Raw genomic sequence first — 57,671 nt, forward strand, 5'->3', positions numbered from 1 at the left:
CCGATCGACTTCCACTTCGAGGTGCTCCGTCAGTTCGGCGCGACCATCGAGAAGCGGGCGGACGGCCAGTACCTGGAGGCCCCGCAGCGGCTGCGGGGCACGAAGATCCGGCTGCCGTACCCGTCGGTGGGCTCCACCGAGCAGGTGCTGCTGACCGCCGTACTCGCCGAGGGCGTCACCGAACTGTCCAACGCGGCCGTCGAACCGGAGATCGAGGACCTCATCTGCGTACTGCAGAAGATGGGCGCGATCATCTCCATGGACACCGACCGGACCATCCGGATCACGGGTGTCGACAGGCTCGACGGCTACACCCACCGGGCGATCCCGGACCGCCTCGAGGCCGCCTCCTGGGCGTCCGCGGCGCTGGCGACCGAGGGCAACATCTACGTGCGCGGTGCCCAGCAGCGCTCGATGATGACCTTCCTCAACACCTTCCGCCGCGTCGGAGGTGCCTTCGAGATCGACGACGAGGGCATCCGCTTCTGGCACCCGGGCGGCGCGCTGAACGCCATCGCCCTGGAGACGGACGTGCACCCCGGCTTCCAGACCGACTGGCAGCAGCCGCTCGTGGTGGCCCTGACGCAGGCCGCCGGGCTGTCGATCGTCCACGAGACGGTCTACGAGTCCCGGCTCGGCTTCACCTCGGCGCTCAATCAGATGGGTGCGCACATCCAGCTCTACCGCGAGTGCCTCGGGGGCTCGGACTGCCGGTTCGGGCAGCGGAACTTCCTGCACTCCGCGGTCGTGTCCGGTCCCACGAAGCTCCAGGGCGCGGATCTGGTCATCCCCGACCTGCGCGGCGGGTTCTCGTACCTGATCGCCGCCCTGGCGGCCCAGGGGACGTCCCGGGTGCACGGCATCGACCTGATCAACCGCGGTTACGAGAACTTCATGGACAAGCTGGAGAAGCTCGGCGCGAAGGTCGAACTCCCGGGCGGCTCACTCGTCTGACGCCCCGCCCGACGCGCTCCGGCGCACGCACAGTGCTGCCGCACACAGCATTGCGCGCCCACGCACCACGGCCCGCCGCCCCGGTCCCCGCACGAGGGACCGGGGCGGCGGGCTTTTCCGGCCACCCGCCGACCGGAACGGCGCCACGCCCTTCCCTCATCCGTGCAGACGCCACAGAACGCCCGTACAGGGCCGAACGGACCCGGTGGCCCTCCCCGGGCCCGCAGGGGGCCCCGGGGCGCCGCAGTCCGCCTCACAGCGTCCGCACGGGTGATGTGCGCGTCCGGAGACCTCCGGACAGCAGGAAGGGCGGCCGTCCCGGTGGGGACGGCCGCCCTTCCTCATGCCTCTGAGGCCTTACTTGCCCTTGGCGGCTTCCTTGAGCTTGGAGCCCGCGGAGACCTTCACGCTGTAGCCGGCGGGGATGTTGATCGGGTCGCCGGTCTGCGGGTTGCGCGCGGTGCGAGCGGCACGGTGGGTGCGCTCGAAGGTCAGGAAGCCGGGGATGGTGACCTTCTCGTCGCCCTTGGCGACGATCTCGCCGACGGTCTCGGCGAGCGCGGCCAGAACGGCGTCGGCGTCCTTGCGGGTCACCTCGGCACGGTCGGCCAGGGCGGCCACCAGCTCACTGCGGTTCATGTTTGTACTCCCGTGTTCTTCTTGCCTGTGAGGCGTGAGATCGAAGCCGATGCTGCCAGGGCCCTCTGACAGTCCCCGGACCCGGGTCTGCTGTCAGACCCTCGCGCCCGAATACGCATCCTGCCCCCACCTGCGGCGCTAACGCCAATCCGGAACCCCTCGACGTCACACGAAAAGCACCACCGCGTGCCCGTGATGACGTTCCGTCGACTTGTCGGAGCGGTCCGCAGCGGATGCCGGGCCTGTGGGGCTCGCTGCCCGCCCACCCTAAAGGGGCGTTTAGGACGCCGCGACCCGCGACGCGCCGGACGGAGCGCCCGGACGTGAGCTACGGCACCGTCCGCGGGGGCCGTGACCGGCTCCCGCGGACGACGCGCGAAAGAGCCGTCCGGGGATGACGGTCCTACGCGGGGTCGGGCGCCGCCTCGGCGGCTCCGGCCGCCTTCGCGGCCTCCCGCACGGCACCCGCGACGGCACCCGCGACCTTGTCGTTGAAGACCGACGGGATGATGTAGTTCGCGTTCACCTCGTCCTCCGCGACGACGTCGGCGAGGGCGCGCGCCGCGGCGAGCATCATCTCCGTGTTGACGGTGCGGGACTGGGCGTCCAGCAGACCGCGGAAGACACCCGGGAAGACCAGCACGTTGTTGATCTGGTTCGGGAAGTCGGACCGTCCGGTGGCGACGACGGCCGCCGTCTCGCGGGCGACCGCCGGGTCCACCTCGGGGTCCGGATTCGCGAGCGCGAACACGATCGCGCCCTCCGCCATGGCCGCGACGTCGGCGCCGTCCAGGACGTTGGGGGCGGAGACGCCGATGAAGACGTCGGAGCCGGCGACGGCCTGCTTGAGGGTGCCGGTGACGCCCTCGGGGTTGGTGTTGTCGGCGATCCAGCGCAGCGGCGACTCCGGGGTGGCGTCCACCAGGTCCTCGCGGCCCGCGTGCACCACGCCGTGGATGTCGGCGACGACCGTGTGCTTGACGCCTGCGGCGATGAGCAGCTTCAGGATGGCCGTACCGGCCGCTCCGGCACCGGACATGACGACGCGTACGTCGCCGATGGCCTTGCCCACGACGCGCAGCGCGTTGGTCAGCGCGGCCAGGACGACGATCGCGGTGCCGTGCTGGTCGTCGTGGAAGACCGGGATGTCCAGGGCCTCGCGCAGCCGTGCCTCGATCTCGAAGCAGCGGGGGGCGGAGATGTCCTCCAGGTTGATGCCCGCGAAGCCGGGGGCGATGGCCTTGACGATCTCGACGATCGCGTCGGTGTCCTGCGTGTCGAGGCAGATCGGCCAGGCGTCGATGCCCGCGAAACGCTTGAAGAGGGCCGCCTTGCCCTCCATCACGGGGAGCGACGCCATCGGACCGATGTTGCCCAGGCCGAGCACCGCCGAGCCGTCCGTGACCACCGCGACGGAGTTGCGCTTGATGGTGAGGCGGCGGGCGTCCTCGGGGTTCTCGGCGATCGCCATGCAGACCCGTGCCACACCCGGGGTGTAGATCATCGAGAGGTCGTCACGGTTGCGGATGGGGTGCTTGGACGCCATCTCGATCTTGCCGCCGAGGTGCATCAGGAACGTACGGTCGGAGACCTTGCCGAGGACGACGCCCTCGATGCCCCTCAGGCCCTCGACGATCTCGTCCGCGTGCGAGGTCGAGGAGGCCGCGATCGTGACGTCGATCCGCAGCTTCTCGTGACCCGAAGCGGTCACGTCGAGGCCTGTGACGGAGCCACCGGAGGACTCCACGGCCGTGGTGAGCTGGGAGACCGCTGTGCCGCTCGCGGGCACCTCCAGCCTGACCGTCATCGAGTACGAGACGCTGGGCGCCGTTGCCATGGCCGAGTCCTTCGCTTTTCTGAGCTTCGTTGCCGCACGCGAACAGGGTGGGCCCCGCACGTGCGTTCCGATCGTCGCACCTACCGACCAGTAGCAGTTAATGACTGCCACCTTTCGGAAAGTTTTTTCCACCATACGAGAAGTGTGCGCCTCGCGTCACCCCGGCCGGCTGTGAAATGCACGGGAGGGACACGGCGGGACCCGGGAAAACACAAACAGGCCCGCGTCACCAGCAGGTGACGCGGGCCTGTCTTCTTCCCGTCAGGTGACACCGGCCCGCCATGCTCGCCTCGCGGCAAGTGGTCGCTCGTAGCGACGAAGGTTGGGCCCGGGGGCTTGGATCGGGCCGGTGCCGTCTCCAGGCTAACAAACACCCCGGAGAAGTGACTCCCGTGCGACAGGCCGACTTGGGAAACCCGCCGCGCGCGGGCCGCCGGCAGGTCCCCCTCTCAGTCCCTCAGCAGGTCCGGGACACCGTCCTCGTCCGGCATGTCACGTCCCCCCGAGACCACGGTGAGCTGCTGCGTCGCCCGGGTGAGCGCCACGTACAGCACCCGCAGCCCCGCCGGTGACTCGTCGGCGATCTCCGCGGGAGAGACCACCACCGTGGCGTCGTACTCCAGGCCCTTCGCCTCCAGGCTGCCCAGCGCCACGACCCGCTCGCCGAGCTCCTCCAGCCAGCCACGGGCCTCGGCGCGACGGTTCATCGCGACGACCACACCGACAGTCCCGTCCACCTCCGCGAGGAGCCTGCGGGCCTCCTCACGGACCGTCGAGGCCAGGTCCTCGTCCCGCACCGTCTCGAAGCGGGGCTCGACGCCCGTCGAGCGGACCGCCCTCGGGGACTCCATCCCCGGCATGGCCAGCGCCAGCACCTTGGCCGCGAGCTCGGCGATCTCCGCCGGGTTGCGATAGTTCACGGTGAGGGTGAACCTGCGCCGCGGCCGGTTGCCGAGCGCCTCGTCACGCGCGGCGGCCGCCTCGTCCGGGTCCGACCAGGAGGACTGCGCCGCGTCGCCGACGATCGTCCAGGTGGCGTGCCGGCCACGGCGGCCGACCATCCGCCACTGCATCGGTGTCAGGTCCTGCGCCTCGTCGACGATGACGTGGGCGTACTCGGTGCGCTCCGCCGCCAGCCGGTCCGCCCGCTCGCGCTGCGTCTCCTCGCGCTGCGGCATCAGCTCCTCCAGGCCGGTGAGCTGGTCCAGCGGGTCCGCCTCCCGCTTCCTCCTCGGGCGGGCCGGGGTGCCGAGCAGGCTCTGCAGCTCGTCCAGGAGCGCCACGTCGTGGACGGAGAGCGGCCCCTTGCCGTCCTCGTCCAGCCGCTTCAGCGAACGGGCGAGACGGCGCACCTCGCCCTGGTTGAGGATCCGGCGGGCCCATCTGTTCAGCCGCCGCTCGTCGGACATCGCGGCCAGCACCCGGCGAGGGGTGAGCTCCGGCCACCAGGCGTTCAGGAAGGCGAGGAACGGGGTCTCGGTGGACACGTCCTCGTCGAAGGACGAACGCAGCTCCGCGACCAGCTCCGGGTCGGTGTAGCGGCCCCGGCCCGACGACTTGCTCCACAGGGCGTCCAGAAGCAGCTTGCGGGCGCGCGGGCGCAGCAGGTTGACCGGCGCCGTGCCGCCGAGGACGTTGTGCCGGATCCGCCGGAGCTCGTCCGCCTCCAGCTCGACGCGGGCGCCGAAGGCCACCACCCTCAGGCGGGTGGGCGTGCCCGGCGCGGCCGGGGCCTCTCCGAACTCCAGCTGCCCCTCCTGGGGAGCGGACGCGGGTGCGGGCTGTTCCAGCGCCCCGCGGGCGGCCTTGCGCAGCACGTGGAGCATCCGGGACGAGCCCTTGATCCGGGCGACGGCGGGTTCGTCGTACGTGGTCGCCCCCTCCGCCCCCGCGGCCTCGTCGGACAGCGAGCCGACCGCTCGGATCGCGACCTGGCCCTCCTCGCCGAGCGAGGGCAGCACCCCTTCGGTGTAGGCGACCAGAAGCGGGGTCGGCGAGACGACGAGGATGCCGCCCGCGTAGCGCCGCCGGTCCTGGTAGAGGAGGTACGCGGCCCGGTGCAGGGCCACCGCCGTCTTGCCGGTGCCGGGACCACCGGAGACCTCGGTGACGGAGGCGGCGGGAGCCCGGATCACCAGGTCCTGCTCGGCCTGGATCGACGAGACGATGTCCCGCATCGTGTGACTGCGGGCCTGGCCCAGCGCGGCCATCAGGGCGCCGTCACCGATGACGGGCAGCGCCTCGCCCTTCAGGGTGGCGGTCAGCTCCGGGCGCATCAGGTCGTCCTCGACCCCGAGAACCCTGCGGCCCTTGGACCGGATGACCCGACGGCGTACGACCCGCCCCGGGTCCTTCGGCGTCGAACGGTAGAACGGCGCGGCGGCCGGCGCCCGCCAGTCGATCACCAGCGGCGCGTAGTCGGAGTCGAGCACTCCTATGCGGCCGATGTGGAGGGTCTCCGCGATCTCCGCGGTGCTGTCCTCCCCCACGGCGTCGTCGGCCGCCTCCACGGAGGTGAAGGCACCGTCCGGGCCACGTTCGCCGTCCTTGCCGCGCAGCAGGTCGATCCGCCCGAACAGGAAGTCCTCGAACTCGCTGTTCAGCCGGTTGAGGTGAACTCCGGCACGGAAGACCTGCGCATCCCGTTCGGCGAGTGCCCCGGGGGTACCTACCTGACCCCGTTTGCCGGCGTCCTGCATGAGAAATTCCGCCTCGTCGATCTTCTCTTCGAGACGGCGGTAAACCCGGTCCAGATGTTCTTGTTCGACTCCGATTTCCCGGTCCCGCAACGAATCGACAGCGGCATCCTGCGCGGCCACCGAGGCCCCCTTCTGACGTGCATCGGGCAGCCGTCAACCGTACGCGAAAGGGGGGCCCGAGCGCACCTGCCACTCGGATCGCGAGGACGCGCCGGCCCCGACGGGCCGCTCGCGGCCTGTCGCCGCCTCGGGGGTCACGGGGAGGGAGGGGAGCCGTTCCCGCCCGTTTCCGGCCCCATGCCCCGGAAACGGGCCCGTCGGCGCTGCGGCGGGCCGTCGTGCAGGATGCGCTGGAACATCCGGTGGTCCTGCCACGCCCCGTTGATGTGGAGATAGCGCGGCGCCGTGCCGTAGAGCTCGAAGCCGCACTTCGCCAGCACGCGCTGCGAGGCCTCGTTGTCCACGACCGTCCCGGCCTCGATCCGGTGCAGGCCCAGGTCGTCCCGTGCCGCCTCGCAGACCCGGGTGACGGCGGCTGTGGCCAGACCACGGCCCGCCCGGCCGGCATCGACCCAGTAGCCGAGCCGGGCGTTGCGGAACGGCCCGCGCTCGATCGAGGCGAGGGTCATCGCCCCGACCACCCGGTCCTGGTCGTCGGCCAGCACCCAGGGCATCGCGCGCCCCGCGTCCCGGTCGGCCAGCAGGGCGGTCAGCCGCTGGACCTGGCCCTCGGGGGTGTAGAAGGCTTCGGGCCGCACGGGGTCCCAGCGCCGCATGTACGCGCGGTTGCGGGTCAGGGCCCCGGCGAACGACTCGGCGTCATCGAGGGCCGCGGGCCTCAGCCTGACGCCGTCCGCGAGAGGGTGGCTTCCGTTGCTCATCCCCGCACGCTACCGACCGTTCAGGAACCGTCGTACTTGGTGTCCGCCGCAGCGTCCAGCGCCAGCCGGTAGCCGCGCTTGACGACCGTCTGGATCAGTCTCGGCACCCCCAGTGCCGTACGCAGCCGGGCCATCGCCGTCTCCACCGCGTGCTCGTCGCTGCCGCTGCCGGGCAGCGCCCGCAGCAGGTCGGCGCGGGAGACCACCCAGCCCGGCCTGCGCGCCAGCGTGTGCAGCAGGGCCATGCCGGCCGGCGGGACCGGGCGCAGGGCGCCGTCGAGCAGCACCGCGTGGCCGCGGATCTCGACCCGGTGCCCGGCGACGGGGAGCACACGGGCCCGGGCCGGCAGCTGGGCGCAGAGCACCTGGACGAGCGGGCCCAGCCGGAAGCGCTCGGGCTGGACGGTGTCGATGCCCTTGGCCTGCAGCGGCAGAGCCGTGACCGGTCCGACGCAGGCGGTGACGACGTCATGGCCCAGGGCGTCCAGCACCTCGGGGAGCATGCCGCGCGCCTCCGCCCGGTTCAGGTAGGAGGCGGCGGCGGGGGCGCTGGTGAAAGTGACGGCGTCCAGGCCACGGGCGGCGGTGACGTCGAGCATGCGGTCGAGCGGAGCGATGTCCTCCGGGGGCATCCACCGGTAGACGGGTACGCCGACGACTTCGGCGCCCGCCGCCCGGAGCGACTCGACGAAGCCGGGCAGCGGATCACCGTGCAGCTGGAGGGCGATCCGGCGACCCGACACACCCTCCCCCAGCAGCCGGTCCAGCACTTCGGCCATCGACTCCGACTGCGGCGACCACGCCTCGGTGAGCCCGGCCGCCCGGATGGCGCCCTTGACCTTCGGGCCGCGGGCGAGCAGTTCGATGCCTCCCAGCAGTTCGAGGAGCCCGTCACCGATGCCCCACCCGTCGGCGGCCTCCACCCAGCCCCTGAAACCGATGGCGGTGGTCGCGATCACGACGTCGGGCGCGTGGCCGATCAGTTCCTTGGTGGCGGCCAGGAGTTCGCTGTCGTCCGCGAGCGGCACGATCCGCAGTGCGGGCGCGTGCAGGACCGCGGCCCCCCTGCGCGTGAGGAGCGTGCCGAGCTCCTCGGCGCGACGGGCTGCGGTCACCCCGACCGTGAAGCCCGCCAGGGGCCCGTGCTGTGCGTCGTCGTCGTGCATGGCGTTGATACCCGGCTCTCGTCCCGCTGTTGCTCGATGGTGCGGAGGACCGAGACTGTCAACCCTGCGTGACAGTCTCGGTTCACTTGTATTTCCCGCCCGTTACGTCCTGCGACACCCGGGGGCCGTCCTCATACCTCGGCATAGCTGAGCTGGGGCTTCGCGGCCACCGTTTCGGTACGCCGAAGGTATACCGCCCACGTGAGGGTGAAGCAGACGGCGTAGAAGCCGAGGAAGCACCAGAAGGCCGCCGTCCCGGCGCCCGATGCCTCGAAGGACTGGCGGAACGCGAGGTTGATCGCGAGACCGCCCAGCGCCCCGATCGCTCCGATGAGCCCCATGGCCGCGCCGGAGAGCCGTCGTCCGTACGCCGCGGCCCCCTCGCCACGCAGGCCCTTGGCGAGCCCCTGCGCGTGGAAGATGCCCGGGATCATCTTGAACGTGGAACCGTTGCCCAGTCCCGTCAGCACGAACAACGCGATGAAACCGACGAGGAACACCGTCAGGGACTCGGTGCCGGAGGCGTACACGACGACACCGGTCGCGACGGCCATGGCCGCGAAGTTCCACAGGGTGATCCGGGCACCGCCGTACCGGTCGGCGAGCCAGCCGCCCGCGGGCCGGATCAGGGAGCCGAGCAGCGGACCGATGAAGGTGAGCGAGGCGGCCTGCAGCGGGGTCCGGCCGAACTGGGTCTGCAGGACGAGTCCGAAGGCGAAGCTGTAGCCGATGAACGAGCCGAAGGTGCCGATGTAGAGCACCGCCATGATCCAGGTGTGCGGCTCGCGTGCGGCCTGGAGCGCCGCCCCGGTGTCGTTCTGGACGGGCCGGAGGTTGTCCATCCCGAGCGCGGCGCCGAGCGCGGCGACGATGATCAGCGGCAGGTACACCCCGAGCACGATCCGCGGGTGCGCGGCGCCCGCCGTACCGATCACCAGAAGCCCGATGAGCTGGACCACCGGGACGCCGATGTTGCCGCCGCCCGCGTTGAGGCCGAGCGCCCAGCCCTTCTTGCGCAGCGGGAAGAAGGCGTTGATGTTCGTCATCGACGAGGCGAAGTTGCCCCCTCCGATGCCGGTCAGCGCGGCGACGACGAGGAACGTGGTGTACGGGGTGCCGGGCTCCATCACCCAGAAGGCGGCGACGGTCGGCAGCAGGAGCGACAGCGCGCTGAAGACCGTCCAGTTGCGCCCGCCGAACACCGCGACCGCGAAGGTGTAGGGCACCCTGACGACGGCGCCGACCAGGGTGGCCGTGGAGATCAGGAAGAACTTGCCGGCCGGGTCGATGCCGTACTCCGGCCCCATGAACAGGACCATCACGGACCACAGGGACCAGACCGAGAACCCGATGTGCTCCGAGAGCACGGAGAACCACAGGTTCCTCCGCGCGGTCCTCTCGCCCGTCCCGCGCCAGAAGGCCTCGTCCTCCGGGTCCCACTGCTCGATCCAACGTCCGGCCATCACGCGCCTCCACAGGGGTCGGGGTGTTGTCCTGCCGACGCTAGGGAGCCCGCGTTTCGGTACGGTGCCGTGAGGTGACCGGTGCGCAACCTTGCTCTCACTCGGCTGCCGGGGGTGCGGTGAGCCGGGCCCTCCGCACCCCTCGCCAGGTCAGGCCCGGCGCGTCCGCTGCGCCCCGTTCGGCCACAGACGCGGCCGGCGTTTGGCGGCGACGTCCTCGACCCATCCGAACGCCAGGATCGCGAGCCCGATCAGCGGCCAGACAGCGAGCAGGACCAGCACTTCGTACGACCGTTCCAGGTACGTGTCGAACGTGTCGCCGAACCACGGCACGGACCACAGCTCGTCGACGAGGTGCGCGGCGGCCATCAGCAGCAGGTTGTGCCACAGATAGATCGTCACGGCCCTGTTGTTGGCCAGGGTGACCAGGCTGTCCCACCCGGCGAGCCTGCTGGGGAGCTTCTGCCAGGACGGGGCGTAGATCAGGAGGACCGCGCAGAAGCCGAGCGACCAGGTGGCCTGGGCGAGCGGGATCTCGTCCAGGTTCCAGCCCTCCGCGGTGAGGTGCCCGGAGGCCCACCACAGGCCGAAGCCCATGAGGATCGCGGCGGCCGAGACCGCCAGGTAGCGCGGGATCTCCTTCAGCAGTCCGTCGTGGTGGGCGAAGCCCAGGACCCAGCAGGAGCCGAACACGGCGAAGTCGACGAGCCCTTCGCCGAAGTCGCCGGGGACCGTCACGAGGCCGGTGCCGATCACTGCGGTGAGGGCGACCGGGGCGAGCAGCGTGACCCACGGCAGCCTGCGGAAGGCCTTGAGCAGCAGCGGGGAGGCGAGCACGAACCAGAGGTAGGCCCGGAGGTACCAGAGAGGCCCGGCCGCCTGGTCCGCCCAGGTCAGCTCCAGCCATCCGCCGGCCGAACCGCTCTCCCCGGGATACGGGGGCGAGCCGACCGGGAAGAGATAACTGCCGATCCTGATGAACCACCACAGCCCCTCCTCCCGGACGGGCTTCCAGCTCAGCGCGAACATCACCGGCACGACGATCAGCGCGAACGCCCACAGCGGGGGGAGCAGCCTGCGCAGCCGGCTGCGGATGACGCTTCCCGCCGGCCGGGCCAGCGAGCGGGCCATCAGTGAACCGGCCAGGGCGAACATCACGCCCATGGACGGGAAGAGGACGGTCAGCCAGGCCCAGCCGAAGAGGTGGAAGACGACGACCCGGACGAGGGCCACGGCCCTGAGCAGGTCGAGGTAGCGGTCCCGCCCCGGCTCGGCACGGGGCGCGGGGGCCCCGTGACCGGTCTCCGGGACCGCGGGTGCGCGTTCCGGGTACGCCGCGGGGAGGGGGGCGGTGGGATGGAGTCCGTGCTCCTCCGGGTACGCCGCGGGTCCGGAGGCGGGCGGAACGGGCAGCGGCGCGGTGTGCGCGGCACCGGTGTGCGCCGGATGGGCGCTGCCCCGCGGCGACGGTGCCCAGGAACCGGAACGGGGTGGCGAAGTGCCGTCGGAGGGCGGCCGGGCGGTGTCGGAGGACGCCCAGGGGCCGAAGTCGCGTCCGGGGCCGTCCTGCCGGGGCCGGTCGGGGTAGGTCATGCCACCGGCCTCCGGTCCCTGTTCATGTCCATGTCCTTGTCCTTGTCCTTGCGACGGGCCGGTGTGCCGCCGGGCGCTTCCACCACACCCGTACGCCGCAGCTTCTGCCAGCGCAGCCGGCCGCCGGTGAGAGCGGTGATCCAGGACTGGAGCAGCACGACGTACATCAGCTGCCGGTAGAGGATCTGCTGGAGCGGCAGGGAGATCAGATGGGTCATGCGCTCCCGGTCGAGCCGGAAGGCGTACGCGGCGCAGACGGCCTGCACCAGCAGGACTCCGAACCAGGCCGCGACCGTCTTGCCCGTCGGGCCGAAGACCAGCCCGTACAGCAGGAAGACGTCGATGAGGGGCGCCAGCAGCGGGGCGACGACCATGAACAGGGAGACGAACGGCAGTCCCACCCGTCCGAAGCGGCCCGAGGGCCCCCGCTCGACGACCGCACGGCGGTGCTTCCAGATGGCCTGCATCGTGCCGTACGACCACCGGTAGCGCTGCGACCACAGCTGCTGCACGGACTCGGGGGCCTCGGTCCAGGCCCGGGCGTTCTCCGCGTAGACGACGCGCCAGCCGTCGCGGTGCAGCGCCATGGTGACATCGGTGTCCTCGGCGAGGGTGTCCTCGCTCATGCCGCCGATCCGGTCCAGCGCGTCCCGGCGGAAGGCGCCGACCGCGCCGGGGATGGTGGGCATGCAGCCCAGGAGGTCGTACATCCTGCGGTCGAGGTTGAAGCCCATCACGTACTCGATGTGCTGCCAGGCGCCGATCAGCGAGTCGCGGTTGCCGACCTTGGCATTGCCCGCGACCGCTCCGACCCGGCGGTCGGCGAACGGCTGCACGAGCTCGCGCACCGTGGAGGGTTCGAAGACCGTGTCGCCGTCCATCATCACGACGATGTCGTAACGGGCGTGCGCGATGCCGTTGTTGAGGGCCGCGGGTTTGCCCGCGTTGCGCTGGCGCACGACACGGACGTTCGGTATCCACATCGCTTCGACGAGGTCGGCCGTGCCGTCCGTCGAGCCGTCGTCGATGACGACGACCTCGATCGGGTAGTCACTGGCCACCAGCGACCGCACGGTGGCCTCGATGCACTCACGCTCGTTGTACGCGGGGACGAGGACCGACACGGGCCGGGTGAACGGCTCCCCCCAGCTGAAGCCCTTGCGGCGCACCTTCCTGGCGTGCAGGAAGGAGAGCAGCAGCATCAGCCCGAAGCGGACCATCACCAGGACGCCGATGGCCGCGAGGCCGACCACCAGGACGCCGGTGACGTGCTCGGAGATCTCCACCGCCCCGATGAACGCCTTGCCCTTCCAGAGCGCGAAACCGGTGACCGGGGTGTGCGCGCTGGGGGCGCCGAGCGCCGAGGTCAGGTTGGTGAAGTCGTAACCCCTCTCCTGCATCTGCGGCAGGAACCTCCCCAGGGCGGCCACGGTCTGGGACCGGTCGCCTCCGGAGTCGTGCATCAGGATGACGGCGCCCTCGCCGCCCTCCGGCGTGGCGCGCTCGATGATCGCGTCGACGCCGGGGCGCTTCCAGTCCTCACTGTCGGTGTTGTTCACGACGGTGAGGTAGCCGCGGCTGCCGATGTACTGCGTGACCGGCCAGGACTTGTCGTCCATGGCGTCGGAGAACGAGGAGTACGGCGGCCGGAAGAGAGAGGTGCGGATGCCGGCCGCGCCCGCCAGCACCAGTTGGTTCTGGGAGAGCTCCCAGTCGATGCGGCTGGTCGTCTGGAAGGAGAGGTCGGGGTGGTTGAAGGTGTGCAGCCCGATCTCGTGCCCCTCGTCGACCATCCGCTGCACGAGGTCCGGGTAGCGCGAGGCCATGGTGCCCGTGACGAAGAAGACGCCGCGCGCGTCGTGTTTCTTCAGCTCGTCCAGGACCCGCGGGGTCCAGACCGGGTCGGGGCCGTCGTCGAAGGTCAGGACGATCTTGTGGTCGGGTATCCAGAGCGTTTCGGCGGCCTCGCCCGTCCTGCGGGCGTCGATGACCGGACCGCCTTCGAGCACGTCGTCCGGCACCTGGGTGGTGGGGGCCGGGGCCTGGACCCGGTGGTCCGCGAGGATCTCGCTGTGCACGTATCCGCGCAGCATGAGCATGGCGAGCAGGGCCACGAGAAGGAACGACGGAAGCAGGTAGCGCATGGGAATTCTGCGCCTGGGAGCCCGCTTCTTCCTCCGGTGGTGCCTGCCCCGGGAAACGGGGGTTGTCATCTACTGAGCGCCTTCTTGTGGTTGCACCGGTGATTGCGAGGGCTCCGGGGACGCCGGCGGGCTCTCTTCGACGGGCTGCTCGGGGGTGACCGCCGGGGACGGCTCACCGGTCGGCTGCCCGGAGACGGAGTCGTCCGGAGCGGGGGCCGAAGAAGTGGTGTCCCGGGCGGGCCCGTCGGCCACGGAGGCCGAGGCGCTCGTGCCGGGCTCGGCCTGCCGGGGCGCCGAGGCGCCGTCCGGCGCGGAGACTTCGGCAGCGGCGGGGGCCGGGGCGGAGGCGCCGGGCGTGGCCCCGGGGCTCTCCGACACGACATCGCCGCTGGGGGCGGGCCGCACCTCGATCTCTTCCGCGCGCTTCTCCTGCTGCCCGGACAGCGGCAGCCAGGGGGCGGTGGAGTTCCCGCCGAGCACGGCGACCACGAGCGTCACCGCGTACACGGCGCAGATCGCGGCGAGCACCCAGCCCACCCGCCTGTACGTCTTGCTGCGGCGACCGCTCTCGTCGACGAACACCGGGCCGTCGGAAGGGTCCGGCGGGCTGGGTATGAAAGGCAGTTCGGAGAGCTGACGTCCCAGTCCGTCCAGTTGGACGGTGACGTCGTTCGGCTCATGCGTGTGCCCGGTCCGGGTACCTTCGCGCCAATTTTCCACAGGTGCTCGCACTTCCCCCACTCAATGAGACAGGCGCGCGGGAAATGACTGGAACTTTGCTGTCGGACCGGGCCCCCACCCGTCCGCGCGCCACCTGCCACCGCGCACCCGAAGCACTGAATGTAGCGCACGACAGCGCCGTACAGAGGGCGGTATCAGTTGTTGTTCATGAACAGTGACCCATGAGTGATGCATCTGCGTCAGGCAGCCAGGACATCGATGGCCGTACCATCCATCCTTCCCTTCCTGCGAGTTCGTCCACCGCGGCCCGCAGGGCGGCCAGGCCCGGGTGGTCGTCCCCCTTCCGCCACACCATCAGCAGCGGGGAGAGCGGCACCGGCCGCACGAGCGGCCGCAGCACCGTGCCCGGCAGCGGCGGGAAGCCGACGACAGCCAGGACGGGGTTCCCTGTCTTCGCCATGACCCGCTGGAATTCGGCCACTCCCACGGCGAGCGGGGCCGGTGGGGCCAGGACGACGTCCCACTCCGCGAAAAGCGCGCTCGCGAGATCCGTCCACTCCAGGGTGCGCGCGTTGCCCGCCCCCGCGTAGACGGTCTCACCGGTGAGGTCGCTCATGGCGACCGTCTCACGCCCTGCCAGAGGGTGACCGTGCGGCAGGAGAACAGCCATCGGTTCGTACCGCACCGGCTGTACGGACAGTCGGGCGAGCGTGGCGGGACCGAGTCCTGCGGCCCGCCCGAAGGTGACGTCGAGCCGGCCGGCGAGCACCTCGCCGGCCGCCCAGGCCAGTCCGCTCTCGAAGCGCGCCATCAGCTCGCACTCCGGCGCGAGCTCCCGCGCACGGGCCAGCACCCTGGCCGCTGTCATCCCGTCGGTGTTCAGATCGACGAGCAGCGGGCGGTCCGCCGGGTCCGCGAAGGCAGCGGAGAGTGCCGCGTGCGCCTCGAGCACCCGGCGGGCGTGCGGAAGGAGGCGCTCCCCGTCCGGAGTGAGCGACACCTGCCGGGTGGTCCGGATGAAGAGCTCCCGGCGCAGCTCGCGCTCCAGCCGGCGGATGTCCCGGCTCAGCGCCTGCTGCGCCACGTAGAGCCGGCCGGCGGCGCGGGTGAAGTGCAGTTCCTCGGCCACGGCGACGAAGGCGCGCAGGAGGCGGGGATCGGTGTCGGAGGCGGGCACACGGGCAATTCAACAACAGAAACGCGTGAATGGGCCCGGAGCAGGTGTTGGACGCCGTGAACCGCACGGTCCGAGGGTGGACGCGTGCCCCACGAGACGGCCGTTCCGGCCCACGCCGTTCCCCAGCCCGCCACCACCCCGTCCAATCCGTATCTCCGGCTGCTCGCCACCCCCGGAGCACGTGCGTTCACCGCGGGCAACCTCCTCGCGAGGCTGCCCATGGGGATGTTCAGCGTCAGCGCCGTCATCATGATCGCCGGGGCACACGGTTCGTACGCCCTGGCCGGGGCGGTCACCGCGACCGGTCTGGCCGCGACCGCCGTGGTCGCCCCCTGGACCGCGCGTCTCGTCGACCGGCACGGCCAGGCCAGGATCGCGGTGCCCGCCACCGCGGTCGCGGTGCTCGGCTCACTGGCCCTGGTGCTCTGCGTGCACCACGACGCACCGGTCTGGACGCTCTTCGCCGCCTACGCCGCGACGGCCACCACCCCGAACACCGGTGGCATGTCGCGGGCCCGCTGGGCCCACCTGCACCGGGGCGACCCGGACGCCCTGCACATCGCGAACTCCTTCGAACAGGCCGCCGACGAACTGTGCTTCATGCTCGGCCCGGTCCTCGCCGCGTCCCTGTGCGGGGCGCTCTTCCCCGAAGCCGGCACACTCACCGGCGCGCTCCTGCTCATGACGGGTGTCCTGATCTTCGCCGCACAGCGTGCGACCGAACCCCCGGTAACACCCCGTACGACGGCCGCCACCCCGTTCCGCAACCCCGGCATGCCCGCCCTGCTGCTCGTCTTCCTGGCCACGGGGGCGGTGTTCGGGTCGATGGAGGTCGTCTCCATCGCCCACGCGGGGGGCGCCGTCCTGGCCCTCCAGGCCGCCGGTTCCTGCGCGGCGGGGCTGGTCTACGGTTCGCTGCGCCCCGCCGGGAACGTGCACCGCAGGCTGCTGTTCTGCCTGGCCTGCATGACGGCCCTGATGTCCCTGCCCCTGCTGGCCGCGAGCACGACCGATGCGCTGCCGGTGCTGGCCGGCTGCCTGCTGCTGGCCGGGGCGGCCACGGCCCCCACCATGGTCACCGGCATGACCCTGGTCCAGCGCTTCACTCCCGCCGGACAGCTGAACGAGGGCATGACGCTCGCCGTCACCGCCCTGCTGGGCGGCATCGCGGCGGGCTCGGCGGCCGGCGGCTGGCTGGTGGAGCATGCCGGTACGGCCACGGGGTACACGGCGCCGATGTGTGCGGCGGGCCTGGCCCTGGCCGTCGCGGCGACGGCGCACGCGGCGCGGTGCCGGTCGGCGTGATGAGGCGCCGCAGCGGAACGGCTCCCCGGCCCGCAGCGCGGGCCCGGGCATGAAAAAGCCTCCGCCCCGCGAGAGGACTCGCGGGACGGAGGCTTACATGGGGTTGTGGAGATGGCGGGAATCGAACCCGCGTCCAACGGTGCGGAACCAGGGCTTCTCCGAGTGCAGTTCGCTATGCTTTTCTCGGCCCCGGAGGTCACGCGAACAAGCCTCCGACAGGCCCAGTCACTGTTTGATTTCCTTCTGGGCCCCGTGACCGGGCTCAGAAGTTTAGATCCCTAGTTGATGCCAGGATCCGGGTCGGGATCACTCCCGGGCTGACACTCCGCAGAGTCTTCGCTTAGCTGCTAGTTAGGCAGCGAGGGCGAAGGCGGAGGAATCGCGCTTGGAATTGGCGATTATTGTTTGCGACATATGGTTTACGAGATCATTGCCGCTTCCTCGACTCGCTTCCCCTGCTTCGACATCCGCTGTCGAAACCGATCATCCCCATGTTGCTGTATTTAATTTACAACATTTCAAACCGCGCACCTTCTGTGAGGTGCACGGCCCATCGTACGTGACCAACGCACGCGGATGCCACTGTATTCCGGCGGCTCCGGCGCGGGCGCCCCGGGCCGGGTGGCCGCTAGCCCTGGCGCTGGCGCCGGCGGGCCGCCGCGATCGCGCGGTTCGTCTCCCGCGTGTCCTGCTTCTCGCGCAGCGTCTGGCGCTTGTCGTACTCCTTCTTGCCCTTGGCGAGCGCGATCTCGACCTTGACTCGGCCGTCCTTGAAGTACAGGGCGAGCGGCACGATCGTGTGGCCGGTCTCCTGGGACTTGGACGCCAGCTTGTCGATCTCGGCCCGGTGCAGGAGCAGCTTCCGCTTGCGCTTGGCCGCGTGGTTGGTCCACGTGCCCTGCACGTACTCCGGGACGTGGATGTTGTGCAGCCACGCCTCCCCGTCGTCGATCTGGACGAAGCCGTCGACCAGCGACGCCCTGCCCATCCGCAGCGACTTGACCTCCGTGCCCATCAGCACGAGCCCGCACTCGTAGGTGTCGAGGACGTGGTAGTCGTGCCGCGCCTTCTTGTTCTGCGCAATCATCTTGCGCCCGGTGTCTTTTTCCTTGGCCATAGTGCGGTCATTTTCGCACTACGACCCACCCCCGAGGCCACTCAATACCGTCTCGCCCCGCTCCTGGGCCTCCGGACCCGCCCCGACGTCCGGCGTGATGCCGCTTCCCTCGACGCTGCGGCCCGCCGGAGTGCGGTAGTGCCCGACGGTCAGCTCGGCCACCGAGCCGCCCGGGAGCTTGCTGGGCATCTGCACCGCCCCCTTGCCGTAGGTCCGTGAACCGACGGTCACGGCCCTCCCACGGTCCTGCAGCGCACCGGTCAGCAGTTCGGCGGCGCTCATCGTGCCGCCGTCCACCAGGACGACCAGAGGCCGGCCGGTGTCCCCGCCGGGCTCGGCGTACAGGGCGCGCTCCTCGCCGTGCACGTCGTAGGTGGCGACGAGCCCGCCGTCCAGGAAGGCCGAGGAGGCGGTGACGGCCTCACTGACCAGACCGCCCGCGTTGGCCCGGAGGTCCAGGAGGATCCCGGCGTCCCCGGGTGCCCCGTCGACGGCGTCGCGGACCTCGGTGCCGGAACCCTTGGTGAATGCGGCGACCTTGATCAGCACGGCGGAGGAAGGGCTCCGCCCCAGGCGCCGGACACTCACCGGGTCCACGCTGAGCCGGGCCCGGCGCAGGGTCGTGGTCCAGGAGCGGCTGCCACGGCTGAGTCCGAGGACCACGGTCGAGCCCTCGGCCGCCTTCGTGCGGTCCCCGCGCAGCAGCGCGACCACTTCGGCGACGGGCCGCCTCCCGACCGTACGGCCGTCCACCGTGCGCAGCAGGTCGCCCTTGCGCACGCCCGCCCGGTCGGCCGGGCCACCGGGCTGGACCCCGGACACGGTGACCTCCCCGCGGGCCGAGCGGCGGGCGGAGATCCCCACCCCGGTGTACGAGCCGTCGAGGGCCTGCTCGAACTCCTCGTACTCCCGCTCGTCGTACACCGCGCCCCAACGGTCGCCGCTGCGGCTGACGACCTCTTCCGCGGCGTCCGTGCCCGACTTCCCGGCGGCCTCCGCCTCGGCGATCGCGTCCGCGATCTCCTCACGGTCCACGGAACCGAGGGCGGAGGACACCGAACGTGCGTTTATCTCCGTGCCGGTGCCGTCCTCACGGGGCAGCGACCCGGTGGCCGCAGCGGTCACCAGCACGCTCGCGAACACCAACGTCAGGGCCGCCCCGCGGCAGAGACCGCGGGGTTTCACATGGTACGTACGGCCCAGCATGTGGCCGAGTGTAGGACAACGCCCCGCCCGCACAGGGCTCGTTGGCCGCATGCGGGACGGGGCGTCCGTCACACCTTGAGGTACTTGCGCAGCGCGAAGAGGGCGGCGACGGCGGGCATCAGCAACCCGATCGCGAGGACCAGCGGAAGCTTCGTGAGCACCGCGTCCCAGCCGATGAAGTCGATCAGATTCAGCTTGTCCTGGAGCGCGAGGCCACCGTCGATGAGGAAGTACCGGCCGGCGAGCAGGATCACGCAGGCGAGCAGCCCGCCGATCAGGCCGGCGAAGGCCGCCTCCATGATGAACGGCATCTGGATGTAGAAGCCCGAGGCCCCGACCAGCCGCATGATGCCGGTCTCCCGTCTCCGGCTGAAGGCCGAGACGCGGACGGTGTTCACGATGAGCATCAGCGCAATGACCAGCATCAGCGCCATCAGGAAGATCGCGGCCACGTTCATGCCGTTCATCAGCTCGAAGAGGTTGTCCAGGATGCTCCGCTGGTCCTGGACGGACTGCACCCCGTCACGGCCCGCGAAGGCCGTCGCGACCACCTTGTACTTCTCCGGGTCCTTCAGCTTGACCCGGAACGACTCCTGCATCTGGTCCGGCGTGATGCTCCCGGCCATCGGCGAGTCGCCGAACTCCTCCTGGTAGTGCTTGTACGCCTCGTCGACCGTCTCGAAGAGGACCGGCTTCTCGACGGCCTCCATCTTCTCGAGGTCGGCCTTGATCTCCTTCTTCTGCTCGGCCGTGACCGCGCCCTTGGCGCACTTGGGCACGTCCTTGGCGTCGTTCTTGTTGCAGAGGTAGATCGAGACGTTGACCTTGTCGTACCAGTAGGTCTTCATCGAGCCGACCTGCTCGCGCAGCAGCAGCGCACCGCCGAACAGGGCGAGCGAGAGGGCGACGGAGACCACGACCGCGAAGGTCATCGTGAGGTTACGGCGAAGACCGACGCCGATCTCCGACAGGACGAACTGGGCGCGCATGGCGTCCTTTCAGTACTCGATGCTCGCGCAGAGGCTCAGTGCTGGTAGCCGTAGACGCCGCGCGCCTGGTCACGTACGAGACGGCCCTGCTCGAGCTCGATGACGCGCTTGCGCATCTGGTCGACGATGTTCTGGTCGTGGGTCGCCATGATCACGGTGGTGCCGGTCCGGTTGATCCGGTCCAGCAGCTTCATGATGCCCACGGAGGTCTGCGGGTCGAGGTTGCCGGTCGGCTCGTCCGCGATCAGCAGCATGGGGCGGTTGACGAACGCCCGCGCGATCGCGACACGTTGCTGCTCACCACCGGAGAGCTCACCGGGCATCCGGTCCTCCTTGCCCCCGAGACCCACGAGGTCGAGGACCTGCGGCACGGCCTTGCGGATCTCCCCGCGGGGCTTGCCGATGACCTCCTGCGCGAAGGCCACGTTCTGCGCGACGGTCTTGTTGGGGAGCAGGCGGAAGTCCTGGAACACCGTGCCCAGCTGGCGGCGCATCTGCGGCACCTTCCAGTTGGACAGTCGCGCGAGGTCCTTGCCGAGCACGTGGACCATGCCCTGACTGGCGCGCTCCTCGCGGAGGATGAGCCGCATGAAAGTGGACTTGCCGGAGCCCGAAGAACCCACCAGGAAGACGAACTCACCCTTCTCGATGTCGAGTGAGACGTCCCGGAGAGCTGGACGGCTCTGCTTCGGGTAGGTCTTGGAGACGTTGTCGAATCGGATCACGGATGCACCACGGTAGGCCGGGGGTAGGTGAGCGTGACCATACGCGAAGCCGGTGAGCACGTGCAGTCGGCGTCCGGCAATGGGGGATTTGTAACGAAAAGCGGCACAGAACGAAACGGGGCGGGCCGGGCCTTGTCCGGCGGGCCGCGCCGAAACCGGCGCGAGCTGGCACAGTGGTGGGGGGGAACGGTTGCGTTCCCCTGAGCGTTGTGCGGAGAGAACGCGAATGCGGCTCCCGCCGCGCGGGAGGAGGACTGCGCATGACCTACGACCGACTGGTGTGCGCGAACTGTGCGGCGCCCGTGAACGAGGGCCGCTGCCGTGTGTGCCGCGCGAGCCGGGAGCGGATGCAGGAGCAGGGCCCGTTCTCGGGGCTGAACCCGGCGACGCTGATAGCTCTGATGGTGATCCTGGTGGCCGCTCTGGCACTGCTGGCGCACCAGGCCGTCTGAGCCGGGCCCGAGGGCGCGCCACGTCCGCTCCACGGGGGCTGAGACGTGCGCGTACGGCCCCAGGAGCGGTTCAGGTGCACGAAAGGGCCCGGGAGGCCGTTTCGGCTCTCCCGGGCCCTTCAACGTGCGCTTACGGACGTCAGACGGCCGCGCGGCCGCCGCCGGCCAGACGCGGCAGGATGCGGAAGCCGATGCCTCCGGCGATCATCGTCGCGGCGCCGACCAGGAGGAACGTGGTCTCGGCCGCACCGGTCTCGGCGAGCTCGTCCTTGCCCTTGCTCTGCTCGACCGGCTGGTTACCGACACTGTCCGTGTCGGTGTTGTCGGCGCAGGCCGCGCCATCGGCACCGACGACGCAAGCACCACCGTCGGAACCACCCGTCGTGGCACCACCTGTCGCCGCGCCACCGTCGGAACCACCCGTCGTGGCACCACCTGTCGCCGCGCCACCGTCGGAACCACCTGTCGCGGCACCACCTGTCGCCGCGCCACCGTCGGAACCACCTGTCGCGGCACCACCTGTCGCCGCGCCACCGTCGGAACCACCTGTCGCGGCACCACCGTCAGCACCGCCATCGGCACCGCCGTCAGCGCCACCGTCAGCACCGCCGTCAGCGCCACCGTCAGCACCGCCATCAGCACCGCCATCGGCACCGCCATCAGCACCGCCATCAGCACCGCCATCAGCACCGCCATCGGCACCGCCATCGGCACCGCCATCAGCGCCACCATCGGCACCGCCATCAGCGCCACCATCGGCACCGCCATCAGCGCCACCATCGGCACCGCCATCAGCGCCACCGTCAGCGCCACCGTCAGCGCCACCATCGACACCGCCGGCACCGCTGTCGCCGCCGCCGTCGACACCGCCGGCGCCACTGTCGCCACCGCCGTCAACGCCACCGACCAGGCCCTCGGTGGATGCGTTGACCTGTGCGTCGACACCGCTCTCGTCGGCGTCGACCCCGATACCGATGCCGATGCCGACGGCCTGTGCTGCGCCCGCTGCGGTGAGCGAGGCACCTGCGGCGATAACCGCGCCGGCGGCTATACGCGCGACGCGGATCCGCGTCTTCTTCGTCATCTGTTGCTACCCCCAGTAGCTGATCTCGTCGATGGAGCAGCCCTATGCGGTCCTCGGCCCTGCGGGGTCACATGTCCGCGGGGCCACGCCGTACCGTGGTCATCCCGCCCGCCCCCGATCACGCCTGTCCCAGACATACGCGTGCTGCCCTAGCACCCTGTCCAGAGTTAAGTACTACGTCAAGGCCGTTCCGGGGCATGTGCGCCGCTATCGGACGACTTGACGGTTATTCAGGGGCCCTACTGTGACCCATTCACCACAGGTTCCCCTCATGCCGAAAATGCCCCCGTACACGCGAGAAACCCGGGCGGTTTCCCTGCCCGGGCTCAACTACCGTACGGATACGGTTACTTCTCGCTCTGCTTCCGCCAGCGGATGCCCGCCTCGACGAAGCCGTCGATCTCGCCGTTGAAGACCGCTTCCGGGTTGCCCATCTCGAACTCCGTACGCAGGTCCTTGACCATCTGGTACGGGTGCAGGACGTACGAACGCATCTGGTTGCCCCAGGAGTTGCCCCCGTCGCCCTTGAGCGCGTTCATCTTCGCCTGCTCCTCCTGGCGGCGGCGCTCGAGGAGCTTCGCCTGGAGGACGTTCATCGCGGACGCCTTGTTCTGGATCTGCGAGCGCTCGTTCTGGCAGGAGACGACGATGCCGGTGGGCAGGTGCGTCAGACGCACCGCGGAGTCCGTGGTGTTGACCCCCTGGCCGCCGGGGCCGGAGGAGCGGTACACGTCCACGCGCAGCTCGGACTCGTCGATCTCGATGTGGTCGGTCTGCTCGACCACCGGCAGGACCTCGACACCCGCGAAGGACGTCTGGCGGCGGCCCTGGTTGTCGAAGGGCGAGATCCGCACGAGGCGGTGGGTGCCCTGCTCGACGGAGAGCGTGCCGTAGGCGTACGGCACCTCCACCGCGAAGGTGGTCGACTTGATGCCGGCTTCTTCGGCGTACGCGGTCTCGTAGACCTCGGTCTTGTAGTTGTGCCGCTCGGCCCAGCGGAGGTACATGCGCTGGAGCTTCTCGGCGAAGTCCGCGGCGTCGACGCCACCGGCCTCGGCCCGGATGGTGACCAGGGCCTCGCGTGCGTCGTACTCGCCGGAGAGGAGCGTGCGGACCTCCATCTCGTCCAGCGCCTTCCGGACGGACGCCAGCTCGGTCTCCGCCTCCGCGAGCGCGTCGGCGTCGCCCTCGTCCTCGGCGAGCTCGAACATGATGCCGAGATCGTCGATACGGCTCCGCAGGGCCTCGGCCTTGCGGACCTCGGCCTGGAGGTGTGAAAGCTTGCTGGTGATCTTCTGCGCCGCCTCCGGGTCGTCCCAGAGGGACGGCGCCGCCGCCTGCTCCTCGAGCGCGGCGATGTCGGCCCTCAGCGTATCCAGGTCCAGGACGGCCTCGATCGACCCCATGGTCGAGGAGAGGGACTTCAGCTCTTCGGAAATATCGACGACTGCCACGGGTCCAGCGTAACGGGTGGGCGGGTGAACCTGGCCCTCCCCCGGACACCGGCCCCTCCCGGCCCGCTCTCAGGGGGTCGCCGGCGCCGAGTTCCGCGTGTCCTTTGGCCCCCCGCCGGAGTCGTCACCGCTGGTGGCCAGCCAGCCCCCCACCCCTATCGCCGCGCACAGGGCGACCGCGGCGAGGCCCAGGGTGATCCGGCGCTTGCGGACGGCAGCCGACTTGTTCCGGGCCGAGCCGGGGCGCGGCCTGCCGGGGGCGCGCGGGGCACGGGCCGTGCCGAGGGGGCCTCCGGAGAGTTCGTCGGGGGCGGGGACCCGCATGCTCGTATGGGTTTCCCGGTTGGAGTCCGGGGAGGAGCCGGGCACCAGGGGGACCGCGCCGCGGCGGCGGGGTTCCTCGGGGGCCGGGGTGTACTGCTGCTCGTCGTACGCCTGCGGTCCCGCCTCGTTGTCCGGCTCGTCGACGTCGAGCGGGGGTATCCCGGCCAGGAGCGGAAGCAGCTCCCGCAGCCGGGCCGCGAGCTCGGAGGCGCGCAGCCGGGAGGCCGGGGCCTTGGCCAGGCACTGGACCAGGAGCTGCCAGAGCTCTTCGGGGATGCCCGGCAGCGGGACGACCCTCTCGGTCACATGGCGGCGCAGGACGGCCCCGGGATGGCCGCCCCCGAACGGGGTGAAGCCGGCGAGGAGCTCGTAGAACACGGTCGCGAGGGCGTAGATGTCCACGGCGGCACGCGGCGGCAGGCCCTCGACTATCTCGGGGGCCAGGTAGTCCGGCGTACCGATGATCTTGGTGGACTTGGTGCGGCGCGGGGTGTCGATCAGCTTGGCGACGCCGAAGTCGGTGAGCAGCGCCGGGTGCGAACCGCCGGGGCCGAGCGGGCCCTCCATGTCGAGCAGGATGTTCTCCGGCTTGACGTCGCGGTGGACCACTCCGGCACGGTGCGCCGCCGCGAGGCCGTCGGCGACGTCCGCGATGATCGCCGCGGCGGCCTCGGGGGCCAGGCGCCGCTCCCGGTCCAGGCGGGTGCGCAGATCGGTGCCGCGCACGAGGTCCATCACCAGCGCCAGGTCGGTGCCGTCCACCACGAGGTCGCGGACGGCGACGACGTGCGGATGACCGAGCCCGAGCAGCGCGGTGCGTTCCTGCACGAAGCGGCCCACGAGCTCCTGGTCGGACGCGAGGTCCTCGCGGAGCAGCTTGATGGCGACCGGGCCCTCGGGCCCCTCGCCGAGCCACACCGTGCCGGCGCTGCCGCGCCCCAGGATCTGGTGGGCGGTGTACCGGCTGCCGATATTCCGTGCCAAGACTGCTCCCTCAGCGGCTGGCGTTGACCCCCGGTCGACAAAGTTACGCGGCGAACGGGGTGTCGCGTGCCCTGGACGGCGCCAACCTTCACTTCTGCGGGCGAATCGGCCCGCAGAAGTCGACAAAGAAACAGACTCGTGACTGTTACTGCCCGGTCGTGCCGCCGGAGCTGCTCCCGCCGAGTTCGTTGAACCAGTCGGTGACGTTGCTGATGCCGTCCCCTATGGCGTCCCAGAAGCTCTTGCCCTGGGCGATCCAGTCCTGGAGCGGGGTCAGCTCCCAGACGAGCCAGGCTGCGACGATCAGCAGCACGACCGAGACGAGGCACCCCTTGAGGCAGCCGAGACCGGGGATGCGCATCGGGTTGGCGCTGCGCTGCCTCGGCTGACGCGGGGCCGGCGGCTGGGGCGCGGGCTGCTGCGGAGGCGCGTAACTCTGCCGCTGCGGCTGCGGCGGACGCTGCTGCTGGGGCTGCTGCGGCGGCTGGTAGCGCTGGGGCTGCTGCTGCGGGTACTGCTGGGCGCGCTGCGGCTGCTGGCGCCGGGGTGGCTGGTCCTGCGGCGGCTGCTGGCGCTGGGGGCGGCGGCGCAGCGGGTCCTGGCTCGGGTCGAGGTACTGGACCTGCGTCTGCTCGTTACGGTCCCGGGCGGCCCGGAGCTGTGACTGCCAGGGGTGCGGCCCGTCGGGTCCCGGAGGGCCGTCGGGACGCGGCGGCACGGGCGGCAGCACCGCGGTCGGATCGGCCTGGCCGCCCCCGCCCGGGGTCTGCTGCATCACGCTGGTCGGAGCCGCCGGGTCGTACGAACCCGCGTTGCTCGGCAGGACCTGGGTCGGGTCGGCCGCGCCCGGGGTGTCCGGGACGGCGGCGGGCGCCGGGTCGGGGGCGAGCAGGGCGCCCACCCCCTCGGCGGCGGCGATCTGCGCGGAGTTCGCGTGCACGCCGATACCCGCGCCCACGGTACGCAGCGCACGCGCGAGGTTCACGGCGCTGGGCCGCTGGTCCGGGTCCTTGCGCAGGCAGCGCTCGATGACCGTCCACAGCGGCTCGGGTACGGTGCCGGGACGCCGGGGCTCCTCGCTGAGGTGCCGGTGCAGGACCTCCAGGGCGGTGCCCCCGGCGAACGGCGGGCGGCCGGTGACCAGCTCGTACAGCAGGATGCCGGCGCCGTAGATGTCCACGGCGGAGGTCTGCGGACGGCCCTCGGCGGACTCGGGCGCCACGTAGGCGGGCGTGCCGACGAACTCATGGGTCCGGGTCAGCCCCGGGGAGTCCGCGAGACGTGCGATACCGAAGTCGGTGAGCATCGGCGTCATGCCGCCGTCGCGCTCGTCGAGCAGCACGTTGGCGGGCTTCAGGTCGCGGTGCACGACACCGTCGGCGTGGCTCGCGGCCAGCGCGTCCGCGATCTGCGCGGTGAGCAGCGCGGCGGCGACCGGGGTGAGCGGGCCGTTCTCGCGCAGGTAGCGGTGCAGGTCGGGACCGTCGACCAGATCCATCACCAGGGCGAGCAGATCACCCTCGACGACGAGGTCCCGGGTACGCACGATGTTCGCGTGGGTGAGCCGCAACAGCACCGAGCGCTCGCGCAGGAACCGCATCACGACGTCCGCGTCGTTGGCGAGCTCCTCCTTGAGCACCTTGATCGCAACGGTCTCGCCGGGCTGCCCGGCGACGGCCGCCTCGGCGCCCGCGGTCTCCCGCTGGCGGGCTCGCCAGACGGTGCCCGTGGCGCCGCGTCCGAGCGGCTCCTCGAGCAGGTACTTGCTGCCGACTGGCCGCACGTCACGCGCTCCCTGCTGATCGTTGTGCTTGCGGGTCCCCCGGGGCCCGCCCAGATGTCCCGGCCCACTCTAGTGCCGCCGTACGGGGTACCGGTCGGTCATCCTCCGGTCGTGTGCCGCCGCTGCGTGCACGGGAAGACGCCTCCACGGAGGAGTTGGTTGCCGAACGAGTGTGCAGCACCTCCCCGGCAGGACCAAGCAGGCACTTTTGCACCCACACTCGGCCATTCAAGATCACTTAGCGGTCACTCCCGGGCGTGTTGTCGGTGTCAGGTGCGAGGATGCCTCCAGCACGGAGCTGCGGGGTCAAAGCCCCACCCTCCGTGATGACCTGTACCGGACGGGCGCGTCCGTGCCGGGTGGGGGGAATCACAGGGCATCTCCCCTGCCGGGCACCCCGCGCAGAAGGGACCGCTGACGGCGATGCAGATCCGGCTGACCGTCCTCGCGCCGCGCAGCGGCCAGACCCCCGCGCGAGCCTGCGACGTGCTCGTGACCGCGCCCGCCGGGACGGCTCTCGCGGCCGTCGCCTCCGGCCTGGCCGCGGCGGTGTCCGGCCCTGAGGGCTCACAGGGCGGCGGCGCCGTCGTGCTGTACGCCGGGCGCGAGCGGCTCGATCCGCAGCGCTGCGCCCTCGGCGAGCCGCCCCTGGTGGACGGCACGGTGCTCTCGCTCCAGGTGCCCGGCGACAACGAGGCGGCCGACGACGCCGTCCCGGCGCAGCTGCATGTGATCGCGGGGCCGGACGCGGGCGGAGTCCATCTGCTGCACGGGGGACAGATCCGGATCGGCCGCTCCGCCGAGGCGGACGTCCCTCTCGACGACCCCGACGTCTCACGGCTGCACTGCGCCGTGACGGTCTCGGACGACGGCCGGGTGTCCGTCGCGGACCTGGGCTCCACCAACGGCACCTCGCTGGACGGCACGGAGATCCACGACCGCCCGGTCCGGCTGGTCCCGGGCGCCCTGCTGCGGCTGGGCGAGTCCACGCTCCGGCTCACGCACGGCTCACGCACGCCCGCCCTGACGACGACGCCGGACGGCGAGGGGCACCTGCGGGTGGCCCGCGCGGAGACGGCGGCGGGCGGCCCGGGCACGGCCGGAGAGCCTGCCCCCGGCCCGGCCGGTGACGGGGGACACGGCCACGCCCGCAGCCCTGCCCCCGGCCACGGCTCCCCCGGGGCCCACGGGAGCGGCCTGTCCGGCCGCTGCGCACCCCAGGACGAACCCCTTGCGCAGGTCACCCACGGCCGCGGCGCCGCGCTCGCCCCGGAGGACGCCCCCAGACGGGGTGGCATAGGCGCCTGGGCACGGCGGTTCAAGGGCGGCAAGGAGGAACGGGAGCACGCGGTACCGGCCGCCGGGCCGGAACCCGCGTCCGCCCCGCACGCCCCCTCCGCGCTCCTCCGCTCCCCCTCCGCGCCGGCCGGGACCTGGCCGGACCCCGCGACCGTGCTCCTCACGGCGCTCGGCCCCGGCCCCCGTCTGTGGGAGCGGGACACCGCACACCCCGAGGCCCTCGTCGTACGGCTCGGTACGGCGGACCGGGCCGACCTGCCCGGCGTACCGGTCACCGTGGGACTGCGGGAGGCCGGTTCGCTCGGGCTCGCGGGTCCGCGGGACCGGCTGTCCGGGCTCGCCCGCTCGACGGTGGCGCAGCTCGCCGCGCTGCACTCCCCGTTCGACCTGGAGATCGTGCTGATCAGCACGGACCGGGCCAGGGGCCAGGAGGAGCGGCGGCGCGAGTGGTCCTGGCTCGGCTGGCTGCCCCATCTGCGCCCCATGCACGGCCAGGACTGCCGCCTGCTCCTCGCGTACGACCGCGAACAGGCGGGTGCCCGTGCCTCGGAGCTGGTCCGCCGCATGGAGGACGGGCCGCTGGGGCCCGGCTGGGCGAGCGCCGACCCGGCCGCCGTGTCCGAGGCGGCCCGGCGTCACACCGGGCCGTACACCGTGGTGATCGTGGACGGCGATCCCGGCTCCTCGGCCCTGCGTGAGACCACGGCCGGCCTGGCCGGCGCCGGGGCGGCCAACGGGATCCACCTGATCTGCCTGGCCGAGACCCCGGCCGCCTCCCCGACGTCCCCGGTCGCCGCGACCTACGACACCGCGTGCCGGGCCTCGATCGCTTTCCGCGAGTGCGGCGCCGTCGCCATGCTGAGCGGTGATGTCGCGACCGCACTGCGGCTGCTGCGCACGGCGGGCGGCCGGGCGGCGGGCCACGGCACCGTCGCCACGGTGGACGCCGTGTCGGCGGCCTGGGCCGAGAGGTTCGGCCGCGCCCTCGCCCCGCTGCGCGACGAGGGCGCGGCCCCGCTGCCCGGCCGGCCCATGGCGGCCACCCTGCCCCCGTCCGCCCGTCTGCTGGACGAGCTGGGGCTGGCCAGGGCCACCCCGGCCTCCCTGATGGCGCGCTGGGCGTCCGCGGCCGAGGAGCAGCCGGGCGCGACGGTGCGCATGGCCACGGCCGCGCACGGAGCCGCGGCCCCGGAGACGGCGGACTCCGGCCGCACACTGAGCACCGGGCCCCGGGTGGGCCCGCAGCGCGAGTCCCCCGACTCGGGGGGCGCCTCCTTCCGGAGCGGCGGGCCGGCCGGCTCGGGATCGGGCCGCTCCGCCCACGTTCCCGCGGCCGGCAGCGGCTCCCCCCGGATCGGCGCGCAACGCCGCGACGGCGGCGGCACGGGGACCGGGCCCGCCGCCGCGTCCTCCGGCCGTGCGGGACGCCCCGTGATCGTGCTCGGCGCCGGCCCCCGGGGCCCCCTCTCCGTCGATCTGGCCGACGAGGGGCCGCACCTGCTGGTCGAGGGGCCTGCGGGCAGCGGCCGTACGGAGCTGTTGCGTGCCGTCGCCGCCTCCCTGGCGTCCGCCGCCCGCCCCGACCGGCTCGGCATCCTCCTCATCGACGGGGCGGGCGGCGAGCACGGACAGCGCGGAGAAGGGCTGCTCCCCTGTACGGAGCTGCCGCACGTCCTCGCACATCTGGTGGCCTCCGAGCCCGTGCGGATGCGGGAGTTCGCCCAGGCGCTGGCGGGCGAACTGAAGCGCCGGGCGGAGCTGCTCGGCACGCTGGACTTCGCGCAGTGGCACGCGCGGTACGAGGCATCGCAGGGGCCGGCCGACCGCCGGCCCCACGGCGCCGCCGAGCAGCGCGGTGACCTCGAATCGCCTGCCACCGGCACTCTGCGGCTGCGGCCCGCCGCGGCCCGCCCGGTGGTCCCCGGGCCGTCCCCCCTTCCCCGGCTGGTCGTCCTGGCGGACGACTTCGACGCCCTGGTCGCCCCGGCACTCGGCAGCCCCGGCCGCCCGTCCGCCGGGTCCGTCGTCCGGGTGCTGGAGGCCGTGGCCAGGGAGGGCGGGCGTCTCGGCGTCCACCTGGTCGCCACGTCCGCCCGCCCGGACCGCACCGAGGACACGGAGCTGGCCCGGGGTGCGCGGCTGCGCATCGTGCTCGATCCGCCCGTCGTCCCCCCGTCGCCGGACGAACCGGCGCCGGGCCGGGGGCGTCTGGGACATCCGGACGGCCGGGTGACGCCGTTCCAGGGCGGCCGGGTCACCGGCCGCATCCCGCGTACGGCGACCCTGCGCCCCACCGTCGTACCGCTGGAGTGGGAGCGGATGGGGGATCCGCCGACCCGCCGTCCGGTCCGCGAACTGGGCAACGGGCCCACCGACCTCGCTCTGCTGGCCAGCGCCCTGGAGAGGGCGGCCCGTTCGGTGAACGCGGAACCGCTCCCTCCGCTGATCCCCTGATCTCCTGGTCCCCGGTCCCCTGGGCCCCGCGCGCCCGATCAGCGTCATGATCTGAGTCACGAGCCCATCACGATCAACGAGTTGACGTGAGCGGCGGTATTGCGGCCCCGGTGCGCCGGGCATAGGACTGTGCGCACGGACGACGTGAACCGCACGATGTGAGACGTGAACGGCACCGCAGGGCACCCTCGTCGGTGCAGGCCACGCTCATGCGCGCGCAGGAGAGACGGGGCAGGGATGCGCACAACCCTTCGCATGCGTAGGGCCGCACTGGTGTTCACCGCGATCGGGGCACTGGCCCTCACCGGGTGCAGTGGCGACGGCGGCGACAAGGACAAGGCCGGCGGGGAGACCGGCAAGAGCACGGACAGTCCGTCGACCGTCGATCTCCCGAAGCTCGAGGGCGAGAAGATATCGGTGGCCGCGGTCTGGACCGGACCCGAGCAGGCCAACTTCACCAAGGTCCTCGACGAGTTCGAGAAGCGGACGGGAGCCACGGTCACCTTCGTCCCGGCGCAGGACCCGATCGTCAACTTCCTCGGTACGAAGATCGCGGGCGGCCAGCCCCCGGACGTCGCGATGCTCCCGCAGGTGGGCGCCATCCAGCAGGCCGTGGCGAAGAAGTGGGCCAAGCCGGTGGGCGCGGAGGCGAGGGCGCAGCTGGGCCAGAACTACGCGAAGGTCTGGCAGGACCTCGGCGCGGTCGACGGCACCCAGTACGGCGTCTACTTCAAGGCGGCCAACAAGTCCCTGATCTGGTACAACGCCCAGGCGTTCGAGAACGCGGGCGCGAGCGAGCCGAAGACCTGGAAGGACTTCCTCGCCACGGCCGAGACGGTCTCCGCCTCCGGTGTCACCCCGGTCTCGGTCGGCGGCGCGGACGGCTGGACCCTCACCGACTGGTTCGAGAACGTCTACCTCTCCCAGGCCGGCCCGGAGAAGTACGACCAGTTGGCCAAGCACGAGATCAAGTGGACCGACCCCTCCGTCAAGAACGCCCTGACCACGCTCGCCGAACTCTTCGGCAAGCCGAGCCTGATCTCCGGCGGCGCCGACGGCGCGCTGCAGACCGAGTTCCCGGTGTCGGTCACCCAGACGTTCACCGGCGGTGACCAGCCCAAGGGTGCGATGGTCTTCGAGGGCGACTTCGTCTCCATCAACATCGCGCAGACCGAGGCGAAGATCGGCACGGACGCCAAGGTGTTCCCGTTCCCGGCGGTCGGTGCCGAATCCCCCGTGGTCACGGGTGGTGACGCGGCCGTGGCGCTGAAGGACGGCAAGGGCGCCCAGGCGTTGCTGACCTGGCTCGCCTCGATCGACGCGGCCAGGATCTGGGCCGAGGCCGGCGGGTTCATCTCGCCGAACAAGGCCCTGGACGCGGCCGCGTACCCGAACGACGTGCAGCGCAAGATCGCCGAGGCGCTGATCGCCGCCGGTGACGACGTCCGGTTCGACATGTCCGACCAGGCCCCGCAGTCGTTCGGCGGGACGCCCGGCAAGGGTGAGTGGAAGATCCTCCAGGACTTCCTCAAGAACCCGAAGGACATCGCGGGGACTCAAGCCGAGCTGGAGTCCGACGCGGCCAAGGCGTACACGAGCTGACGGGATGACCACAGCGGCAGCGGGAGGCGCCGGAAGCGCGCCTCCCGCCGACAAGCGTCCTGGTACGGGCACGGGCAGGCACCCACGCGGAAGCGTGACCGGCACCCGGAGGGCCGTCGCGGCGGCGTTCCTGCTGCCGGCCCTGGTGCTGCTCGGCTCCCTCGTCGTCTATCCGATCGTGTACTCCGTCTACCGCTCGTTCCTCGACCAGTCCGGCACCGGGTTCGTGGGCCTGGACAACTACAAGGCGCTGTTCACGGACGACACCATCCGCACGGCGGTCAAGAACAACGCGGTCTGGGTCGTGTTCGCGCCGACGGTCGCCACGGTGCTGGGGCTGATCTTCGCCGTGCTCACCGAGAGGATCCGGTGGGGGACGGCGTTCAAGCTGATCGTCTTCATGCCGATGGCGATCTCCATGCTGGCCGCCGGCATCATCTTCCGACTGGTGTACGAACAGGCGCCCGAGCGCGGTGTCGCCAACGCCGTGGCCGTAGGGGTGCACGACACGTTCGCGCAGTCCTCGAGTTTCCCGAAGGCGCATCCGCTGCCCGTGCATCCGCTGAAGGCCGGTGGCGGCGGTTCCTTCGTGACGAAGGAGACGGTGCGGGCGGGTCAACCGGTGAGCCTGCCGCTGGTCGGTGTGGTGCCGGCGAAGATGCCGGACGACGCGAAGTCCGCGAAGGCGGCCACCGCGTCGGGTGAGGGCATCACCGGTACGGCCTGGCTCGACTTCACCAAGGGCGGCGGCGGCAGACCCAACGTCGTCGATCCGAAGGAGCTCGGCCTCAAGGGCATCACCGTCGAGGCGGTGAAGGACGGCAAGGTCGTCGCCTCTGCGACGGCCGGCGCGGACGGGGTGTTCACCCTGCCCGCCTCGGCCGACGGGTCCCTGCTCCGGCTGCCGGCGGACAACTTCCGGGAGCCGTACAACGGTGTGGACTGGCTCGGTCCGTCCCTCGTGACGCCCGGGATCATCGGCAGCTACGTCTGGATGTGGGCCGGCTTCGCGATGGTGCTGATCGCCGCCGGACTGGCGGGCCTTCCGCGTGAACTCCTCGAAGCGGCGCGGGTGGACGGCGCGAACGAGTGGCAGGTGTTCCGCCGGATCACGGTGCCGATGCTGGCACCCGTGCTCGCGGTGGTCCTGGTCACCCTGATGATCAACGTCCTGAAGATCTTCGACCTGGTCTTCATCATCGCGCCGGGCTCCTCCCAGGACGACGCCAACGTCCTGGCCCTCCAGCTGTACCGCTCCTCGTTCGGCACGGACGCGGATCTCGGGGTCGGCAGCGCCATCGCCGTGCTCCTGCTGCTGCTGGTGATCCCGGTGATGCTGTTCAACATCCGCCGCATGCGGAAGGAGGGGCGCCGATGACGACGACCGAGGCAGTACAGGCCGAGAAGGTCTCCCGGGCCGGGTCTGCCACAGAGGCCAGGCAGTCCCTCGGTGCGCGGATCGCCGCCCGGGCGGGTGGCGGTGCCATGCGGGTCTTCCTCATCCTGGTGGGCCTGTTCTGGCTGATGCCGACCATCGGGCTGCTGCTCTCCTCGCTGCGCGGCGCCGAGGACATCGCGGCGACCGGCTGGTGGAAGGTCTTCACCGCCCCCTCCGAGCTCACCTTCGACAACTACCAGCGCCTGCTGGACAACTCGACCATCACCGATTCCCTCTTCAGCACGGTCATGATCACCGTCCCGTCCACCTTCCTGGTGGTCGTCATCGGCTCGTTCGCCGGTTACGCCTTCGCGTGGATGGACTTCCCCGGCCGCGACTGGTGGTTCCTGGTGGTGGTGGGACTGCTGGTGGTCCCCGTGCAGGTCGCCCTGATCCCGGTGTCCGAACTCTTCGGCGCCATCGGGATCTTCGAGACGACCTTCGGTGTGATCATGTTTCACACGGCGTTCGGCCTGCCGTTCGCCATCTTCCTGCTGAGGAACTTCTTCGCCGAGATCCCGCGTGAGCTGCTGGAGGCCGCACGGCTGGACGGCGCGGGTGAGATCCGGTTGTTCACCCGGGTCGTGATGCCGCTCGGCGGCCCCGCGATCGCCTCGCTCGGGATCTTCCAGTTCCTCTGGGTGTGGAACGACATGCTGGTCGCTCTGATCTTCGCGGACTCGGAGTCCCCGCCGATCACCGTGGCCCTCCAGCAGCAGGTCCGGCAGTTCGGTAACAACATCGACGTGCTGGCGCCCGGCGCCTTCGTGTCCATGGTGATTCCGCTGGCGGTGTTCTTCGCCTTCCAACGGCAGTTCGTCTCCGGGGTGATGGCCGGCGCCGTCAAGTAACGGCGGTGGCCGACAGCATCACCGGACATGGGTTCGTCAACATCGGAGCGGCCCGATCACCCGCGATCGGGCCGCTCTACCGCGCTTTTCCCCCGAATGCCACACCTCGCGTAACCACGTCACTCCATCGGCCGTTTGCGGGCCACCTGCCCGCCCGCGAGCGCCCCCTGGATGTGTTGTGCCCCGGTTCAGTGTCATCGTGCCCGCGTACCGGGTCCAGGCGTATCTGCACGCGTGTCTCGACTCCGTGCTGAACCAGTCCTTCAAGGACTACGAGATCATCGTGGTCGACGACTGTTCACCGGACGCCTGCGGCCCGATCGCCGATGAGTACGCCGTACGCGACCCCCGGGTCAGCGCCGTCCACCTTCCGCACAACTCCGGTCTCGGACCTGCCCGCAACGCCGGGGTGGCCCGGGCGGCCGGGGACTACCTGCTCTTCCTCGACGGCGACGACACCTTCGCCCCCGAGGCGCTCCAGGCCATCGCCGACCGGCTGGAGGCCACCGGCGACCCCGATGTCCTGGTCTACGACTACGCCCGTACGTACTGGTCGGGCGAGAGCGTGCGCAACACCTTCGCCCAGCACCTCGCCGAGACCGGCCCCGCCTCCTTCCGGCTCGCGGACCGGCCCGAGCTGCTCAAGGTCCTGATGGTCGTCTGGAACAAGGCGTACCGCCGTGAGTTCATCGAGGCCGAGGGCTTCACCTTCCCGCCCGGTTACTACGAGGACACTCCCTGGACCTACCCGGTGCTGATGGCCGCCGGGTCGATCGCCGTGCTGGACACCGTCTGCGTGGGTTACCGCCAGCGGCGGCGGGGCAACATCCTCTCCACCACCACCCACCGGCACTTCGACGTCTTCGACCAGTACGACCGGGTCTTCGCCTTCATCGACGCCCGCCCCGAACTCGCCGTCTGGCGCCCGGTGATGTTCCGCCGGATGCTCGACCACTTCTCGACGCTCTTCACCTCCAGGGGCCGGCTGCCGCGCGGGACCCGGGCACAGTTCTTCCGCCGCGCCCGCTCCCACTGCCGCCGCTACCGCACTCCCGGCGCCCCCGTGCCCCGCCGCGCCCGGCTGCGGCACGCGCTTTTCCGGCTGGGTGCCCATCGCACGTACCGCCTCCTGTGGGCCGCGCAGCGGCTGCGCGGCCGGCTCGGGCGCGCGGCCACGACGGCGCACCGGGCGGTACGCGGAGCGGTGCTCCAGCTGCACTACCGCGTACAGCTGCGCCTGCCCCTGCGGAGCGAGGACGCCGTGTTCGCCGCCTACTGGCACCGCGGCTACACCTGCAGTCCCGCGGCGCTGGAGGCCACGGCCAGGGCCCTCGTCCCCGGGCTGCGCACCTCCTGGATCTGCCGCCCGGAGGACGCCCACACGGTGCCCGACGCGACCCGTGTGCTGCACCCGGGTACGGCCGCGTACTGGACGGCTCTGGCACGCTCCAGGTATCTCGTGAACAACGTCAACTTCGACCGCAGACTCGTGAAGAGACGAGGCCAGGTGCTGGTGCAGACACACCACGGGACGCCCCTGAAGACCATGGGCACCGACCTCGTGCACCGCCCGGCCGCGGCAGGCTCCATGGATTTCGCGCAACTGCTGCGCAACGTCGACAAGTGGGACTTCTCGCTCTCGGCCAACCAGCACTCCACCCTCGTGTGGGAGCGCGCCTACCCGTCCGGCTACACGACGCTGGAGTACGGCAGTCCCCGCAACGACGTCTTCCACCACGCGGGCCCCGAACAGGTCGCACGGCTGCGCGAGCGCCTGGGCGTCCCGCAGGGTGGCACCGCCCTGCTGTACGCGCCGACCCACCGTGACTACCGGCGCGCCCAGCAGCACCCCCTGGACCTGGAGCGGCTGGTCCGCGTCCTGGGACCGCGCTTCGTGATCCTGGCCCGCTCCCACTACCTGGACGCGACGGCCCGGGCGACCGCCGGCCACACCCGGCACCCACGGGTCATCGACGTCAGCGCGTACCCGTCCGTGGAGGAGCTCTGTATCGCCTCCGACGGGCTGATCACGGACTACTCGTCACTGATGTTCGACTACGTCAACCTGGACCGGCCGGTCGTCCTGCACCTGGAGGACGCGCAGGCCTACGAGGCGGCCCGTGGCACGTACTTCGATCCGGCGGTCTTCCCGCCCGGGGCGGTGGCCCGTGACCAGGAGGAGCTGCACGAGATCTTCGCCACCGACCACTGGCGCGGGCCCCGCTCCGCGCAGCGCCGGGCAGCCTTCCGGGCCCGTTTCTGCCCGTACGACGACGGGCACGCGGCGGAGCGGGTGGTGCGCCGTGTCTTCCTGGACGACACCTCGGGCATGCCCTTGCCCGCCCCGCTGACGGGCCGTGGGCGCACCGGGGTCCCGCGGCAGGTGCCGGTACGGGAGTACACCGGCGGGTGAGACCCGGGCCCCGGCAGGCGCCGGGGCCGGAGAGGACCCGCTCCGGGGGGGCCGGTCAGCGCTCCAGGAAGGCGAACAGCTCTTCCCAGCGGTCCATGATCTCCGCCTCGGAGAACCGCTGGACGTTGGTCCGCGCCCGGTCCCCCATCGCGTCCCGCAACCGGGGGTTCCCGGTGAGCCGGAGCAGCCGGTCGGCGAGCGCGCCGATGTCACCGGCGGGCGCGAGCAGTCCGTCCTCACCGTGGCGCACGATCTCCCGTACGCCCGGCGCGCAGTCGAACGCCGCACACGGCACCCCGCTCGCCATCGCCTCCAGCAGCGCGAGCGGAAAGCCCTCGCCGCGCGAGGACTGCACGAAGACGGAGGACGCGGCGAGCGCCCCGGGGACGTCGTCCGTGCGTCCCCGCCACTTCACCGAGGAGTCGAGCCCCAGGCCGGTGCACTGCGCCCTGAGGTCCGTCTCGTCCGCACCCGTCCCGTACACGTCCAGCCGCCAGTCCGGGCGCAGCGGAGCCACCAGAGCCCAGGTGTCCAGAAGCATGTCGATGCCCTTCTGGTCGGTGAGCCGGCCGATGCTCGCGACCGACTTCTCACGGCGCGGGGACGGCACCTCGGGCAGCGCGGCCAGCGCGTTGGGCATGAAACCGACGTTGTTCATCCCGTCGCCCGCCCACTTGTCGGCGTCCTCCTCCGTGAGGACGAGCCAGCGCTCCAGCGACGGGTAGTGGTTCTTGATCCATCGGTAGCGGTGGCTCGCCCGGGAGTAGTCGTAGGACTCATGGCTCATCCCGATGACCCGCAGACCGCCGGTGTCCGCCTCGCCGACCCACTCCATGGCCCAGACCTGGCTGACGATCACCACCCCGCCGGGCCCGGCGGTCCGGAAGATCTCCGAGAGCCGGTCCACGGCACGCCGTTTCCGGACCACGCGGGCGGCCTCGGCGCGCCGGGCGGCGATCCGGAAGCGGTCCCGCAGCCCCTTCGCCGCCCAGGGCGTCAAAGGGTGCGCCGGATACAGGGCGGTCACGGGGTGGCCGGGCGGGTCGGGCAGGGCCATCTTCCGCTCGGCGGCGTAGACACCGATGGTGTGGACCCGGTGTCCCGCCTCCTGGAACAGCTGGGCGGTCCGGTGCATCCAGCCGGTCACCCCGCCGAGTTCGTCGGTGCTGTTGGAGACGATGAAGACGTCACGGCTGCGGCTCATCGGCCGGCCTCCCCGGTCGGGACGGTGCGGGACGGGACGGTGTGCCGGGCGAACACGGTGTCCACGACCGCCCGGGCCGCGTCCCCGCGTTCGTAGCCGCCGAACTCCTCGGCGAAGGCCGCGCGTGCCTCCTGGAAACCGGTGTCCGCGGTCTTCAGCCGGGACAGCACGGCGAACAGCTCCTCCTCGGTCGCCGTCACCGGTCCCGGCGCCTTCTCCCGCAGGTCGAAGTAGCTGCCCCGCTCAGCGGCGTAGTCGTCGAGATCGGGGGCGAACAGGACGATCGGGCGGTCCAGGAGCGCGTAGTCGAACATGATCGACGAGTAGTCCGTGACCAGGACGTCGGCGAGCGTGAGGAGTTCGCTCACGTCGTGGTGGCGCGACACGTCCACGACCGTCCCCGGCGGGCAGGCCGGCAGGCTCGCCGCCTCCAGGTAGTGCGCCCGCACCAGCAGCGTGTACGTGTCACCGAAGCGCTCGGCGAAGCGCGCCGCGTCCAGCAGGAGCCGCTGCCGCTTGCGCCCGCCCGGCCCGCCCCGGAAGGTCGGCGCGTACAGCACGACCTTCCGGTGGTCGGGCAGACCGAGCTCGGCCGCGAGCGCCGGACGGGGCAGCCGCCCCTCGGCCTCGTCCCGGGCACGCGCGGCGAACAGGGCGTCGTTGCGGGGGTATCCGGTGCGCAGCAGTGTCCGCTCGGGCAACCGGTAGGCACGGGCCAGTGTGCGCTCGTCGTGCTCGGACCGCACGAGGAAGTGGTCGAAGCGGTTCACGGCCTGCTGGAGCCGCGCACGCTGCGGTGCGTTCTGCATGCGCACCCGGGTCTCGTCGAACCCCATGCGCTTGTACGCCGAGCCGTGCCAGGTCTGCAGATAGGTCGTGCCCGACGGCTTGTCGAGGTGCTGCGGGAACCCCTGGTTGTCGACCCAGTACTCCGCACGGGCCAGGGCCCACAGATAGCGCCAGGACCAGCGACGCACGAGCCTGGCGTCCGGAGGGAAACCTGCCGGGGAGTCGGCGTACGCCCAGACGCAGCGCAACCGGAGCCCCCGGGCGCGCACCTCCTCGTGGACGGCCCGGGGGCTGTCGCCGTAGCAGGTGCCCATGTGGCTCTCGAAGACGACGGAACCCCTGCGCACGGGCAGCCGGAGCAGCCAGGAGCGGTAGACGGAGACCTTGAAGCCCCTGGCGTGCAGGCGGTCCCGGCGTCTGCGCAGGGCCCGCAGCAGGAGCCTGGCCCGGCGGGCCGGGCGGAAGTGGGTGGCGTAGTGGACCAGTCGGCGGACCGTGCGGGCGGGCCGGTGACGGGCTTCGAGGCGGAGCGCCAGATGGTCCCGGAGCGTGATGTAGGGCTGCCAGGTGTCCCCGGCCGCCCTGCCCAGCCGGGGCAGGGCGGGGGAACGATCCGCCGGACCGACGAGGTCGTGGGCGGCGAACAGATCACTCACCGAGCGGGTCCGGCCGTCCTCCACCACCATGCGCACGTCCCACACCCCGTCGCGGGGGCCGAGGGGGCGCAGCAGACCGGTGAGGTCGGTGCGGGCGGACCAGCTGATCCCGGTGGCGTCGGGCCGCAGCTCCCCGACCGGGGCCCGGAACGCGCGGGAGCCGTCGCGTACGCGGAACTCCAGATGGGCCGTGAGGGGACCGTCCGGGGCGGGCCCGGTGTGCTCGGGCAGGACGAGCCGGCCTTCGAGCAGGACCCCGCGGCCGCCGGCCTCGTAGCGGGTGAGCCGGTTCATCAGCTTCAGCTCGCCGAACGTGCGGTACTGGTGACCGAGTTCGGTGACGTCCAGCACGGGATCGGGGCCGCCCGGCCAGTAGACCCGTCCCTCGTCCCCGACGGTGAGGGGCGCGGCCACGGTGCCCCGTCTGCGCAGCGCGTACGCCGCCGTGAGCACCTCGTCGGCGTCGCCCCGCTCCAGCATCCGGACGCCGACGCGCTCGGCGGGCGGGAGGGTGAGCAGGGCCGGCTCCGGGACGCGGCCGGGCAGCACCCGGGCCGCCGTCGCCGCGACGCGTTCGCGTGCGGCGGCGGGCAGCTCGGGGAAGGTGCGCACCAGCGGCACGAGGTGGTCGAGCAGGAAGGCGCGTTCCCGCTCCTCGCACAGTTCCGCCGACCCCTGGGCCAGCAGCACACGGCACACGCGCCGGTGCGCCTCCACGAGCCCGGCGAGGTCCCGGCCGGCGTCGGGCACGGCACGCCCGGAGACGATCCGGCGGCGTACGAGTGCGACACGGCCGACCACGGCCGCGGCCAGGGGGCCGAACAGGATCCCGCTGTGGGTGAGGTCCTCGTCGTAGCGCAGCGCGTGCCGCTCCAACGCCGCGCGCCGCAGGCAGAATCCGGTCACCAGGGCGTCGCGCACCGTGAGTTCGGGTGCCTCGGTGAACCGGGCGACGGTGCGGGAGCGGAGGAACAGCGGGTGCTGCCAGGAGGGTTCCCGCTCCTTCGCGCCGTCCCCGGTGAGCCGGCTCCAGCGCCCTGCGACCAGGTCGGCGCGGGTGCGCGCCCCTGCCTCCCAGAGGTTGCGGCAGGCGTGCCGCTGGAGGCGCTCGCCGGTGTCGAGCACGAGGACGTACGTGCCCCGCGCCGCGTCCAGTCCGGCGTTGCGCAGCGAGGCGACGGCGTCCTTGCCGGGGTCGAGCACACGGATGTGGTCCGGGGCGCGCCCGGCGAGCGATGCCGCCGCCCTCCGCAGGGCGGCGGGCGCGCCGGCGGGCAGGACGACGAGGGCCTCGACGGCGCGCAGACTCTGGTCGAGCACGGACTCCACGGATGCCGTCAGTGTGTCCTCGCCTCCCTCCGCAGCGGTGACCACACAGCTGAAGTCGGGTGTGCTCATGCCCGCACCCCCTGCAGCATCCGGTCCACGACCCGTACGGCCGCCGTCCCGTCGTCGAGGTCGCAGAAGGACTCGCGGAAGGCGGCGTACGCCTCCCGGTGGCCCGCCGTGGCGCTCTCCGGGTCGCGCAGGGCCTCGACGACGGCCGCCGGGTCGGTGATCAGCGGGCCGGGCGCCCGGTTCTCGAAGTCGAAGCAGAAGCCGCGCAGGGTGTCGCGGTAGTGCTCCAGGTCGTAGGTGTGGAAGAGCATCGGCCGGCCCGTCTGCGCGAAGTCGAACATCAGGGACGAGTAGTCGGTGACCAGCACATCGCTGATCAGCATCAGCTCGGCGGCATCGGGATGGCGCGAGACGTCCCGGACGAAGTCGTTCTCCGGGACGCTCCCGCCGACCAGGTAGTGACGGCGCACCAGCAGGACATGGCCGTCCCCGAGCGCCTTCCGCGCCTGGTCGAGGTCCAGCTGGAGATCGAGTCCGTACCGCCCGCCCTGCTTGGGCCGGTCCTCCCGCCAGGTGGGGGCGTACAGGATGACCCGTTTCCCGTCCGGCACGCCGAGCGACCTCCGGACGGCGTCGGCGACCTTCGCCCGGTCGGCGGCGTACAGCAGGTCGTTGCGCGGATAACCGCACTCGATGACCTCGCCCGTGTACCCGAACGCACGGCGCAGGACGGGCGTGGAGAAGCGGTTCGGCGAGACGAGCACGCTCCACTGGGCGGCACGCCGTGGCATGGACTCCATGTAGGCGGTGTCCGCGAAAGCGGTCCCCGCCAGGTCACGGCCGATCCGCTTGAGCGGGGTGCCGTGCCAGGTCTGGACGACGCACTGCCCCTCGGACCGCTCGAACCACTCGGGCAGCTGGGTGTTCGTGACGATCCACCGGCTGCGGGCCAGCGCGTCGTGCCATTCGGCACTGTGCAGGGCCACGGCCCTGACCCCGGCGGGCACCGCCGCCTGCTGGTCCCGCACCACCCACAGGTGCTCCACACGGATGCCGCGCCGGGCCAGCTCCTCGTGGACGGCACGGGGCGAGTCGGAGTACTGGCGGCCGTCGAAGCTGGAGTACAGCACGGTGTCCCACAACTCCCTTCCACGCAGGCCCGCATACCGCTCACGCAGCCGGCGCTGTCCGTACGCCCCCCGGTCCTCCGGCGGCAGGGCACTGCCCGAGTGCAGACAGAGCCGGTCGTGGAAGCGCCTCTCCAGGGTGAAGCGGCGCCCTCCCGCTTCGCGCCCCAGCGGCAGCCCGGCGTGCAGCTGGTGCACCACGCGCAGCGGCAGATAGCGCTCCGGATCCCTTTCCCCCCGCTCCCGGAGGAAGGGGTACCACCGGCCCTCGGCGAGCGGCAGCGCCCCGCCCGGCCCGCCGACGGCCTCGGGAGCCAGCCCCGTGCGGAAACCGGCGTCCGTGCGCTCCACCGCGAAGGTGCTCTCCTCCTGGTGGCCGCTGTGACGCAGGACGAGATCGACCGGCCGGCCGGCCAGGGCCGGGAAGGTCCCCTCCAGGACCAGGCCGTCGTCATCGGTCCACGAGATCCCGGTGACGACGGGCCGTACGTCCCGGTCGGTGAGCACCAGGTCCCCGGAGGGGTTGGCGGCGGCGTAGACCTCACGGCCGCCGGACAGCGGATACCTCGCCGCGTCCGTCTCCGGACGGGCCGCGACCGCCGGCCTGCGCCCCCCGCCGGCCAGTTGGACGCCCCAGTCGCCGTCGGCGCCCCGGAACGCCGCCAGTGGCACCTCGGCGACGAGGGTGCGGCCGTCCGTGTCCTCCTCCGCCGCCAGGGGGAATTCGTGGGCCTCCTTCGTACGCCACTCCTGGATCCGCAGAGCCGTCGGCGTGCCCCCGCCCAGCACCCTCACCGCGATCCGGATCCCGTCCCCGGCCTCCGTCGGCCCGTGGCCGGCGAGGACGGCGTCGACCCGCTCGGCGCGCAGCTCCAGTTTGTTCCCGGAGAGCAGCGGCACGACCCGGGTGCGCTCGTCGACGTAGCGCACGGCGGGCGCGGCCGGGTTGCCGAGCAGCCGCATCGGCCCGCGGCGTGGGCGGCCCGCGCCCACGACGACGGATTCCAGCTTCCAGAGGGTCCGGGCGCCCCGCGCCGTACCCCGGGTGACGAGCCGGCGCGGGTCGACGACGGTCTCGAATCCGGACCGCTCGTAGCGGTGCAGCGAACGGCCCGATCCCGCCGCCGCCTCGTCGCTCGCCGTCCTGTGCAGACGGAGGGGGACCAGCCGGCGGCCCGACCTCAGCCAGCCGGCTCCGGCCGATCTGCCGGGGGCGTTGCGGACGTAGGCGTACCCCTTGAGGTGCAGCAGCCCGTCCCGCCACACGGCCTCGGTGAGGTGCGCGTGCACGGGGAGGTCCTCGGCGGACAGTGCGGTGGCCCTGCGCGGAAGAGGGGCTTCGATCCCCGGGTACCGGGCCTGGGGCCGCAGCCGCCCGTGGACGTGGAAGGCGTCACGATCGGTGGACTCGTGGGCCAGGAGCGCGAGCAGCTCCGCCGTCCTGCGCTCCCGGATGAGCTGCCACTTGACCCGCAGGTGCAGGGGCAGCGCGTCGAGGACGGCGGGGTCGACCGTGTCCGCGAAGGCGTTGGCGTGGGTGAGGAACGCCTGGTGGAAACTCTCGTCACCGTCCCGGAGGGCCTCGATGAACAGCCAGAGGTCACCGGAGAGCGCGTGCTCGTCGTAGCGCCGCTTCGCCTCCGTCATGCCCCGGTCCGCGAGGAACCGGCTGACGGTGGACACCGCCGTGACCCGGTCGCGGATGCCCCGGGCCACCGCGCGCCGGGTGGTGATCGAGCCGTCGCGGTCCCGCCAGTGGTAGACCGGCTCCTCCACGACGTCGACGCTCCGGGCCAGGAAGTGGGCGGGCAGGGCCACGGCGATGTCCTCGTACAGGACACCCGTCGGGAAGGTGAAGGCGTGCAGGTCCCAGAAGGACCTGCGGAACACCTTGTTGCACGCGATGCGGTCGCCGAGCAGGATCCAGTCCCGGGTGACGTGGGTGGCCCGGCGGTGCTTCTCCATCGGCCTGCGGAACATCGGGGACTGTTCGAGCGTCCCGTCCGCCCGGAGCCTGAGGACGTTGCCGGTCGCGAAGTCCGATCCCGACGCGTCGAGTTCGTCCAGCATCCTGGCGAAGGCGCCCGCCGGCACCACGTCGTCACTGTCGGCGAAGGCCAGGAACCCGGAGTCCGGGTGGGCCTGTGCGGCGCCCGCGTTGCGCGCGGCCCCGAGCCCGGCGTTCTTCTGCCGGATGAGCCGGAAGCGCGGGTCCTGCCGGGAGAACTCCAGTGCCACATCGGCGCTGCCGTCCGTCGAGCCGTCGTCGACCATGACGACTTCCAAGTCGGCCATGGTCTGACCGGCGAGCGAGTCCAGGCAGGCTCCGAGGTACTCCTCGACGTTGTAGAGCGGGACGACGACGGTGAGACGGGGTGCCATGGTGCTGCGCACGATCCTTCCGGACGGACGGACGAACGGACGTCCTCTGTGACGGGCTTCCTCTGTATGGAACGAGCCCCGTGCCTGCGGGGCACGGGGCTCACGGCGGGGCTCCGCCCGGTCAGGGCTTGACGGCGATACGGCCCTCGTCCATGCGCAGCAGCAGGAGCTGCTCGCCGGTCTCCTCCAGGAATTCGTCCACGGCCTGGCGCGACCCCTGCCAGTAGCCGTAGTCGTCGATCAGCAGCACCCCGCCGCTCACCAGGCGTCCGTACAGGTGTGTGAGCTCGTGCTTCGTCGACGCGTACCAGTCGGTGTCCAGCCGGAGGACGGAGATCCGCTCCGGTGCCTGCCCCGGAACGGTGTCCTCGACCTTGCCCCGCACGTAGTGGACGCGGTCCTTCGGATAGGGCACCTGCTCGAACCCGGCCTGTACGTCCTCCAGGGAGGCCACGGCCCAGATGGGCCGGTCCTTGCCCTGTGCGTCCAGCAGCTCCCGGGCCGGCCTGCCGTCCCTCCGCAGGTCCTCCGCGGTGGGCGGGGTCATGCCCTCGTACGTGTCGAAGAGGTAGAGGTCACGCCCTGTCTCACCGAGCGACAGCAGGGTCCTGGCGCAGGCCTGCATGGAACCGCCGCGCCAGACACCGCATTCGACGATGTCACCCGGGATGCCGTGCTTCACGATGTGCCGGGTCGCGAGGACGAAGGCGTTGAGCCGCTCCGGGGAGGTCATCGTGTACGGCTTGACCGCGCGGATGATGTCCTTCGCCTCGTCGTCGTAGTCCGCGGGGAACTGCGACGGCTTCTTCGCCCCGGCCTTCGGCACGGCCGGCTCCTGCGGGGCCACCGGCGGCTCCGCGGGGGCGGAGCGGGGAGCGGGGAGGGCCGCGCGCCTGAGCTGGTATCCGGTGAGTTGCTGAAGGACGCCGTTGACGGCGTTGCGCCAAGCCATGGGCCCGGACAGTACGCGCGCTTTGCGGCTCATGTCATCTTTCGTCAACCTGTAGTTGATGGGGCCGTACGGCTGTCCGGCCGCCCGCACCGCTCCCGGCCGTCCAGCGGGCGCGGCAGTGGGATCCGGTCCACTCCACCGGCCCGGTTCGCCCACCACACCGCCGTCTCCCGGACGACGAGGTCGGCCAGCCCGTTCTTCAGCCGGGTCACCGGCCGCCGGTGGGGCCGCGGCCGGCGGAAGACCCCCACCGAGTCGCCCCAGTAGGCGGCCTTGGCGTCGATGGAGGCGTAGTCGTGCCAGATGCCCCTGACCGGTGGGAAGTCCGTGTACGCCTCGCAGAGTTCGAGGCGGGAGTGGGCGGCCATCGCCCGGAAACCGTCGGGGTAGTAGCGCCAGCAGTCCTGTGTGTCGTGGGCGTGCCCCCGGGAGGGCGCGGTGATGAAGGCGTGACCGCCGGGCTTGAGCACCCGGGCGATCTCCATCATCGACACCCAGAAGAAGGGGATGTGCTCGAACGCCTGGCCGGACAGCACGACATCGGCGCTGCGTGACTTCGCGGGGATCCGGTAGGGCCGCGTCATGACCGCGTCGACGTTGGGACCGTCGAGTACGTCCACCCCGAAGTAGTCGACGTCGTGGTCCGCCAGCAGGCCGCGGTGGGTGCGTGTCTGCTTGCCGGAGATCCGTGAGCCGAGGTCGACGACGCGGTGCCTGCGGGCCTTGGGCAGGTACTCCTCGATGCAGAGCTGCATCTGCTCGTAGGCGGACCGGTGCATGAGCTTCTCCCGACGTTGCCGTGTGCGCGCTGTTGAGCACAACGACGGCGGGGTACGGAGGGAGCGCCCCGTACGGGTGACCCCGGGTTCAGCCGGCACGCACCGGGAAGACCCGCCGCACCACGCGCTCTGCGGCGTGCCCGTCGTCGTACGGGCAGAAACGGCGGCGGAACGCGGCACGCAGCTCGCCGGCCTCCGGGGACCTCCAGGCGCCGCTCCGCAGCACCTCCCGCAGCTCGTCCTCCGTGGTGGCGACCGCTCCGGGGGTGTCACCGGGCCGGCCGGACAGCAGGTCGACGTAGACACCGCGAGCGGCGCGGTAGGCCTCCCAGTCGGGCGCGTAGGTGATGATCGGGCGGTCCAGGCAGGCGTAGTCGAACATCAGGGACGAGTAGTCGGTGATCAACGCGTCCGCGGCGAGGAAGAGTTCCTCGACGCGGGGATGGGCGGTGACGTCCATGACCCGGTCCCCCACCGCTGTCCCGGCCGAACGCCCGTAGAAGTAGTGGGCGCGTACCAGCAGCACACAGCCGGGCCCCAGATCGCGGGCGAGGCGCTCCGGATCGAGGCGGGGGGTGAAGCCCCTGCGGTAGTCGCGGTGGGTCGGCGCGTACAGCAGCACGGTCACTCCCGGCGCGATGCCCAGTCCGGCCCTGGCCTTGCCGGTCTGCTCGTCGGTCGCGGCGCACAGGACGTCGTTGCGCGGGTACCCGTAGGGCAGTTGTTCGTACGAGGAGGGGTAGACGCGGTCCCAGGTCTCGGTGCTGTGCGGGTTGGCGGAGAGGCTGAAGTCCCACTGGTCGGCGTGGGCGACGACCCGTTCGAAGCTGACGCCCCCGGTGAGGGCGGGATACGGAAGCTGGTCGAGGCCCATGGTCTTCAGCGGGGTCCCGTGGTGGGTCTGGAGGTAGACCTGTCCGGACCGTTTGGTGAAGCCGCCGGGGAAGCTGGAGTTGTTGACCAGGTACGTCGCGGTGGCCATGGCCCGCCAGTAGGCGCGGGAGCCCTCGATGACGTACGGCACACCGGGCGGCATCCGGTCCAGGTGACGCGAGGAGACCACCCACACACCGCGGATGTGCGGGACCAGTTCACGGGCCTTGGCGTACACGGCGGCCGGATTGCAGGCGACGCCCCTGTTCCAGTAGGCCCCGTAGACGGCGAGGCAGGGGTCCAGCGGCCGGTGCAGGTCGGCGCGGTAGACCGCTCTCATCACCCGGGCGCGCAGCGTCTTCCTGCCCGCGTACGCGGCGGCGCGCGCCCGGGTGCGCCTGGCGCGGGCGGCCTCGCGGACCCGGTGCGCGGCGTACCGGCCGGGGAGCCCCGCCGCGCGGAAGAAGGCGGCGCGGTCCGCCGGGGCGATCCGGCCCGGGTCCTCCAGCACGGCCGTCAGGTGCGCGGTGCGCGCGGCGGCGGTACGCGGATCGCCGCCGGTCTCGGCGGCCAGCCGCTCGTACGCGTCGATGACGGTGAAGTGCGCGCGGCCCGGTGCCGTGGCGGGCGTGCCGGTCCGGCGCAGCCGGTGGCGTACGCAGATCCGGTCGACCGAGGCGAGGGTGCCCGCGTCGGAGGCGAGGAAGACCGCGCGGTGGACCGGCACGACGTCGCCGTAGGGGCCCTCGGTGAAGCGGAGCCGGTGGGCCTCCCAGAAGGCGCGGCGCAGGAGCTGGTTCCGGGCGGCCGGCAGGGCGTCGCCCGGCCGGGTACGTCCCCACCAGTCGACCAGGTCATGGCCCAGGCGCAGCACGTCGGGCCGGTCCGCGGCCAGGCGTGCGGCGATCTCCGCCACGGCTCCGGGCAGGAGCAGGTCGTCCCCGTCGAGGAAGAGCAGATAGGTCCCGCGCGCCGCCGCCGCACCCGCGTTGCGGGCCGCGCCCGCGTCCCAGGGGCGGTCGAGGACGAGTACGTGCACCCGGGGGTCGCGCTCGGCGCACTCCCGCGCGATGGCGAGCTCCGGCCCGTCGTCACACGCGCCGACGGCGATCAGCTCCAGGTCCGCCGGTCCGCCCTCCGGCGGCGGCTGCGCGGTCACGGACTCCAGGGCCCCCCTCAGGTAACCCTGAACACGGTGGGCGGGCACGACGACACTGAGCAGCATGGCAGCCGAGCGTAGCGGCGGGCATGCCGGCCACCCCAGGGATCTTCACCCGTTCGGGTCAGCGGCGTGACCCGGGAGGCTCCCCCGGGTTGAGCCGGGCATGAAGCCACTCCTCAGCGTCGTCGTCCCGGTGCACAACGTCGAGGACTACCTGCGGGAGTGCCTCGACTCGCTGGCCGGGCAGTCCCTGAGGGACATCGAGGTGGTGCTCGTCGACGACGGCTCGACGGACGGAAGCCGCCGGATCGCCGAGGACTTCGCCGCCCGGGACACCCGCTTCCGCTGTGTCCACCAGCCCAACGCGGGCCTGAGCGCCGCACGCAACACGGGGGTCGCCCGCACCACCGCCGGCGTTCCGTACCTGGCGTTCGCCGACAGTGACGACGTCCTCGTACCCGACGCGTACGAACGGATGCTGGCCTCCCTGGAGTCGACGGGCTCGGACCTGGTGACGGGCAATGTGTGGCGGCTCGACGCGCGGGGGAGGCAGCAGGCCTGGCAGTACCGCTGGCTGACCGCCGACCGCCCCCGCACCCACATCACCCGCGATGCCCGGCTGCTGGCCGACCGCGTCGCCTGGAACAAGGTGTTCCGGCGCTCGTTCTGGGACCGGCACGCCTTCTCCTTCCCGGAGGGCAAGCTCTACGAGGACGCCCCGGTGATGATCCCGGCGCACCATCTCGCCGAATCGGTGGACGTGCTGCACGAGCACGTCTACCACTGGCGGGTGCGGGAGGGGTCGATCACCCGGCGGCGTACGGACGTACGGGGCGTACGGGACCGGATCGCGGCGTGCGAACAGGTCAGCGCCTTTCTGGGGGGCCTTGATCCCGCACAGCGGATGCGCTACGACGCGTCGTGCCTGCGTGACGACTTCGTGTACTTCCTGGAGGGACTTCCGATGGGCGGGCCCGCCTACCGCTCCGCGTTCATGACGGACGCGGGTGCCTTCCTCGACCGGGCGGGTGATGCGGCCTTGGACGGGCTGCCGGCCGATGCGCGCGTGCGCTGGCAACTGGTGCGGGAGCGCAGGACCGAGGAACTGCTGGCCGTCCTGGAGTTCGAACGGGCCAACGGGGCCGGCACGTTCACCGTCGTGGGCCCTCCGGGGCGGCGGCGCGCCGTGCACCCCGGGAGCACCGGCGGCACAGGCGTCCCGGTGCGCCTCGGCAGGGGCGATCTGCCCGCCGTGGCACGGCTGGTGGAGGCGTCATGGGGAGAGGACGGCAAGCTGCGGTTGCGGGGGTACGCGTACATCCGCAACCTGCCGGCCCGGGCGGCCCGGCAGTCGCTGAAGGCCGGCCTCGTGCGGGAGACGGCGGGCGGACGGGTGCGGGCCGTGCCGGTGCGCACGGTCCGGATGGAGCGGGCCACCGCGGACTCCGGCCAGGAGGTGCACTGTTACGACCACGCGGGCTTCGAGATGGTCCTCGCCCCCGGGCGGCTGCGGCCGGGCAGCTGGCAGGTGGGTGTGGTGGTGGCCGGGCACGGCGTCGTACGACGGGCGGCGCTGCGGGCGGTGGAGGCGGCCGCGGCGCAGCCGCTGGTCCACGATCTGGGCGGGGGGCGGCGCGTGGTGCTCGGCTACCGGGACGGCCGGCTGGAGCTGACCGTGACCCGGCTGCCCGCGGTGGTGACCGGGCACGACCGCGGGACGGGGGCCCTGGAGCTGACCGGGCGCCTGTACGGGAGCGCCCTGCCGACCGCTCTCGTGCTGACCCGCGACGGGGCTGCCGAGCACGTCTGTCCGGTGCGGTGCGAGGGCGGTGACGGGGGCGTGGGCGGCTTCAGCACCCGGATTCCGCTCGCGGCGCTCGCCGCCGAACCCGCACCGGCACCCCGCGCACCCCACGAGGCTGCCCGGGGACCCGAAGGCCTGTGGCGGGCGGCGCTCGTGACCGACGGCGTCCGCGTACCGCTCGCCGCGGCCCCGGATCTGCCACCGCCCGCCCTCGCCGACGCGACGGGCCACCTGGTGGTGGACGTGACCGGCACCCCGCGCGTGGACCACGCCGAGCCCGCGGCGGACGGCGGGCTGCGGATCCACGGGACCGGGACGGGCGCGCTCGTGCTGCGGCACCGCGGTCTCGGTGAGACGGTGGCCGTTCCCGTCGCGCCGCAGGGGGCCGGGGGCCCGCAGAGGGCCCGCTTCACCGCTGTGCTCGCACCCCCTCCCCGCGAGGGCGACTGGGAGGTGTTCCTGGACGGCCGGCCCGTGCGCGTGGGGGCGGCGCTCGCCGCCCTCCTGCCGATGGGCGTCGCCGGCGCCCGCTTCCGCCTCGACCGCCGTCACGGCGACCGTCTGACCGTGCACTGCGCGCCGGCGCTCGGCGACGCCGAAGGGAGCGCGTACCGCCAGGGCCGTCTGCGTACGGCGCACTACCCGGCGCAGCGCCGGCTGCCGCTCCGGGAGGCGGTGCTCTACACCGGGGAGGGCTCCCCGCGCGCCGTGCACGCCGAGCTCGTGCGCCGGAGCACCGATGCGGAGCACCTCTGGGTCACCGATGGATCCGCGGGCGCCGCCGCCCACGTCCCGTCCACCGCCGTCCCCGTCGTGACACACAGCACCGCCTGGTACGAGGCGCTGGCGCGAGCCCGCCGGATCGTCGCGGCCGGCCAGCTGCCCGCGTGGTTCGAGCGCCGCCCGGAGCAGACCGTCGTACAGACCTGGCACGGCTCCCCGCTCGGCAGGTTCGGCCTGGACCTCACCGGGTCCCTCTACGCCGACCACCAGTACCTCGCCACCCTGGAGCACCGCTCCGCCCAGTGGTCGGTCCTGGTCTCCCCCAGCGGCTTCGCCACCCCGCACCTGCGCCGCGCGCTGGCCTACCGCGGCGAGGTGCTGGAGGCGGGCTCCCCGGCCGACGACCTGCTGTTCGCCCCCGGCCGGGACAGGACGGCGGAGCGGGTACGCAGGGGACTGGGCATCCCGGACGGCCACCGCGTGGTGCTGTACGCGCCGACCTACCGCGACCATCTCGCGCACGCGCCGGCCGACGTCCCCCGCGGGGCCTCCCCGCTGTACCGCTGGGATCCGGCGCTCGACCTGCCCGCGCTGGCACGGTCGCTGGACGGCCGCACCACCGTGCTGGTCCGCAGGCACCCGCGGGTGACGGGCAGCGTGCCGGCGCACCCCGCCCTGCTCGACGTGTCCGCGCATCCGGACGCCACCGAACTCCTCCTGATCGCCGATGTACTGGTCACCGACTACTCGGGCCTCGTGTTCGGCTTCGCGCACACGGGCCGTCCGATGCTCTTCCACACCCATGACCTGGAGCACTACAGGGACACCGTGCGGGGCTTCTGCCTGGACTTCGAGGCCCGGGCCCCCGGGCCGCTGCTCCTCACCACCCAGGAGGTGGCCCAGGCCCTGCGGGAGACACCGGCTTCGGCGGATCTCCACGCGGAGGCGTACGAGAGCTTCCGGCGGGACCACTGCGGACCGGCGGACGGCGACGCGGCCCGCCGTGTCGCGGACCGGCTGCTCCTCGGCGAGGACTCCGGCCCCCCGCGCCCCGTCAGGCCTTGAGTGCCCGGACCGCCGAGGCCGCGAGGTCGTCCAGGTACCCCTCGGGCAGAGCACCACGGACCACGGCCAGGCGCCAGTACAGCGGCCCGACGATGAGATCCAGCGCGCGGCCGGGATCGCTCCCCTCGGGCAGCTCGCCGCGCGCCACCGCCGCGCGTACGACCACGGCAGTCACCCCCTGCTGCTGATCCAGCAGGGCCGCCTTGATGGCCTCGGAGATCTCCGGGTTGCGGGCCGCCTCGACCAGCAGGTCGGGGATCACCTGCGAGGCGACGGGGTGGCGCAGGGCGTATGCGGCCAGTTCCAGTACGGCGCGCACGTCCCCGTGCAGCGAACCCGTCGCCGGGGCCGGCATGCCCTGCGCGGCGACGGCGGCGACCAGGTCGAGGACGAGATGGAGCTTGGACTTCCAGCGGCGGTAGACGGCGGTCTTGCCGACCCCCGCGCGCCGGGCGATGCCCTCGATCGACATCCGCGCGAATCCGACGGCGGCGAGCTCCTCGAAGACGGCGCCGCGGATCGCGTCGGTCACGTCCTCGCGCAGCACCGCGGCACCTGCCGGGGTGCGGCGCCCGGTTCGCCGTTCGGTGGTCATGGCCCGAATGATAGACCGTCACGACGAAACGGTTGCGTTGCGGCGCACAAACGTCCTACTGTCAGCGTTGCGACGATACGGTGCCGTCCCATCGGGGCGGATCCGTCCGCCCCGATTCCCCGCCCCCTTCGAAAGCGATCGTGGTGAGCCAGACAGCAGCCCCGCCGGCCCCGGTGGACACCGCATCTCCCGCCTTCCTCCCCGTGTACGAACCCGGTGAGCTGGCCGCGCTCGCGGCCCGGCACGGGCTGACAGTGAGCGGTGCCCGGCCGACGCTCGGTGCGTACGTCCGGCAGCTCTGGGGACGCAGGCACTTCATCACCGCCTTCGCCACGGCGAAGCTGACCGCGCAGTACAGCCAGGCGAAGCTCGGACAGATCTGGCAGATCATGACCCCGCTGCTCAACGCGACGGTCTACTACTTCATCTTCGGCGTCCTGATGAACACCAAGCACGGAGTCCCCGACTACGTGCCCTTCCTCGTCACCGGCGTCTTCATCTGGACCTTCACCGCCAGCTCGATCACGGCCGGCACCCGCGCCATCAGCGGGAACACCGGACTCGTCCGGGCCCTGCACTTCCCCCGGGCGTCCCTGCCGATCGCCCTGGCCCTCCAGCAGCTCCAGCAGCTGCTGTTCTCCCTGGGCGCGCTGTTCCTGATCCTCCTCGTCTTCGGCCAGTACCCGCGGCCGTCCTGGCTGCTGGCGGTCCCGGCGCTCGCCCTGCAGGCCCTGTTCAACACCGGTGTCTCGATGGTCATGGCCCGGCTGGCCGCCAAGACCCCCGACATCGCCCAGCTGACGCCGTTCGTCCTGCGGACCTGGATGTACGCGTCGGGCGTCATGTGGAGCCTCGACACCCTGCTCACCGCCGACCGGGTCCCGCGCCTCGTCCTGCTGGCCCTGGAGTACAACCCGGCGGCCGTCTACATCGACCTGATGCGGTACGCCCTGATCGACAGCTTCACCGGCGCGCAGCTGCCGCCGCACGTGTGGGCCGTCGCGACGGGCTGGGCACTCGTCTGCGGCATCGGCGGTTTCGTCTACTTCTGGAAGGCCGAGGAGAGGTACGGACGTGGCTGACACCCTCGATACGCGTGTACCCACCGTCGTCGTCGACGACGTCCACATCACCTACACGGTGAACGGCGCCCGCACCGGAAGGGGCAGCGCCACCTCCGCCCTGAACCGGATCGTGTCGCGCCGGCAGCCACGGGGCGCACGCCAGGTGCACGCCGTGAAGGGCGTCAGCTTCGCCGCGTACAAAGGCGAGGCCATCGGCCTGATCGGCTCCAACGGGTCCGGGAAGTCGACGCTCCTCAAGGCGATCGCCGGACTGCTGCCCCCGTCCCGGGGCCGGGTGCACACCCAGGGGCAGCCTTCGCTGCTCGGCGTGAACGCCGCCCTGATGAGCGACCTGACCGGAGAGCGCAACGTCGTGCTCGGCGGCCTCGCCATGGGGATGACGCGCGAACAGATCCGCGAGCGCTACCAGGCCATCGTCGACTTCTCCGGCATCAACGAGAAGGGCGACTTCATCACCCTGCCCATGCGCACCTACTCCTCCGGCATGGGGGCCCGGCTGCGCTTCTCCATCGCGGCCGCCAAGAGCCATGACGTCCTGCTGATCGACGAGGCGTTGTCCACCGGCGACGCGAAGTTCCAGCGGCGCAGCAAGGACCGGATCATGGAGCTGCGCGAGGAGGCCGGCACGGTGTTCCTGGTCAGCCACAGCAACAGGTCCATCACCGAGACCTGCGACCGGGCGATCTGGCTGGAGGCCGGCATTCTGCGGATGGACGGGCCGGCCAAGGAGGTCGTGGCCGCGTACGAGGAGTTCACCGGCCCGGCGAAGGCCAGGCAGCCCAAGAAATGACGTGCTGACGCCGTCCGCCGGGCGGGCCCTGAGGCCCGCCCGGCGGACGGCGTCATGCGTGGCGGCCCGTTCAGCCGCTCCGGGTCAGGCGTGCGTGCGCAGCAGGGTCCGCATCGTCCGCATGGCCACCGACAGGTTCGCCAGGTCGAAGGACTCCGAGCTGCGGATCTCCTCCAGAGTGGCGCGCGAACGCGCCAGGATCGCCGCGTTCTTCTCCTCCCAGGCCCTGAACCGCTGCTCCGGCGACGACGTGCCGTTGCCGACGGACAGCACGTCCGACGTGAGCGCGGCGTGCGCGGCGTACAGGTCCTCGCGGATGGAGGCGCGGGCCATGGACTGCCAGCGGTCGCCCCGCGGCAGCTCGATGATCCGGTCCATCAGCTGGGTGATGCCCAGCCGGTCGGCGAGGTCGTAGTACACCTCGGCGACGGCCAGCGGATCCTTGCCCGTGCGGTCCGCGATCGCGACGATGTCCAGTGCCGGGAAGGCCGACGAGAAGCCCGCCACCCGTCCCGCCAGTTCCTCGGGCACGCCCGTCGAGGTGAGCTCGTCGAGGATCGACCGGTACCACTCGATGTCGGCGCCCTTGAGCAGCTTGGGCAGCTCGCCCCAGACGCGCTCGACGCCCTCCCGGAAGAACTCGATGGTCTCCGCGATCCCCACCGGCTGCGGCCGGTTGCCGAGCAGCCAGCGCGATCCACGCTCGACGAGACGGCGCGAGTGCAGCCTGATCCGGGTCTGCACCTCGGCGGCCACCGTGTTGTCGAGCGCCTCCACGGCATCCCACACGGCGGAGAGGCCGAAGATCTCACGGGCGGCGAACTGCGCCCGCACGATCTCCTCCAGGGAGGCCCCGGTCTCCTCGCGCAGCCGGTGCAGGAACGTCGAACCGCCACTGTTGACCGTGTCGTTGACCAGCACCGTCGTGATGATCTCGCGGCGCAGCGCATGCCCGTCGACCGCGTCGGGGAATCGTTCGCTCAGCTGCTTCGGGAAGTAGGCGTGCACCAGCCCCTGCAGATGCGCGTCGTCCGGCAGGCTGGTGGAGATCAGTTCCTCGGCCGCGGTGATCTTGGTGTAGGCGAGCAGCACGGCCAGTTCCGGCTGGCTGAGACCCTTGCCGTGGTTCAGCAGCTCGCGGATCTGACGGTCGTTCGGCAGGAACTCCAGCGCCCGGTCCAGGTGCCCCTCACGGCCGAGCCTGCGCATGAAGCGCTGGTGGGCGTGGAGGAGTGACGGCGCCTGGGCACAGGCGTTGGCGAGCGCGATGTTCTGCGCGTAGTTGTTGCGCAGCACGAGCTGTCCGACCTCGTCGGTCATCTCCGCGAGCACCTTGTTGCGCTGCTTCACGGTCATGTCGCCGTCCCGGACGAGGCCGTTGAGCAGGATCTTGATGTTCACCTCGTGGTCGGAGGTGTCCACACCGGCGCTGTTGTCGATCGCGTCGGTGTTGATCCGGCCGCCGGCCCGGGCGAATTCGATCCGGCCGAGCTGGGTGGCTCCGAGGTTGCCTCCCTCGCCGACGACACGGGCCCGCAGATCCGCTCCGTTGACCCGGATCGCGTCGTTGGCCTTGTCACCGACATCGGCGTTCGACTCGGCCGTCGCCTTGATGTACGTGCCGATGCCGCCGTTCCACAGGAGGTCGACCGATGCCTTGAGGATGTTCTGCATCAGCTCGGCGGGCGTCATCTTCGTGATCTTCGAGTCGATACCGAGCGCCGCGCGGACGTGCGCATTGACCGGGATCGACTTGGCGGAACGCGGGTGGACACCGCCGCCCGCGGACAGCAGGTCCTTGTCGTAGTCCGCCCAGGAGCTGCGCGGCAGGTCGAACAGCCGGCGCCGCTCGGCGTAGGAGGTCACCGCATCCGGATTCGGGTCGATGAAGATGTGCCGGTGGTCGAAGGCCGCGACCAGCCGGATGTGCTCGGAGAGCAGCATCCCGTTGCCGAACACGTCACCGGACATGTCTCCGACGCCGACGACGGTGAAGTCCTCGGACTGGGTGTCGTGTCCCAGCTCACGGAAGTGCCGCTTCACGGACTCCCAGGCACCGCGGGCGGTGATCCCCATGCCCTTGTGGTCGTAACCGGCCGATCCGCCGGAGGCGAAGGCGTCGCCGAGCCAGAAGCCGTAGGCGACGGCGACGTCGTTGGCGATGTCGGAGAAGCTCGCGGTCCCCTTGTCGGCGGCGACGACGAGGTAGGTGTCGTCCCCGTCGTGACGGACGACGTCCGCGGGCGGCACGACCTCGCCCGTCACCATGTTGTCGGTGATGTCGAGCAGCGCCGAGATGAAGATCCGGTAGCAGGCGATGCCCTCGGCGAGCCAGGCGTCACGGTCCACGGCCGGGTCCGGCAGCTGCTTGGCGACGAATCCGCCCTTGGCGCCCACCGGCACGATCACGGTGTTCTTGACCATCTGCGCCTTGACCAGACCGAGGATCTCCGTACGGAAGTCCTCCCGCCGGTCCGACCAGCGCAGCCCGCCGCGGGCGACCTTCCCGAAGCGCAGGTGGACGCCCTCGACACGCGGCGAGTAGACCCAGATCTCGTACGCCGGACGCGGCGCCGGGAGATCCGGGATGGCCTGCGGGTCGAACTTCATCGAGACGTAGCCGTGCGGCTCGTGGTCGTCGGCCAGCTGGAAGTAGTTGGTCCGCAGCGTGGCCTTGATGACCGTCAGGAAGGACCGCAGGATCCGGTCCTCGTCCAGTGAGGCGACCTGGTCGAGCGCCCCGTCCAGTTCCTCGAGGAGCCCGTCGGTCAGCTCCGTACCCGCCTTCTGGCGGGCCGGCGACATCCGGGCCTCGAAGAGGGAGACCAGCAGCCGGGTGGTGTGGACGTTGTTGCGGAGGGTGTCCTCCATGTAGTCCTGGCTGAACGTCGAACCCGCCTGGCGCAGGTACTTCGCGTAGGCGCGCAGCACCATGGCCTGCCGCCAGTCCAGACCGGCGCCCAGGACCAGGGAGTTGAAGCCGTCGTTCTCCGCCTCGCCGGTCCAGATGGCCGCGAACGCCTCCTGGAATCGGTCCCGGGCGTCGTCGGCGAGGTAGTCGGCGTTGTCCGTGGCCTTCTTCGGCAGGCGCAGCCCGAAGTCGTAGATCCAGGCGTGGGTGCGGTCGGCACAGCGCAGCTCGTACGGACGCTCGTCGACGACCTCGACACCGAGCCGCTGGAGCGCGGGGAGGACGGCGGAGAGCGAGACCTGCTCACCGGTCCGGTAGATCTTGAAGCGGCGCTCGCCGGGGCCCGCGCCCACGGGCTCGTACAGGCTGAGGGCGAAGTCCTTCTTCTCGCTCTTGAGCGCCTCCAGGTGAACCAGGTCGGCCACGGCGGCACGCGGCGAGTGGTCCGCCTTGTAGCCCTCCGGGAAGGAATGTCCGTAACGGCGCACCAGCTCGGCGGCGCGTTCCTCGCCCAGCTCGGCGTTCAGCGCCTCCTGGAAGCCGTCGGACCAGGAGCGGGCGGCCTCGACGAGGCGTGCCTCGATGCGGTCCGCGTCCGCGTCGGTGAGGTGCGGCAGCTCGGTGCCCGGCGGGACACGGACGACGAAGTGCAGCCGGGAGAGGATCGACTCCGTGTTCCAGGCGGTGAAGTCGACGTTGGTGCCGCCCAGTTCCTCCTTGAG

At 71.7% G+C, this 57,671-nt stretch carries 37 protein-coding genes and 1 other RNA gene (2 of these 38 only partly in view); 12 read left to right on the plus strand and 26 right to left on the minus strand.

Features of this window, described 5'->3' with window-relative positions; translation table 11 throughout:
• A protein-coding gene (gene murA, locus ACF1FZ_RS06080; RefSeq protein ID WP_014155976.1) for a UDP-N-acetylglucosamine 1-carboxyvinyltransferase crosses the window boundary here: on the plus strand, positions 1-954 show its 3' portion. It extends 387 nt beyond the left edge of the window; only the last 954 of its 1,341 coding nucleotides appear in the window; its start codon lies off the left edge, out of view; the stop codon is at positions 952-954.
• 357 nt (positions 955-1,311) lie between these two features.
• Here murA and ACF1FZ_RS06085 read toward each other — a convergent pair whose 3' ends face one another.
• From ACF1FZ_RS06085 to ACF1FZ_RS06130, 10 genes are all read right to left on the minus strand, one after another.
• Positions 1,312-1,593, minus strand: coding sequence for an HU family DNA-binding protein (locus ACF1FZ_RS06085; RefSeq protein ID WP_003968811.1), 282 nt, complete (start codon positions 1,591-1,593; stop codon positions 1,312-1,314).
• Positions 1,594-1,996: 403 nt separating this feature from the next.
• Positions 1,997-3,430, minus strand: a complete 1,434-nt coding sequence (locus ACF1FZ_RS06090; protein ID WP_391772156.1) for an NAD-dependent malic enzyme — start codon at positions 3,428-3,430, stop codon at positions 1,997-1,999.
• A 449-nt stretch (positions 3,431-3,879) separates the two neighbouring features.
• Entirely contained in the window at positions 3,880-6,249 is a 2,370-nt protein-coding gene (locus ACF1FZ_RS06095; RefSeq protein ID WP_391772157.1) for a HelD family protein, read from the minus strand.
• A 134-nt stretch (positions 6,250-6,383) separates the two neighbouring features.
• Positions 6,384-7,010, minus strand: a complete 627-nt coding sequence (locus tag ACF1FZ_RS06100; RefSeq protein WP_391772158.1) for a GNAT family N-acetyltransferase — start codon at positions 7,008-7,010, stop codon at positions 6,384-6,386.
• Positions 7,011-7,030: 20 nt separating this feature from the next.
• Positions 7,031-8,176 (minus strand): uroporphyrinogen-III synthase, encoded by a 1,146-nt coding sequence (locus ACF1FZ_RS06105; RefSeq protein WP_391772159.1) that lies wholly within the window; start codon positions 8,174-8,176, stop codon positions 7,031-7,033.
• A gap of 131 nt (positions 8,177-8,307) precedes the next feature.
• Complete coding sequence (locus ACF1FZ_RS06110) at positions 8,308-9,639, minus strand: nitrate/nitrite transporter (RefSeq protein WP_391772160.1); 1,332 nt, start codon at positions 9,637-9,639, stop codon at positions 8,308-8,310.
• Between the two features lie 150 nt (positions 9,640-9,789).
• A complete protein-coding gene (locus tag ACF1FZ_RS06115) occupies positions 9,790-11,232 on the minus strand; it encodes an acyltransferase family protein (RefSeq protein ID WP_391772161.1) in 1,443 nt (480 codons plus the stop codon).
• The gene (locus ACF1FZ_RS06120; protein ID WP_391772162.1) at positions 11,229-13,445 is read right to left on the minus strand and encodes a glycosyltransferase; all 2,217 of its coding nucleotides are present in this window, start codon (positions 13,443-13,445) and stop codon (positions 11,229-11,231) included. The genes ACF1FZ_RS06115 and ACF1FZ_RS06120 overlap by 4 nt, the downstream gene beginning before the upstream one ends.
• Positions 13,446-14,108 (minus strand): hypothetical protein, encoded by a 663-nt coding sequence (locus ACF1FZ_RS06125; protein WP_391772163.1) that lies wholly within the window; start codon positions 14,106-14,108, stop codon positions 13,446-13,448. It abuts the gene before it with no gap.
• A 154-nt stretch (positions 14,109-14,262) separates the two neighbouring features.
• Positions 14,263-15,234, minus strand: a complete 972-nt coding sequence (locus tag ACF1FZ_RS06130) for a LysR family transcriptional regulator (protein WP_391772164.1) — start codon at positions 15,232-15,234, stop codon at positions 14,263-14,265.
• 84 nt (positions 15,235-15,318) lie between these two features.
• Here ACF1FZ_RS06130 and ACF1FZ_RS06135 point away from each other — a divergent pair, with 84 nt between their 5' ends.
• Positions 15,319-16,539, plus strand: coding sequence for an MFS transporter (locus tag ACF1FZ_RS06135; protein WP_391772165.1), 1,221 nt, complete (start codon positions 15,319-15,321; stop codon positions 16,537-16,539).
• Between the two features lie 103 nt (positions 16,540-16,642).
• Here the strand turns inward: ACF1FZ_RS06135 and ssrA are convergent.
• The 5 genes from ssrA to ftsE form a co-directional block, all read right to left on the minus strand.
• Positions 16,643-17,030: a transfer-messenger RNA gene (gene ssrA, locus ACF1FZ_RS06140) on the minus strand.
• A gap of 137 nt (positions 17,031-17,167) precedes the next feature.
• Positions 17,168-17,656: an SsrA-binding protein SmpB gene (gene smpB / locus ACF1FZ_RS06145; protein ID WP_391772166.1), complete on the minus strand. Its 489-nt coding sequence runs from the start codon at positions 17,654-17,656 to the stop codon at positions 17,168-17,170.
• Positions 17,657-17,674: 18 nt separating this feature from the next.
• Entirely contained in the window at positions 17,675-18,862 is a 1,188-nt protein-coding gene (locus ACF1FZ_RS06150; RefSeq protein WP_391772167.1) for a S41 family peptidase, read from the minus strand.
• A 68-nt stretch (positions 18,863-18,930) separates the two neighbouring features.
• Positions 18,931-19,851, minus strand: a complete 921-nt coding sequence (gene ftsX, locus ACF1FZ_RS06155) for a permease-like cell division protein FtsX (RefSeq protein ID WP_391772168.1) — start codon at positions 19,849-19,851, stop codon at positions 18,931-18,933.
• Between the two features lie 35 nt (positions 19,852-19,886).
• On the minus strand, positions 19,887-20,576 hold the full coding sequence (gene ftsE / locus ACF1FZ_RS06160; RefSeq protein WP_099172927.1) for a cell division ATP-binding protein FtsE: 690 nt from the start codon (positions 20,574-20,576) through the stop codon (positions 19,887-19,889).
• A gap of 260 nt (positions 20,577-20,836) precedes the next feature.
• Between ftsE and ACF1FZ_RS06165 the strand changes: the two genes are divergently transcribed.
• Complete coding sequence (locus tag ACF1FZ_RS06165; protein WP_391772169.1) at positions 20,837-21,028, plus strand: hypothetical protein; 192 nt, start codon at positions 20,837-20,839, stop codon at positions 21,026-21,028.
• A 124-nt stretch (positions 21,029-21,152) separates the two neighbouring features.
• Positions 21,153-22,265, plus strand: coding sequence for a hypothetical protein (locus tag ACF1FZ_RS06170; RefSeq protein WP_391772170.1), 1,113 nt, complete (start codon positions 21,153-21,155; stop codon positions 22,263-22,265).
• Between the two features lie 194 nt (positions 22,266-22,459).
• On the opposite strand, the gene prfB is transcribed toward ACF1FZ_RS06170, so the two are convergent.
• The 3 genes from prfB to ACF1FZ_RS06185 form a co-directional block, all read right to left on the minus strand.
• Positions 22,460-23,566, minus strand: coding sequence for a peptide chain release factor 2 (gene prfB / locus ACF1FZ_RS06175; protein WP_391772171.1), 1,107 nt, complete (start codon positions 23,564-23,566; stop codon positions 22,460-22,462).
• Between the two features lie 69 nt (positions 23,567-23,635).
• Positions 23,636-24,874 carry a serine/threonine-protein kinase gene (locus ACF1FZ_RS06180; protein WP_391772172.1) on the minus strand — a complete coding sequence of 413 codons (1,239 nt, stop codon included), beginning with the start codon at positions 24,872-24,874 and terminating at the stop codon, positions 23,636-23,638.
• A gap of 145 nt (positions 24,875-25,019) precedes the next feature.
• Entirely contained in the window at positions 25,020-26,657 is a 1,638-nt protein-coding gene (locus tag ACF1FZ_RS06185; protein ID WP_391772173.1) for a serine/threonine-protein kinase, read from the minus strand.
• A gap of 423 nt (positions 26,658-27,080) precedes the next feature.
• Between ACF1FZ_RS06185 and ACF1FZ_RS06190 the strand changes: the two genes are divergently transcribed.
• From ACF1FZ_RS06190 to ACF1FZ_RS06210, 5 genes are all read left to right on the plus strand, one after another.
• The gene (locus ACF1FZ_RS06190; RefSeq protein ID WP_391772174.1) at positions 27,081-30,410 is read left to right on the plus strand and encodes an FHA domain-containing protein; all 3,330 of its coding nucleotides are present in this window, start codon (positions 27,081-27,083) and stop codon (positions 30,408-30,410) included.
• Positions 30,411-30,647: 237 nt separating this feature from the next.
• Positions 30,648-32,012 (plus strand): ABC transporter substrate-binding protein, encoded by a 1,365-nt coding sequence (locus ACF1FZ_RS06195; protein WP_391772175.1) that lies wholly within the window; start codon positions 30,648-30,650, stop codon positions 32,010-32,012.
• 4 nt (positions 32,013-32,016) lie between these two features.
• A complete protein-coding gene (locus tag ACF1FZ_RS06200) occupies positions 32,017-33,390 on the plus strand; it encodes a carbohydrate ABC transporter permease (RefSeq protein WP_391772176.1) in 1,374 nt (457 codons plus the stop codon).
• The gene (locus ACF1FZ_RS06205) at positions 33,387-34,301 is read left to right on the plus strand and encodes a carbohydrate ABC transporter permease (RefSeq protein ID WP_391772177.1); all 915 of its coding nucleotides are present in this window, start codon (positions 33,387-33,389) and stop codon (positions 34,299-34,301) included. The genes ACF1FZ_RS06200 and ACF1FZ_RS06205 overlap by 4 nt, the downstream gene beginning before the upstream one ends.
• Positions 34,302-34,479: 178 nt before the next feature.
• A complete protein-coding gene (locus ACF1FZ_RS06210; RefSeq protein WP_391772178.1) occupies positions 34,480-36,714 on the plus strand; it encodes a CDP-glycerol glycerophosphotransferase family protein in 2,235 nt (744 codons plus the stop codon).
• A gap of 55 nt (positions 36,715-36,769) precedes the next feature.
• Here ACF1FZ_RS06210 and ACF1FZ_RS06215 read toward each other — a convergent pair whose 3' ends face one another.
• The 6 genes from ACF1FZ_RS06215 to ACF1FZ_RS06240 form a co-directional block, all read right to left on the minus strand.
• A complete protein-coding gene (locus tag ACF1FZ_RS06215) occupies positions 36,770-37,918 on the minus strand; it encodes a glycosyltransferase (protein ID WP_391772179.1) in 1,149 nt (382 codons plus the stop codon).
• Positions 37,915-40,761, minus strand: coding sequence for a CDP-glycerol glycerophosphotransferase family protein (locus ACF1FZ_RS06220; protein WP_391772180.1), 2,847 nt, complete (start codon positions 40,759-40,761; stop codon positions 37,915-37,917). Before ACF1FZ_RS06220 ends, ACF1FZ_RS06215 begins: the two co-directional genes overlap by 4 nt.
• Entirely contained in the window at positions 40,758-44,210 is a 3,453-nt protein-coding gene (locus tag ACF1FZ_RS06225) for a CDP-glycerol glycerophosphotransferase family protein (protein WP_391772181.1), read from the minus strand. The genes ACF1FZ_RS06220 and ACF1FZ_RS06225 overlap by 4 nt, the downstream gene beginning before the upstream one ends.
• Before the next feature lie 121 nt (positions 44,211-44,331).
• Complete coding sequence (locus ACF1FZ_RS06230) at positions 44,332-45,195, minus strand: TylF/MycF/NovP-related O-methyltransferase (protein WP_391772182.1); 864 nt, start codon at positions 45,193-45,195, stop codon at positions 44,332-44,334.
• A gap of 11 nt (positions 45,196-45,206) precedes the next feature.
• Positions 45,207-45,941: a methyltransferase domain-containing protein gene (locus ACF1FZ_RS06235; protein WP_391772183.1), complete on the minus strand. Its 735-nt coding sequence runs from the start codon at positions 45,939-45,941 to the stop codon at positions 45,207-45,209.
• An 88-nt stretch (positions 45,942-46,029) separates the two neighbouring features.
• A complete protein-coding gene (locus ACF1FZ_RS06240; RefSeq protein WP_391772184.1) occupies positions 46,030-48,039 on the minus strand; it encodes a CDP-glycerol glycerophosphotransferase family protein in 2,010 nt (669 codons plus the stop codon).
• Between the two features lie 100 nt (positions 48,040-48,139).
• Between ACF1FZ_RS06240 and ACF1FZ_RS06245 the strand changes: the two genes are divergently transcribed.
• A complete protein-coding gene (locus tag ACF1FZ_RS06245; RefSeq protein WP_391772185.1) occupies positions 48,140-51,568 on the plus strand; it encodes a CDP-glycerol glycerophosphotransferase family protein in 3,429 nt (1,142 codons plus the stop codon).
• On the opposite strand, the gene ACF1FZ_RS06250 is transcribed toward ACF1FZ_RS06245, so the two are convergent.
• A complete protein-coding gene (locus ACF1FZ_RS06250) occupies positions 51,558-52,163 on the minus strand; it encodes a TetR/AcrR family transcriptional regulator (protein ID WP_391772186.1) in 606 nt (201 codons plus the stop codon). The two genes, ACF1FZ_RS06245 and ACF1FZ_RS06250, sit on opposite strands and share 11 nt — an antisense overlap.
• Positions 52,164-52,303: 140 nt before the next feature.
• Between ACF1FZ_RS06250 and ACF1FZ_RS06255 the strand changes: the two genes are divergently transcribed.
• Together ACF1FZ_RS06255 and ACF1FZ_RS06260 are read left to right on the plus strand one after the other, a co-directional pair.
• Positions 52,304-53,245, plus strand: coding sequence for an ABC transporter permease (locus ACF1FZ_RS06255; RefSeq protein ID WP_391772187.1), 942 nt, complete (start codon positions 52,304-52,306; stop codon positions 53,243-53,245).
• Positions 53,238-54,038: an ABC transporter ATP-binding protein gene (locus ACF1FZ_RS06260; protein ID WP_391772188.1), complete on the plus strand. Its 801-nt coding sequence runs from the start codon at positions 53,238-53,240 to the stop codon at positions 54,036-54,038. The genes ACF1FZ_RS06255 and ACF1FZ_RS06260 overlap by 8 nt, the downstream gene beginning before the upstream one ends.
• An 84-nt stretch (positions 54,039-54,122) precedes the next feature.
• Here the strand turns inward: ACF1FZ_RS06260 and ACF1FZ_RS06265 are convergent, their stop codons facing one another.
• A protein-coding gene (locus ACF1FZ_RS06265) for an NAD-glutamate dehydrogenase (protein WP_391772189.1) crosses the window boundary here: on the minus strand, positions 54,123-57,671 show its 3' portion. Its footprint extends 1,488 nt past the window's final position; 3,549 of the gene's 5,037 nt are visible here — the last part of the coding sequence; its start codon lies off the right edge, out of view; it ends in the stop codon at positions 54,123-54,125.

Source organism: Streptomyces sp. NPDC014623, from assembly GCF_043088245.1.
Classification (GTDB): domain Bacteria; phylum Actinomycetota; class Actinomycetes; order Streptomycetales; family Streptomycetaceae; genus Streptomyces.

Coding starts and splice junctions, on each gene's coding strand:
- ACF1FZ_RS06120 (WP_391772162.1), bottom strand. CDS start 13,445: ATGACAACCCCCGTTTCCCGGGGCAGGCACCACCGGAGGAAGAAGCGG.
- ACF1FZ_RS06150 (WP_391772167.1), bottom strand. CDS start 18,862: ATGCTGGGCCGTACGTACCATGTGAAACCCCGCGGTCTCTGCCGCGGG.
- ACF1FZ_RS06250 (WP_391772186.1), bottom strand. CDS start 52,163: ATGACCACCGAACGGCGAACCGGGCGCCGCACCCCGGCAGGTGCCGCG.
- ACF1FZ_RS06230 (WP_391772182.1), bottom strand. CDS start 45,195: ATGAGCCGCAAAGCGCGCGTACTGTCCGGGCCCATGGCTTGGCGCAAC.
- ACF1FZ_RS06245 (WP_391772185.1), top strand. CDS start 48,140: ATGAAGCCACTCCTCAGCGTCGTCGTCCCGGTGCACAACGTCGAGGAC.
- ACF1FZ_RS06105 (WP_391772159.1), bottom strand. CDS start 8,176: ATGCACGACGACGACGCACAGCACGGGCCCCTGGCGGGCTTCACGGTC.
- ACF1FZ_RS06110 (WP_391772160.1), bottom strand. CDS start 9,639: ATGGCCGGACGTTGGATCGAGCAGTGGGACCCGGAGGACGAGGCCTTC.
- ACF1FZ_RS06220 (WP_391772180.1), bottom strand. CDS start 40,761: ATGAGCACACCCGACTTCAGCTGTGTGGTCACCGCTGCGGAGGGAGGC.
- ftsX (WP_391772168.1), bottom strand. CDS start 19,851: ATGCGCGCCCAGTTCGTCCTGTCGGAGATCGGCGTCGGTCTTCGCCGT.
- ACF1FZ_RS06190 (WP_391772174.1), top strand. CDS start 27,081: ATGCAGATCCGGCTGACCGTCCTCGCGCCGCGCAGCGGCCAGACCCCC.
- ACF1FZ_RS06165 (WP_391772169.1), top strand. CDS start 20,837: ATGACCTACGACCGACTGGTGTGCGCGAACTGTGCGGCGCCCGTGAAC.
- ACF1FZ_RS06195 (WP_391772175.1), top strand. CDS start 30,648: ATGCGCACAACCCTTCGCATGCGTAGGGCCGCACTGGTGTTCACCGCG.
- ACF1FZ_RS06215 (WP_391772179.1), bottom strand. CDS start 37,918: ATGAGCCGCAGCCGTGACGTCTTCATCGTCTCCAACAGCACCGACGAA.
- ACF1FZ_RS06085 (WP_003968811.1), bottom strand. CDS start 1,593: ATGAACCGCAGTGAGCTGGTGGCCGCCCTGGCCGACCGTGCCGAGGTG.
- ACF1FZ_RS06225 (WP_391772181.1), bottom strand. CDS start 44,210: ATGGCACCCCGTCTCACCGTCGTCGTCCCGCTCTACAACGTCGAGGAG.
- ACF1FZ_RS06200 (WP_391772176.1), top strand. CDS start 32,017: ATGACCACAGCGGCAGCGGGAGGCGCCGGAAGCGCGCCTCCCGCCGAC.
- ACF1FZ_RS06235 (WP_391772183.1), bottom strand. CDS start 45,941: ATGCACCGGTCCGCCTACGAGCAGATGCAGCTCTGCATCGAGGAGTAC.
- smpB (WP_391772166.1), bottom strand. CDS start 17,656: ATGGCCAAGGAAAAAGACACCGGGCGCAAGATGATTGCGCAGAACAAG.
- ACF1FZ_RS06240 (WP_391772184.1), bottom strand. CDS start 48,039: ATGCTGCTCAGTGTCGTCGTGCCCGCCCACCGTGTTCAGGGTTACCTG.
- ACF1FZ_RS06115 (WP_391772161.1), bottom strand. CDS start 11,232: ATGACCTACCCCGACCGGCCCCGGCAGGACGGCCCCGGACGCGACTTC.
- ACF1FZ_RS06090 (WP_391772156.1), bottom strand. CDS start 3,430: ATGGCAACGGCGCCCAGCGTCTCGTACTCGATGACGGTCAGGCTGGAG.
- ACF1FZ_RS06205 (WP_391772177.1), top strand. CDS start 33,387: ATGACGACGACCGAGGCAGTACAGGCCGAGAAGGTCTCCCGGGCCGGG.
- ACF1FZ_RS06100 (WP_391772158.1), bottom strand. CDS start 7,010: ATGAGCAACGGAAGCCACCCTCTCGCGGACGGCGTCAGGCTGAGGCCC.